Genomic DNA, 56,295 nt, shown 5'->3' with positions numbered 1-56,295 from the left:
GCGTCGATGTTGTGCGCGTAGCCGTGGCTGGCGCCGAAGACTCCCCCGGGCTCGGCCTTCGGAGCCTGATGCTCGTAGGTGATCTCCACCCGATCCGCCGAGAGCTCGCTCGGCCCGCCGAGCAACCGCGGGACCGGGTCATTGGCGTCCTGGAAACTGGTGGTCCTGACTCCTGGGAGCGCCGGACCCTCACGGCCGGGAGCGGCCACGGTGGCGACCTGGGAGATCCGGTACTTGCTTGCCAGCGTGCCGCCGGCAGCGATGTTCAGTGCATGCAGCCCACCCAGGGAGTACCCGGTGATGATCAGCTCGTCCCCGGGCCGGGCCCCGGAGTCCTGCAGCGCCTGATCGATGACCCCCTGCAGGTGCGCCGACTCGTTGGTCCCCGCGTCCAGGAGACTGTTGAGCCCGCGCCCCGCACTCAGATCCAGCTCGCCCTGCGCCAGACCGTCCAGGTCCATGTCTTCCAGCCCCGCGGGGAGTTCAAGCCCTGGGATATGGATGACATGCCGGGTGCTCGCACCCGGCTGGGGCCGTGAGGAGATGCTGAAGTCTCCGAGCGTCGCGACCTCGGACTGGCCCTGGAGGTGATCGCTGAGCAGGTCCACCTCGGTCGCGGCGAGCGGACGGGTCTTCCGCTTCAGCGTCTGGGTGCTCTCGCGGGAGATCCGACGGGCCTTCTCCAGCAGCGACTGGGCCACCAGTCCGGACGCCTCCTTGGAAGACCGCAGCACCGGGTGCTTCCTGGCCAGCAGGTTCAGCACCAGCTGGGACCCCTGGCCAAGGCTCACCACGGCGGTGCGACCCCAGGCGTCGGCGAGCGCCTTGTCCCCCTGTGGGTCCATCAGGTGTGGGTGGATCTGCGGATACTGTGCAAGATGCCTCGCGGTGCCCATCGAGCGCGCCAGCAGCGCCTCGGTGTCCCGATAGCGATCGTGCGCGCTGCGCACGGCGCGCGCGGTCTCCCCCATGGCCCAGGCCCCCACCGAGGTCTCGGCCAGGCTGATTCCCAGCTGCGCCCCCAGCATCGGGATCCGCCAATGCAGCGCGAGCCCGGCCACCGAGCCGATGATCTCGGCCGTGATGCCGCCCAGTGCGCGGCGCTGCTCTTCAGCGACGGCGTCGGCGCGGGTCAGCCCCTGGGCCGCCATCTGCAGACTCTCCAGCACCAGATTCAGCTCGGTGGGCCCCCCGTGGGCCTGCACGGAATACCTCCGCGGGGCGGGTTCGCCGTAGTGATCCTCGGCGATGACGAACACCGCAGCTCACCCCTGCGCAGCCGCCAGGCGGGCCAGCGGAAGGCCGCCGTGGGACTCCACGAACCGAAGGAAACCTTCGGCGCTCTCCGAGGCGCCCCGGGCGCCGTGCACCAGCGCCTGGGTCGCGAGCTCGGTGCCGGCCGCCGGGACGGCAGCGAGTGCGGCATCCACGGCCGCGGCCAGCAGCCGCGCCCGCTGGGCCTGCTCGCGCAGATCTGTCGCGATGATCCTGGCGCTCGCGGACATCTCGAAGAGCCGGGACTGCCGTCTCCGGCATTCTCCGACATGGTGGAAGGTCACGGCGGTGAAGGCCTGACCGGCTGGAGAGTGCCAGTGGATCCCGTCTCGCCCGGCGATGATCGCCTGCACACACTCCTCGGAGCGTTCGGCCACGGCGTCCAGCCGCATCGCCGCCTGCTCATAGTGCTCCGCCGCCTCGTCGAACTGCTGGGCGGCCCGGGAGAAGACCATGCCTGCTCACATCCTTGTTCTGCATGGGCTGGCAGAGGAGTGCCGGCGCCGGCCCTGCTGAGACCCTGTTGACACTTCCCAATCTAGGCACCCGCACCCGCGGGCGATCCTCCGTCACGGGACCCGTGGAGCACCCTGCCGCGCGGCGTCGTCGTCGCCGGTGCTGGGGAAAACTCATGAAAGAATCAGGCCATGGCCCACTCCACTGATGTCACCGCTGCGCCCACCGTCTCTCCGACCCGCGTCCGGCTCGCTGATGCGCAGCCGCAGATCGCCCTGGGCGCCCTGGACGGCCGGTATCGCAGCGCGGTGGCGCCGCTGGTGGATCACCTCTCCGAGGCGGCGCTGAACCGGCACCGGATCCATGTGGAGGTCGAATGGTTCATCCACCTCTGCTCCGAACAGGTGCTCTCCGGGCTCCCCACCCTCACGGCGGAGCAGGTCAACGGGCTGCGCAGCATCGTCACCGAGTTCGGACCTGAGCAGCTCTCCGAGCTCGGCGCCATCGAGGCGCAGACCCACCACGATGTGAAGGCTGTGGAGTACTTCATCGCCCGTCGGCTCGAGGGGCTGGGGCTCAGCGAGCTCACCCCGCTGGTGCACTTCGCCTGCACCAGCGAGGACATCAACAACCTCTCCTACGCTCTGGGGATCCGCGACGCCGTGGCCGAGGTCTGGCTCCCTGCCGCCCGCACGACCCTGGACGGGCTGGCTGAGCTGGCTCAGGACGCCGCCGAGGTGCCGATGCTCTCGCGCACCCACGGACAGCCGGCCACCCCGACCACGCTGGGCAAGGAGATCGCGGTCTTCGTCCATCGGCTGCGTCGCCAGCTGCGCCGGATCGAGTCCCAGGAGTTCCTGGGCAAGATCAACGGCGCCACCGGCACCTACGCCGCGCACCTCGCCGCCGCCCCCGAGGCCGACTGGCCCGCTCTGGCGCAGCGGTTCGTGGAGAAGCTGGGCCTCACCTTCAACCCGCTGACCACCCAGATCGAGTCCCACGACTATCAGGCCGAGCTCTACGCGGACATGGCCCGGTTCAACCGGATCCTGCACGGGCTCTGCGTGGATGTGTGGAGCTACATCTCCATCGGGTTCTTCCGGCAGATCCCGGTCGCCGGCGCCACCGGCTCCTCCACCATGCCGCACAAGGTCAACCCGATCCGCTTCGAGAACGCCGAGGCCAACCTGGAGATCTCCAACGCGCTGCTCGACGCGCTGGGCTCCACGCTGGTGGAGTCCCGCTGGCAGCGCGATCTCACCGACTCCTCCGGCCAGCGCAACATCGGCACCGCGATGGGCCATTCGGTGCTGGCACTGAGCAATATGAGCAAGGGACTCAAGCAGCTCGACGTCGCCGCGGAGGTCATCGCGGCAGATCTCGACGCGAACTGGGAGGTCCTCGGCGAGGCCATCCAGACCGTGATGCGCGCCGAGGCCATCGCCGGCGTAGCCGACATGCAGAACCCGTACGAGCGACTCAAGGAGCTCACCCGCGGTCGTCGGGTGGACGCCGAGAAGCTCAAGGAGTTCGTCACCGGACTCGGCCTGAGCAAGGACGCCGAAGCCCGGCTCGCCCAGCTGACCCCCGGCGCCTACACCGGCCTGGCCGCCCAGCTGGCGGTGGAGTTCGCGCCCCGCGGCTGAACACGCTGCGGCTGAGCACGCTGCGCCGAGCCACCGCGGGGTCTCGGCGCGGGGGCTCGGCGCGGGGGGCCTGCAGGTCTTCCCCTGTGCTCGCTGTCAGGTGAGAATGACGACGTTCACCTGACTCTGATCACGGAAGGTTCGCCATGACCATCGGCCTGACCCCCTACCTGCAGTTCTCCGGGACTGCCCGCCACGCGCTGGAGTTCTACCACTCGGTCTTCGGCGGAGACCTGGAGATGATGACCTACGCCCAGGGCATGGGCGCCGAGGATGAGTCCAAGGACCTGATCATGCACGGGTCGCTGTTCATCGAGCGCGGGGTCCACCTGATGGCCGCCGATGCGCCTCCGGGCATGCCCAGCGTGCTGGGCACGGTGTCGCTGAGCAACAGCGCCCCTGACGACGCCGAGCACACGACGCTCGAGAAGTGGTGGGAGAAGCTCTCCGAGGGCGCGGAGATCAACGAACCGATGGCGAAGTCCCCCTGGGGCGACACCTTCGGGATGCTCACCGACAGGTTCGGGGTCCCCTGGATGGTCAATGCGTCGCGCTGAGCAGCCGCACCACGCGCAGCCTCACCACGAGCAGCCTCACCAGAACCAGATCAGCATCATCGTCGCCAGGAATCCGCAGCCGTAGTTCAGCCAGATGAACTTCCGCCAGGCGGAGTTCACCGCGGCGGAGGTCTCATCGGGGACGTTGAACCAGGGCAGCGAGATCGCCATGTAGGGGATCACGAGCAGCGCGGCCAGCGGGGTGGGCCATTGCCCGAGGAGAAGCAGCACCCCGGCGCCGGCCCAGAGCAGCACCGCCATCCGCACGGTGGACCGCGCGCCGATCGCGGTGGCCACCGAGGAGATGCCGGCTTCGCGGTCGGGCACCACGTCCTGGACGGCGCCGAACGCGTGGGCTGCCATGCCCCAGAGGAAGAACGCGCCCAGGATGATCAGCTCAGTGGGCCCCGGGGTGAAGCCGACCCGGTCATGGGCGAGCGCGAATCCGACCACGGCGGGGCTGGCGAAGTGGGTGCTGGAGGTCAGCGAGTCCAGGAACGGCCGCTCCTTGAACCGCAGCCCCTTGACCGAGTAGGCGGCGACGGCGAAGAGGCTCACCAGCATCGCCGCCCAGGTCAGGGGCCCGCCGCCGAGCATCAGCAGCAGCGCCGGCGGCACGGTGCTCAACGCAGAGATCCACAGCACGGTCGGGTGCAGCTCCGGGTCCAGCAGCGCGCCCTCGATGCCGCCCTTGCGCGGATTGCGCAGATCCGATTCATAGTCGAAGACGTCGTTGATCCCGTACATCGCCACGTTGTAGGGGATCAGGAAGAACAGCGCGCCGAGCACCAGCACCCAGTCGATCTCCCGCGCCGCGAAGAGATAGGCGGCGGCGAAGGGGAACGCGGTGTTGATCCAGCTGAAGGGGCGCGAGGACAGCAGCAGCTGACGGATCAGGCTCATCCGCGCGACTCGTTCGTGCCGCGTCCCGGGTCGGCTTCAACGCTGCCCCCGGCGCGCGTCGGCTTCCGCCGGCGCAGCAGGTGCCAGGCGGCAGGGAGCAGCAGCACCGCGGCCAGCGAATAGCTGAAGTCCTCCAGCGGCGCCAGTCCCAGGTAGAGGCCCATCAGATGTTCGTGGCCGTAGCGCACGATGTCCAGTCCGATGATCACATTGTCGAAGACCGCGGTCAGGCCCAGCAGCAGCGCGGTGGTCAGCGCCGCTGCACCCCAATGGATGCTGCGGCGCAGCAGCACCGCGGCGAGCACCGCCGGGACCATGAAGGCCAGGCTCAGCCAGAGATACGCCATCTAGGAACCCCCTCCGCTGCGCGCACGGAGTCGGCTCTGCTCGGCCCGGTGGCCGAGGAACCTGGCCGCACCGGTGTAGATGATCATGGTGCACAGACTCAGGAACATCAGGAACACCGGCTCCTCCAGCGGCATCTCAGGCCCGAGCACGACCCCGGTGAGATAGCGGCTCTGACCCATCAGGAAGATCTCCAGCCCGATGCCGGCGAAGTCCCAGAGCAGGAAGAAGACGACGCCGAGAAGGGTCACCACCGCGGCCACGCGCGGGTCCGCGAAGAAGAAGAGCCGGAAGCGCCGATCGATGAGCAGCATGCAGAAGGTGGCCAGCAGCAGCCCGGCCAGGTACAGGAAGGACACGCGTGATCAGCCTGCCGCACCTGCACGCGCAGGACGCAGCGATTCGGGACTCAGCGGTCCGGCGCTGTAGTCGCGGCGCAGGTGCTTGAGCACCAGCTCCGCGCTGATCAGACACATCGGCACGCCGATTCCCGGCGCCACGGTGCCCCCGGCGTAGTAGAGCCCGCTCACCTTGGGCGAGACGTTCTGCGGGCGGAACATCGCGGACTGCCGCAGCGTGTGCGCCTGGCCCAGCACCGAGCCGCGCCAGGAGTTGTAGTCCGCCGCGAAGTCCGCGGGGCCGACGGTCTCACGCAGCACGATCCGGTCCTCGAAGTCCTCGATCCCGGCCCAGCCGCCGATCTGCTCGATGGCCGCCTGCGCGATCTGCTCCACGGCTGGGTCCCCGGCGCCGTCGCGGCCGCCTGCGCCCAGGGAGACGTCAGCCGGGACCGGGATCAGCACGAAGAGGTTCTCGTGATCCTCCGGCGCCAGTCCCGGTTCGCTCGCGCTGGCCCGGCAGACGTAGGAGGAGGCTGGCGTCGGGATGGAGGGGCTCGCTCCGAAGATGGACTCGAAGTTCGCGGTCCAGTCCCGGGTGAAGAACAGCGAGTGGTGGGCGAGCTCTGGGAGCTTCCCGCGCACCCCGAGCATCACCAGCACCGCACCGGGGCCGGAAGTGACCTTGTCCCACCAGGCCTCGGGGTAGCTGCGGTCCTGGGCAGAGAGCAGGGCGGTCTCGGTGTGGTGCAGATCCGCCGCGGAGACCACGTGATCGGCGCGCTCGGTGTGCACCGTGCCCTGCTCGTCGCGCCAGCGGACGCCGGTGGCGGTGCGGCGCGGGCCGGTCCGGAACCTGGAACCAGGTGCGGATTCGGTGAGGATCTCGAGGACCTCTGCGCCGGTGGTGATCTCGGCCCCAGCTCCTTCTGCGAGGCGCCGGAAGCTCGCGATGACCTCCCAGAATCCGCCGAGCGGGTACCGCACGCCGTCGTCGAGGTCCAGGGCGCTCATCAGGTGGTACATGGCGGGCGCGTCCTGCGGCCGGGTGCCCAGGAATACCGCCGGGTAGCCGAGGATCTGGCGCAGCACCGGATGCTTGAACCGACGCTGCACGAAGCGCTCCAGCGAGGTCAGCAACAGCCGCGCGAGCTCCGGGGCGGACTTGAGCACCTCGGGGACTGCCAGGTTGTCCAGCCGCTTGAAAGGGTTGTAGAGGAAGCGCCGCTCGGCGATCTCGGTGGTGCGCTTGGCCGACGCGATGTACTTGTCCAGCGCCGGCCCGCTGCCTGGTTCGAGCTCCTCGAAGAGCGCCCGGACCCGCTCCGCACCCTTGGGCAGGTCCACCGGAGCCGACGGCGGCTGGCCGGGTTCGGGCTCGGAGTAGACCCGGTAGGCGGGGTCCAGGTCCACCAGCGTGAGCTGCTCCGCCGACGTCGTGCCCATCAGGTTGTAGAAGTGCTCGAAGACCGAGGGCATCAGGTACCAGGAGGGGCCGGTGTCGAACTGGAAGCCGTCCTCGGCCAGCATCCCGGCCCGACCGCCGGTGCGGGTGCCCTTCTCCAGGACCAGGACGTCATGGCCTTCACGGGCCAGCAGCGCGGCGCTGGCGAGTCCGGCGACTCCGGCGCCGATCACAATGGTGCGAGGCATCAGTGGGTCTCCAGTCGTGTGGTCAGGGCGGACCGGGCGGCCAGCCCTGCTTTGCAGGCATTCGAGACCCGGACCCTTGAATGGTAGAGCTCCTCCACCGGTGTCACCGCGATCTTCTCGAGCAGCGCCTCGAAGAGTGCACAGGCGCTGCGCACCGCGGTGCGCGCATCGCGCGGGAGCAGCGGCATCGCGGCCCGGGCCTCGGCGAGCTGGCCTCGGATCGTGTCCACCCACGCCTGGCGCTGGGCCTCGGTGAGACCCGCGCCGCCGTCCAGGTAGTCGCGCCCGAGCTCCGCAGTGTCTTCGGCGAGGTCGCGCAGAAAGTTGATGTTCTGGAACGCCGCCCCCAGCGCACGCGCCCCGTTGATGAGGATCTCGCGTTCGGCGGGCGTGCGCTGGACTTCGCGCAGGAACACCTGCAGACACATCAGCCCGATCACCTCGGCGGAGCCGTAGACATAGCTCGCGTGCTCGGCGGCGCCATAGGAGGCCGGTTCCAGATCCGCGCGCATCGAGTCGAAGAAGGGATCGATCAGGTCCAGCCCGATCTGCGCCTCGATGGCGGTGCGGGCGAAGGCGTGCACCACCAGATCGGTGCTGTACCCGCGGGCCAGAGCGCGTCGGGTCTCCTCGGCATAGTGCTCCAACGCCTCGGCCTTCTGCGCCGGATCCAGTCCGGCCGCGCTGGCGGCACCGTCGACCACCTCATCGGCGACCCGGACCAGGGCGTAGATGCTGCGCACGTGGCTGCGGTGACGCGGACCCAGAAGCCGGGTGGCCAGCCCGAATGAGGTGGAGTAGGAGGAGATCACCCGGTCCGCGGCGGCACGCGCGGTGGAGGTGAAGTGTTCTGCCGGATCAGCGGGGGCGCTCACGCGGTGGCACCTCGGCCGGGCTGCTTGAACGAGGCAAGATGTTCCAGGGCGGCGAGCTGCTCGACCATCCAGGGGCTGAACGCGAAGGGCGCATCGGCCACGGCGCGCTTCACGGCGTCCAGCTCGCAGAACTGCCACTCACTGACCTCGTCATCCACCGGCGCCAGCTCCGAGGTCAGCACCGCGGTGAAGACCGGGCAGATCTCGTTCTCGACGACGCCGCTGGCGTCCACCGCGCGATACCTGAACTCCGGCAGCGCGGCGCGGATCTCGGTCAGCTCCGCACCGAGCTCCTCGTGGGCCCGCCGGCGCACGGCGTCGGTGAGCTCCTCCTCCAGGCCGGGGTGTCCGCAGAAGCTGTTGGTCCACACTCCCGGCCAGGTGGTCTTGGACAGCGCCCGACGGGTGAGCAGCAGCTGGCCCGCGGCGTCGAAGAGATAGCAGGAGAACCCGAGATGCAGCGGGGTGTCAGCGGTGTGCACCGTGGCCTTGGGGGCGGAGCCCACGGGCGCTCCGGCCTCCGAAAGGAGAACTACGTGTTCCTCTGTCGAGGACGAGCCTGAAGTCATGGATCGAGCATAACTACAGAAGCCGCCCGCGTGCGGGACACGTCACAGTCGCCGCGCGGATAAGACGTGACCATGACCAGAAGCTGACTCGGTATGACTTACTCAGAGTCCGCGCAGATGACGGTGTTAGATTGACCGCAACGTGCCGCGGCACGGCCTTGCACGCTGTTGAAGCCGCGGAGATCTTCGAGCGAGGACGTGGGCCAGATGGCAACAGCAGCGGTGACCGGAGCGACTGGATATATCGGAGGGCGGCTGGTGCCCCAGCTGCTCCGCGCAGGACACAAGGTGCGGGTGCTCACGCGCCGGGCAGAGGCGCTGCGCGATGTCCCCTGGCGTGACGAGGTCACCGTCGTAGAAGGGGACCTCACCGACCCCGAGGCCGCCCGAGACCTCTGCGAGGGTGCTGACACCGCCTACTACCTGGTCCATTCGATGACCTCTGACCGCAGCTTCGAAGAGCTCGACGAGCGGTGCGCCGAGGTCCTGGGGACCGCGGCGAAGGAAGCGGACGTCGACCATATCGTCTACCTCGCCGGCCTCCACCCCGACACCAGCGCAGGTGAGCTCAGCGCGCACCTGCGCTCCCGAGTCCACGTGGGCGAGGTGCTGGAGTCCAGCGGCGTCCCCACGCTGACCCTGCAGGCCGGACTGGTGATCGGCTCCGGCTCCGCCAGCTTCGAGATGATCCGCCACCTCACCGACGTGCTGCCGGTCATGCCCGCCCCGAAATGGGTGCTGAACCAGATCCAGCCCATCGCGGTGCGCGATGCGCTGCACTACCTGACCCGCGCCATGGACATCGAGCTGAGCTCCAGCGTCCGCGCCGACATCGGCGGGCCCGATGTGCACACCTACGCGCAGCTGATGAAGATCTACGCCCGCACCGCCGGGCTCAACGAGCCCCACGTGATCGCGCTGCCGGTGCTCACCCCCTGGCTCGCCGCCCAGTGGGTCAATCTGGTCACCCCGATTCCGCGCACCCTGGCGATCCCGCTGGTGGAATCGCTCCAGCATGACTGCGTGGTCAAGGACCAGATCATCAATGACATCATCGAACCCCCCGAAGGGGGACTCACCGACTACGAGACCTCGGTGCGGCTCGCCCTGGACAAGATCTCCGCCGACCGGGTGGAGACCACCTGGGCCGCCGCCCATCCGCTGGACGTGCCCTCGGAGTCACTGCCCTCGGACCCGGAATGGACCGGACGCTCGGTGCTGGTCGATGAGCGCGAGCGGCTCTCGACCGCCTCCCCCGAAGCGGTCTTCGCCGTCATCGAAGGCATCGGCGGGGAGACCGGCTACTTCTCGCTCTCCCGCGCCTGGGCGCTGCGCGGACTGGCCGACAAGCTGGTCGGCGGCGTCGGGATGGGACGGGGGCGGCGCAGCCGCGGCGAGCTCGCGCTGGGCGACACCCTGGACTGGTGGCGGGTCGAGGAGCTTCAGCGCGGTCGGCTGCTGCGCCTTCGTGCCGAGATGAAGGTGCCCGGCCAGGCGTGGCTGGAATTCACGGTGGAGCCGGAGGGAACCGGCTCCCGCTACCGGCAGCGCGCGATCTTCTTCCCCCGCGGCCTCGCCGGACGCGCCTACTGGCTCGGGGTCACCCCGTTCCACGCCATCATCTTCAAGAAGATGGCGGCCCGGATCCTCGCCGATGCCGAGCAGGCGAGCGCCAACGACTGACCCGGTCCGGGTGGGGCTGGAAAGGTTTTTCAGATTTTCACCATCCGATCCTGCTCTGGTTCCGAACTCTGCGTACATGGCCTGGTCGACACCACGATCAGTGGCTGTGAATCAGACCAACGTGCGACCAACAGGAGATTCAGTCATGAAGACCGAGATGCGCAAAACCACTTCCCTGCTCGGAATCGGCATGGTGGCCCTGCTGGGCCTCAGCGCCTGCGGCGACAACGCCGAGGAGCCGGCGGCAGAGACCGACCAGGAGATGACCGAGGAGACCGAGGGCACCGAGACCGAGGCCACCGACGAAGAGACCGAGTCCATGGACGAGGAAGAGTCGATGGATGACGAAGAGTCCATGGACGAATCAGATCCCGCGGCGAACCTGGTCGGCGCCTCCTGTGAGGCCTACGCCGAGGAAGTCCCCGAGGGTGACGGCTCCGTCGGCGGCATGGCACAGGATCCAGTGGCCACCGCAGCCTCGAACAACCCGATGCTGACCACGCTGACCGCGGCAGTCTCCGGCGAGCTGAACCCCGATGTCGACCTGGTCGACACGCTCAACGGTGACGAGTTCACCGTGATCGCCCCCACCGATGACGCCTTCGGCGAGATCCCCGAGGAAGACCTCAACGCAGTGGTCGAGGACGCTGACATGCTGACCGAGGTGCTGACCTACCACGTCATCCCCGGCCAGATGTCTCCCGATGAGATCGCCGGTGAGCACGAGACCGTCAACGGCGCGACCGTGACCATCGAGGGCGAGGGCGACGACCTCACCTTCGACGACGCCGGCCTCGTCTGTGGCGGCGTGATGACCTCCAACGCCACCGTCTACATGGTCGACGCCGTCCTGATGCCGGCAGCAGCCGAGGAGGAGTGATCCTCGGCGGGAACGGTCACCGCTGACCCTTCCGCAGCAGTTGAAGAACGACCAAGGCGGCGCTCGGCACCCACCCATCTGTTGGGGTGCGGGGCGCCGCCTTCGTCGGTTCCCGTCGCATATCGGCAGGAGTCGGTCGGTGCAGGAATCACCCCTCGGGGTGTGGCATCCTGTTGGAATGCACGAGACGGGAAGTACCGGGTCAGCCGCGGGGCGCGCGCAGCTTCCCGTGCGTGCTCCCGCAGACCCGTGCGGCACCCTGCTGCTGAAGATCCAGCAGGGTGATGAGCTGGCCTTCGAGCAGCTCTACCGCGAACAGAGCTCGATCCTGCTGGCCACCGCGCTGCGGGTGCTGCGGAACAGATCACTGGCGGAGGAGGTTCTCCAAGAGATCTTCACCGAGGTCTGGGTCAACTGCCACAGCTACCGCGTCCAGGCTGGAAGCGGACGCGCCTGGCTGACCACCATGTGTCGGCGCCGAGCGATCGACCGGGTCAGAGCGGTGCAGGCCCAGCAGAACAGAGACTTCACCCAGGGGGTGAAGGAGGCTCATGCACATGAGCCCGACGTCCAGGACTCAGTCCTCACTCAGGTGGAGGCGGCCCGCGCGCAGACAGCGCTGCAGACGCTTCCCGAAGAGCAGGCCACCGCCATCGCGATGGCCTACTACCAGGAACTTTCCCATTCCGAGATCGCACAGCGACTCGATGTCCCCCTCGGGACAGTGAAATCTAGAATACGAGACGGCATGCGAAGACTCAGGGCTCAGCTAGGAGGTGCCGGATGAACGCCGATCGCGAATACCTGGCAGCCGGCCTTGCCCTCGGGACCCTGGCCGACGCCGAGATGATCGAGGCCCTCGACCTCGAAGCCGCTGATCCCGACTTCGCCGAAGAGGTCCAGTCCTTCTGCGAGACGCTGGGGCTGCTGGCCGGGTCCGACGATGCCGTCGCCCCCAGCGCCGAGACGGAGGCGGCGATCCTCAGCATCCCCCGGCTACACCAGCAGGCTGCGCCGGAGCGGATTGCACCTGAGCACGCTGCGGAACCTGTTGCACCCACCGCGGCTGGGGCCTCGGCCCCCGTCACCAGCGCAGGCCCAGGCCCAGGCCCAGGCCCAGAAAAGACTCGACGTCCGACCACCATGCTCTTCGCCCTAGCGGCCTCCACGCTGCTGCTGCTCTCCGCGGTGCTTGCCGGCGCGCTGATCAACCAGCAGCACGACACCACCCAGATCCAGGAGTCGCTGACCGTCGCCGAGGCTGAGCGCGAGCGCACCCAGCGGCTGCTCAGCGCCTCGGACCTGGCATTCACCGAGGCCGAGGCGACCGGCGGCGGGCGCGTCACGCTGGCCTACTCGGTCTCCGAGCAGATGCTGCATCTGACCCCGCACGACATGCCCGAGCTCCCCGCGGATCAGACCATGCAGCTATGGCTGATCGACGAGGAGGGCCCGCACAGCGCCGGCCTGATGACCGGCACCAGCACCGAGCTGCTGACCGACCTCGCGATGGATGAGGACATGATCTTCGGAGTCACCGTGGAGCCCGCGGGCGGCTCTGAAGAGCCGACCAGCGATCCGGTGGTGCTCGCGGATCTCTGACCCAGGTCCTGCAGAGATCACCGTCCACCCATCCAACCGCGGCTCGGCTCCGAACTGAAGATATGACTGAGACAGTGCACGAGACCCCCGGAACCGCCGGCCGCGGATCCTCCCGGCCGGCGAGACGACGGCGCCGTCTGATCCCCCATCTGATCGCCGGAGTCCTCGCAGCCGCGATCTTCCTCGGCGTGGCAGATCTGGTCTCCCAGCTCTTCGGACCCGCCTCCTCGCCGCTGGTCTCGCTGGGCTCCACGATCATCACGCTCTCCCCCAGCTGGCTGCAGGACTTTGCGATCTCCTACTTCGGCAGCAACAACAAGTTGGTGCTCTACCTGAGCATGGGCGTCGTCGGGATGATCCTGGCGGCCTTGATCGGGGCCCTGGCCCGACGCAGTCTGCGCCTGGCCGTGGGCCTGTTCTCCGCCGTCGCGGTGCTCCTGCTGATCGTGGTGCTGCTGCGCCCGGAGAGCTCCCCGCTCGATGCGCTGCCCACGCTGGTCGGCGCCGGGCTCGGGATCCTCAGCCTGCTGCTGCTCAGCGGCGCCGCCACCGGGCTCACCCGGGCCGCCGAGGCTGCTCAGGCGGATCGGGCCGGATCGGCTCCGCTCGACCGGCCGGCAGATACCCGGGGCGCCGCTGCCACCCGCCCCAGCACCGAGGACGAGCGCGCCCATTCACGGCGTCGTTTCCTGGGCCTGGCCGCCGCCGGCACCGCCATCGCCGCGGGCTCGATCACCTTCGGACGCTCCGTCAACGCGCTCGGTCGCGAGGCCGGGTCGGCGGCGGCGCGGCTGGTCCTCCCCTCCCCCGCGGTGCGCGCTGCCGCTATCCCCGCCGGCGCCAGCGTCGGCGTGGACGGGGTTCCTGCGTTCATCACCCCGAACAACGACTTCTACCGGATCGACACCGCGCTTGTGGTGCCGGAGCTCGCCCCGCAGGACTGGACGCTGCGGATCCATGGCCTGGTCGAGGAGGAGGTCACCATCGACATGGACGAGCTGCTCGACCTGCCGCTGCAGGAGCACCACATCACGCTGGCCTGCGTCTCGAACCCGGTCGGCGGAGATCTGCTCGGCAACGCCACCTGGCTGGGCTACCCGATCCGCGAGCTGCTCGCCCGGGCCCGCCCGCTGAGCGAGGCTGACATGGTGCTCTCCCGCTCGATCGACGGCTGGACGGCGTCGACCCCGCTGGAGGTGCTCACCGACGAGGACCGCGCCTGCCTGCTCGCGGTGGGCATGAACGGCGAGCCGCTGCCGGCACAGCACGGCTACCCGGCTCGAATGGTCGTCCCGGGCCTCTACGGCTATGTCTCGGCGACCAAGTGGGTCACCGAGCTGGAGGTCACCCGCTTCGACGCCGAGACCGCCTACTGGACCGACCGCGGCTGGGACGCCGAGGGACCGATACTGGTCGCCTCACGCATCGATGTGCCTCGGCCGCTGGCCCGGGTGGCCAGCGGGGAGGAGCTCGTCGTCGCCGGCAGCGCCTGGGCCCAGCATGAGGGCATCGAAGCCGTCGAGGTCCGCCTGGACGACGGCGACTGGGAGGCCGTGGAGCTGGGCGACGAGGTCAGCATCGACACCTGGCGGCAGTGGCGACATGCCTTCGCCGACGTCGACTCCGGCCGGCACTCGGTGACCGTGCGCGCGATCAACGCCGCCGGGGAGACCCAGACCGATGAGCGGCGCGACCCGATCCCGAACGCCGCGACCGGGCAGCACCGGATCGAGTTCAGCGTGGAGTGATCGTGGTCAGACTGATCCGGTCTGCTCCGTCTGCTCCTCCTGGAACGCCAGTATCCGGCGCAGCCCCTCTGCCACAGCCTGCTCCCCGGGGGCCAGGCTGAGCCGGACCCAGTGATGCCCTGCCACCGGATCGAAGTCGGTGCCCGGCACGACGGCGACGCCGGCGCCTTCCAGCAGCTCCGCGCAGTAGGTCGGGGAGTCCCCGAACCGCTCGAGCTGCTCGCCCAGATGGGCGTAGACGTAGAAGGCGCCGTCTGCCGGCGCGACCTCACCCCAGCCGAGCTGCGGAATGAGTCCCAGCACCCGCTCGCGTGCCGCTGCGTAGCCGCTGACCTGGGATGCGGCGAAGTCCAGCGATTCGGGGGTGAAGGCCTGCACGGCTGCGAGCTGGGTGGCGTGCGGCGGACACAGCGCCACGTTTCCGGCGAGTCTGGAGACCGGGTCCACCAGATGTTCGGGCAGCACCATCCAACCGAGCCTCCAGCCGGGCATCCCCCAGTACTTGGAGAACGAGGAGATCACCACGGCCTCCTCCCCCATCTCGGTGGCGCTCACGGTCTCGGCGCCGTAGCTGATGCCGTGGTAGATCTCGTCGCTGATGAGCTGGACCCCATGGTCGGCGCACCAGTCGGAGAGCTCGCTCAGCTGCTCACGTTCGATCATGGTGCCCGTCGGGTTCGCCGGGGACGCGAGGATCAGGCCGGCCAGGCTGTTGCCGGCGTCGAGCTGTTCCTTGAGCTGGGCGACGGTCGGCTGGAAGCGCTCCTGCGGCCCGCAGTCCAGATCCACCACTTCGATGCCGAGCGCGCTGAGGATGTTGCGGTAGGCGGGATACCCCGGCCGGGCCAGCGCGACCCGGTCACCCGGGTCGAAGGCCGCCAGGAAGCTCAGCATGAAGGCCCCCGAGGAGCCGGTGGTGATCGCGATCCGCGCCGGCGGCACGGTGACCCCGTACCAGCGGGCATAGTGATCCGCGATCGCCGCGCGCAGCGGGGCGATCCCCATCGCTGCGGTGTAGTTCAGCACGGTGTTGCCGGCGTGGATCTCCGCGGCCGCCTGGTTGACCGTCGGCGGGGCGCCGGAGCCGGGCTCCCCCGCGGTCAGCGAGACGACATCCCGACCGGCGGCGCGCATCGCATCGATCCGGGCCAGGATGCTCATCACCTCGAATCCGGGCACCTGTGATCTCTGCGAGGGCATCATCGCTCCAGCCTATCGACTCGCTCCGTGTGAACAGTTCGGATCGTGTGGCAATGCTCGATCGGCACCTCGACGCTCACCCGCGCACCCGGCCGCATCGCGCTGCGTGAGCCAGATCCCAGCGCATAGGCGGTGATCACCGGGTCGGTCTGCAGACGGATCTGGTGCAGGGATCCGCGCTCCCTGATCTCGGCCACCTGCGCGGTGAAGCGGTTCGGGGCCTTCGCCGATGCGGGTGCCTCTGCGGTGAGGGAGATGTTCTCCGCGCGAACGCATACCGCCGCAGACTGCCCCACCTCGAGCCCCTCCGGGTTGCGGGTGACCAGCACCAGCTCTCCCGCCCGGACTTCGATGTTCTCGCCGCTGCGTCGGGTGATCTCCCCGCGGATGATGTTCTCCACACCCACTGCCCGAGCGGCTGAGGTCGTGCTCGGACGGTTGAAGACCTCCTCGACGGAGCCGATCTGCTGGACCCCGCCGTCGGCGAGGCTGAGCACTCGATCCGCCAGCGCCCAGGCCTCGGAGCGGTCATGGGTGACCAGCAGCGCAGGGGTGCCGGTGGCGAGGAGGATCTCGCGCAGCTCTCCGCGCAGCTGGTCGCGGGTGGGGGCGTCCAGCGCGCTGAAAGGCTCATCGAGGAGCAGCAGCTTCGGAGCGGACGCCAGCGCGCGGGCCAGAGCCACGCGCTGCGCCTCCCCGCCGGAGAGGCTCGTGGTGTCCCGGTCGAGGAGATGACCGGCTCGCGCGTTCTGCAGAGCCGTTCGGACCCGCTCCTCGCGCAGCGACCGTGGCATCTTCGGGATCCCATAGGCCACGTTCGCGGCGACGGAGAGGTGCGGGAACAGCGCATGGTCCTGGAACAGGTAGCCGATCCCGCGTCGTCGGACGGGAACTGCGCGTCGTTCCCCCTGCCAGACCTCTCCCCCCAGGGCGACCCGTGAGCCGGCTCCGGGGTGGGCGAGTCCGGCGATGCAGCGCAGGAGCGTCGTCTTGCCGGCCCCGGAAGGTCCGAACACCCCGGTGATCGGTGCGCACGCGTCCAGCGGGAGGGTCAGGTCCACATCTAGGACCTGGTGACGTATCCGCACGTTCAGATCCTCGGCCATATGGTCCTCCCCCTGCTGTTGAGCCCATAGGTCAGCCCGAGGACGACGACGGAGAACAGCAGCAGCCACAGGCTCGTGGTGGCCGCGGTGTCGTAGTCGAAGGCCTGGACGCTGTCATAGATGGAGATCGCGATGGTCCGGGTCTCACCGGGGATGTTGCCGCCGACCATGAGCACCACGCCGAACTCGCCGATGGTGTGTGCGAACGTGAGCACCGCGGCGGTCGTGATCCCGGTGCGTGAGAGCGGCAGGACCACGCGCAGGATCGTCGAGGACCAGGAGCGCCCCAGGACGGTGGAGGCCTCGAGCAGCCGTCGATCCACGCCCACGAAGGCGGCCACCATCGGCTGCACGGCGAAGGGCAGGCTGTAGATCACCGAGGCGATGAGCAGCCCGTTGAAGGAGAACGCCAGCGGAGATCCGGTCAGCTCCACCCACCACCGCCCGATCGGCGACCGGTTCCCCAGCGCGACCAGCACGTAGAAGCCCAGGACCGTGGGGGGCAGCACCAGCGGCAGCGCCACCACCGCTTCGATGACCGCGGTCCAACGCTGCCTCGAATACGCCAGCCACGCCGCCAGCGGCACCGCCAGGACGAGCAGGATCAGCGTCGTCAGCGTGGCGAGACGGATGCTCAGCTCAACAGCTGCCCAGTCCATCCTGCTCAGTCCTCGCCCGAGGGCGGGTAGAACCCATAGTCGGCAAGGATCGCCTGACCCTCCTCGGAACCGATGAAGGCCACGAAGTCTTCATCCTGCACAGTCGCATCATCGAGCAGCATCCCGCCCTGGCGCAGCGTGGGGAACGAGTCCAGCGGAACCTCGACATGGCTGCCCGCGCCGGTCATCGGTGGTGAGAGCGCCAGTGACAGGGCGACGATGCCGGCATCGGCGTTGCCGCTCAGCACGAATTCCGCCGCCTGAGCGATGTTCTCCCCGAGCACGAGCTTGCTCTGCAGCTCCTCGGTGGCACCTGCTGTCTGAATCGCGGCCTGGGCGGCCTCGCCGTAGGGGGCGTGCTCCGGATTCGCGATGGCCACGGTGCGCACCTCCTCCGCGACGAGCCCGTCGATTCCAGCCTCGACATCCGCGGGGGAATCCTGCGGCGCCCAGACGACCAGGCGGCCCACGGCGTAGTCGAAGACTGAGTCCGGGTCGCCGAATCCGTCCTCGGCGAGATCCTGCGCCAGCTCGATGTCTGCGGAGAGGTAGACGTCGAACGGAGCTCCGTTGCGGATCTGCGCCGCAAAGTTCCCGGAGGAGCCATAGGTCACTGCCACCTCGACCTCTGGATGATCGACAGCGAACTCATCGATCACCTCGTCGAGGGCGTACTTGAGATCGGCTGCGGCCGCGACCTGCACCCGCACGTCGGCAGCGCCCTGATCGGTCTCCGGCCCTGAGCTGCCTGACCCGGGCGTCGCGCAGCCCGTGACCGCGAGCATCACGCCCACCCCTGCGCCGACGCGCAGGCGACGCGGCCTTCTGCCGCTCGGGCCTCTACCGCTCATCGATGATCTCCCCCAGCTCGACCACCGCGTTGGTGGCCTTGACCACGACGGTGGCGGGAACGCCTGGGGCCAGGCGCATCTCCTCGGCGGCATCGCGGGTCATCAGGGAGGTCAGCCTGAATGCGCCTGCGGCGACCTCGACCTGTGCCATCACCCCGTCGGTCTTCACCTCGGTGACGATGCCCTCGAGCCGGTTCCTCGCGGACACGCGCGACCCGTCAGAGCCGGGCTCGGAACGAGACCGCGCGTAGGCCGCCACGGACTCGCCGCTGACGGCGGTCCGTCCGGCTGCGTCAGGTGCTCCACTCAGGGTCCCTGCGCTGATCAGCCGGCGCACGGTGTCGGAGCTGACTCCCAGAAGGCGGGCGACCTGTGAAACTCGCAGCTGCGTCATGGTGACGAGTATATGGGTGTATCAGCGGCCAGATCGGACAATCCTCACAGCAGCTGCAAATTCCTCACCTGACTCGGGCTCACCCGGTCACGTAACGCCCCAGGTGTTCAGCGGTGAGCGTCTCAGCCTCATGGATCAGCTGCGCCGGGGTGCCGGTGAAGACCACCCGCCCGCCGTCGGTGCCGGCGCCGGGACCCAGATCGATGATCCAGTCGGCATGGGCCATCACCGCCTGGTGGTGTTCGATCACCACCACAGAGGTGCCGGAGTCCACGAGCCGATCGAGCAGGCCCAGCAGGTTCTCCACATCGGCCAGGTGCAGCCCGGTGGTGGGCTCGTCCAGGACGTAGACCCCACCGGGGTCGGACATCTTCGTGGCCAGCTTGATCCGCTGCCGCTCGCCTCCGGAGAGGGTGTTCAGCGGCTGCCCCAGCCGCAGGTAGCCGAGTCCGACGTCGGAGAGTCGGGTGAGGATCTTGGTGGCGGCGGGCAGCCGGGCTGCTCCGGCGGAGAAGAACTCTTGCGCCTGATCCACCGAGAGGTTGAGCACCTGGCTGATGTTCAGGTCGCCCAGCGTGTAGGCAAGCACCTCGCGGCGGAAGCGGCGGCCCTCGCAGTCCTCACACGGACTCGCCACGGTCTCCATCACGCCCAGCTCGGTATAGATGACCCCGGCGCCGCCGCAGGTGGGGCAGGCTCCTTCGGAGTTCGCACTGAACAGTGCGGGCTTGACCCCGTTGGCCTTGGCGAAGGCCTTGCGGATGGGCTCCAGGAGCCCCGTGTAGGTGGCGGGGTTCGAGCGGCTGGAGCCCTTGATCCCGGCCTGGTCGATGAAGGCCACCCCCTCGCGTCCGGCGAGGCTGCCTTCGATCAGCGTGGACTTCCCCGATCCGGCCACCCCGGTGATCACGGTGAGCACTCCGGTGGGGATGTCCACATCGACGTCGCGCAGGTTGTTGGTCCGCGCACCCCGGATCTCCAGCGCTCCGCTGGAATCACGGACCTGGTCCTTGACCTGCGCCCGGTAGCCCAGGTGCCGGCCGGTCAGCGTCGCGCTGCCGCGCAGCGCCGCAACGGTGCCCTCGAAGCAGAGCTCACCGCCGGCCTCCCCTGCCCGAGGGCCCAGGTCCACCACATGATCGGCGATCTCGATGGTCTCGGGCTTGTGCTCGACCACCAACACGGTGTTGCCCTTGTCGCGCAGCCGCAGCAGCATCGTGTTCATCCGGGCGATGTCGTGCGGGTGCAGCCCGATGGTGGGCTCGTCGAAGACATAGGTGATGTCGGTCAGCGCCGAGCCGAGGTGGCGGATCATCTTCACCCGCTGCGCCTCCCCGCCGGAGAGCGTGCCGGCGGGGCGATCCAGGCTCAGGTAGCCCAGCCCGATGTCGATGAAGTGTTCCACGGTCTCCAGCAGCGAGGCGCGCAGCGGCGCGACGGCGGGCGCCTCCAGTGCGCGCAGCCACTCGGCGAGGTCGCTGAGCTGCATCGCGCAGACCTCGGCGATGTTGCGGCCCCTGACCGTCACCGAGCGGGTGAGCGCGCTCAACCTGGTCCCGTCACATTCGGGGCAGGTGACGAAGGTGACCGCGCGGTCCACGAAGGCCCGGATATGGGGCTGCATCGCGTCGCGGTCCTTGGCGAGCATGGACTTGCGCACCTGCGGCACCAGGCCCTGGTAGGTCATGTTGATCCCGCCGATGCTGACCTTCTCGGGCTCGCGGTGCAGCAGGTCGTGACGTTCCTGCTCGGTGTAGTCCCGCACCGGCTTGTCCGAATCGAAGAAGCCGGACTCGGAGTAGTACCGCACCGACCATCCGCCGGCCTTGTACCCGGGCACGGTGATGGCGCCCTCGTTCAGCGACCTGGTGTCATCGATGAGCTGGGCGACGTCGATGTCGTTGATCTGGCCGCGGCCGTCACAGCGCGGGCACATGCCGCCGGTGACGCTGAATTCGCGGCGCTCCTTGGTGGTCTCTCCGCCGCGTTCGAAGCTGACCGCGCCGGCCCCGCTGATGCTTGCCACGTTGAAGGAGAAGGCCTGCGGGGAGCCGATGTGCGGCTCCCCGATTCGGCTGAAGAGGATCCGCAGCAGTGTGCTGACATCGGTCACGGTGCCCACCGTGGAGCGGATGTTCGCGCCGAGGCGCTCCTGGTTGACCACGATCGCCGCGGTCAGGCCCTGCAGGTCCTCGACATCTGGCCGGTTCAGGCTGGGCATGAACCCCTGCAGGAAGGCGCTGTAGGTCTCGTTGATCATCCGTTGAGACTCCGCGGCGATGGTCCCGAAGACCAGTGAGGACTTCCCCGAGCCGGAGACCCCGGTGAAGACCGTGAGCGCCCGCTTCGGGATCTGCAGACTGAAGCCCTTGAGGTTGTTCTCCCGCGCACCGATCACTTCGATGACGTCGTGGCGGCGTGCGGACTCGTTCATGGGCAGACAGTCCTTAGGTGTCAGTCCTCAGCGGCGGCGAGCTGGCCGCAGGCGCCGTCGATCTCCTTGCCGCGGGTGTCGCGCAGCGTGGTGGGCACCCCGAGTGACTCGAGCCGGTTCACGAAGGCTCGCATCACGTCGGGCTCCGAGGAGGTCCAGATCGATCCCGGGGTGGGGTTCAGCGGGATCGGGTTCACGTGCACCCAGCCGCGGCCGCGGGCGTTGAGCTTCTCGGCCAGCAGCTCGGCGCGCCACTGGTGATCGTTCATGTCCTTGATCAGCGCGTACTCGATGGACACCCGCCGGCCGGTGGTCTTGTAGTAGTGGTACGCCGCGTCGATGGCCTCATCGGCCTTCCAGCGCGAGTTCACCGGGATGAGCTCGTCGCGCAGCTCGTCGTCGGGGGCGTGCAGGCTCAGCGCGAAGGTGATCGGCAGGTTCTCATCGGCGAGCTTGCGGATCGCCGGGACCAGTCCCACGGTGGAGATGGTGATCCCGCGGGCGCTCATCCCGAGGCCCTCCGGCGCGGGATCCACCATCCGGCGCACGGCGTTCATCACCCGCTTGTAGTTCGCCAGCGGCTCGCCCATCCCCATGAAGACGATGTTGGAGACCCGCTGCGGGCCCACGCCTGGGGACGACGACGCGCCCTTGCCCGCGGCTGCCGATTCCTCGGACTCCGCGAAGTCGGTTTCCTCGCCCAGGGCCGCATGGTCGGCTTCGTCGGCGATCTCGGCGGCGTTCGGCGCGTCGAGCTCTCCGGCGGCGATGGCCCGGTTGGCCTGGACGATCTGGTCCACGATCTCAGCCGAAGACATGTTGCGGGTCAGTCCGTTCTGGCCGGTGGCGCAGAAGGGGCAGTTCATCCCGCAGCCACACTGCGAGGAGATGCACAGCGTGATCCGGCTGCGGTAGCGCATCAGCACCGACTCGACCATGGCGCCGTCGAAGAGCCGCCAGAGGAACTTGATCGTGGCGCCGTCGTCGGTCTTGAGCCGGCGGACCTCGGTGAGCAGCGGGGGCAGGAACTCCTCGACCAGCTGTTCGCGGGTCTCGGCGGGCAGATCGGTCATCTGCTCCGGGTCCGAGGTGTAATGCCGGAAGTAGTGCACCGAGAGCTGCTTGGCGCGGAAGCCGGAGATGCCCAGCTCCTTGGCCCGGGCGATCCGCTCGTCCAGGGTCATGTCCGCCAGGTGCTTGGGCGGCTGTTTGACCTTGGGCTGCGCGAACTGAAGCTTCGGTCGACCCTCGGCGTCCATGGGCTGCTTCCAGCCCTCTGCCTTGGGCCGGATCTGCGGACGCGCGGCATCTGCGGGCGGAGCCGACGTGGAGCTTCTCGGCGGACCGCCGGCTGCGGTTTTCGGCGCCCCGGAGGCATTGCGGGCCGGCCCCTGCTTGGGCGCGGAGCTGGACGGTTCGGGGCGCGAGTTCTTCGAAGATGACATCGCACTGATTGTCCCATGGGCGGCGTGGAACCGGTATGCCCGGTGCTGACACTGCCCTCAGGCGGGCGGAGCTCAGCTGGCGCGACCAGGTTTCCAGCAGCCCCTGAAGGAGCCCTGCTTGCGCCTGAGTCCGATCTCCCGGTCGGGATGATCACCATCGTGCTCTACGGCGGCAACTGCCTGGCGGCGCTGCTGGCGCACCAGGCCCGGAGAGACTGACGCGCTTCGCTCACTCCGAGCCGCTCAGCTGATCCCGTCGTAGGTCAGCCGACCGCCGAGCAGCGTCGCGGAGACGCCCATCTCACGCAGACCGACGGCTTGAGGATCAGCGAGAGGATCGGTCTCCACGAGCACCAGATCCGCCGCGTCTCCCTCGCTGACCTGGTGACTTCCCTTTGCGGTGCCCCCGCGGGTGGCTGCCGCGAGCGCGGTGGCCGGGTCCAGGCGCTGCTCCGGATGCCACGCGTCCCGGCCGTCGCGGCTTCGACTCACCGCCGCGGCGATGGCCACCCACGGGTCCAGCGGGGCGACCGGCGCATCCGAGCCCAGCCGCAGCGGCACCCCGGCGCGGGTGAGCGCGTCCAGCGGGAAGGCCCGATCGGTGCGCCCGGCCCAATATGCATCGGCCACGTCACGGTCATCCATCGCATGTTCGGGCTGCACGCTGGCGGTGAGTCCGAGCCGGGCGAAGCGCGGGATGTCCTCCCAGCGCAGCAGCTGGGCATGTTCGATCACTCCCGGCATGGCCAGCGCCTCGAACGCGTCGAGCACGGCGCTGTTCGCCCGGTCCCCGATCGCGTGGATCGCCGCGGCGATCCCCCCGTCGCGGGCCTGACGCATCACATCCTGCAGCTCATCCATCGGCACCGTCTGCATCCCGCAGCTGTGCGGATGCATCAGGTCCACCTCCGGATAGGGGTCCCAGCACCAGGCGGTGCGCGTGTTCAGCGAACCGTCGGAGATCACCTTCAGCGGCCCCATGGTCACCAGTCCACGCTCATCGAGCGCATCGCCGGTGGAGATCCCCGCCAGCAGCGCCGACTGCAGCCGGTCGGGCCAGACGGACACCTCCACGCGCAACGAGTCCACTCCGGCCGCGGTGCGCAGCGGCCACTGGGAGATGTTGTCGGCATTCTCGAACTCGACGATCCCCACCACCCCACGCTTCGCCGCCGCCTGAGCGGTCTGCCGGTAGATCTCGGGGGTCAGCGCGGCGGGGTCCTGGAGCTGGTCCATCACGGCGAAGGAGTCCGCCTCGCGCAGCAGCCCGCTGGCGTCCGTGGAGACTCCCAGTCGAGTCTGCAGCGCGGTGTTGAGCCACATGCAGTGCAAATCGCCGCTGATCAGGCCCACCGGCACCGAACCGGTCGCCTCGTCCAGGCTGCTCAGCGAGGGAAGGTCGGGCCAGAGCCCATCCCGGAACCCGTACCCGACGACGCCGGAGCCCGCCTGTTCCGAACCTTCCACCGCGAGCGCCGGGTCGGAGCTGAGCGCCCCGCGCACCAGCTGCAGCACCTCTGCCGCGCTGGTGGTCGCGGCGAGGTCGAGGCGCCGCCGCGCGATCACCCACTGGGTGAAGTGCACGTGGTGGTCCCACAGCCCGGGGATCAGGAAGCGGCCGTCGGCGTCCAGGGAGTCGGCGCCTGCAGCTCCTCCCCGCCGGGCCCCCGGCCCGGCGGGGGCCAGGGATGCCACCCGCCCATCCACCAGGTGCACATCGTGCAGGACCGGGCCCGAGGTCAGCGCGCCATCCCCACCGGGGAGCCGGACGTTGCGCAGGATCAGCGAGTCAGAACGCCGTGACGTTGGATTCATCGGGCATCTCCCTTCACAGCGGTCTCCCGCAGTGGCGCCTCATTCAGTGCCGCCTCATTCAGTGCCGCCTCATTCACCCGGGACATCCGATCTGCCAGCGCCGGGTCCGCATAGGGGCCGGTGCCGCGCAGCTCATCGATGATGTTGCGCACTGATTCCATGGACTTGTCCTGACTCATCTTCTCCTTGGCCTCGATGCGGGTGACGCGCAGCCGGAACCCGACGGTCCCGCGCACGATCCGCTGGGCGTATTCGCTGTTCTCCTCCGTGGCGTCAAGCAGGTGCGGGTCCGGGAGCGGGCGCTCGAAGTGCTCCACGAGGCGGTGCAGCACGGCGAGGTTCTCGGTCTCGGAGAGGACCTCGGGCACGCCATAGAGGTGCGCCGCGGCGAAGTTCCAGGTGGGCACATTCGGGCGGCTGCCGTACCAGCTCGGTGAGATGTAGCCGTGCGGCCCTTGGATGATCGCGAGCAGCTCGCTCGGCTCGGTCCCGCCAGCACCACCCAGCCCGAGCTTGGCCTCATCGGGCCGACCGACATGGCTGAGCAGGACGAGCCCGCCGTCGTCGTCGGCCTGCTCCTCGAGGATCACCGGGTAGTGCGAGGCGACGAGGCCCGCCGGGGTGTGTGCCACGAAGGTGCACCAGGGGTGCGCAGTGATCAGGTCCTTGATGGCCTCGAGGTCCTCGAGGGCGTAATCCGGGTTGTGACGCATCCCCCCAGGATAGGGAGCTGCCTCGGCCGCACCAAGTGGAAGGACTCCCTTCACGCACACCAGCGCGCTCACCGCCCTGGAGCCGCTGACCAGCGCGGAGAGCCTTGACAGGACGGCAGGGCCGCCCGCGGTGCAGGGCTGGACGTGTTCACTGAGCCCGAGCCGCCGATGCTGCGCGTCAGCGGGGCGTTCCTGCCGTTGCTCGGTCAGGCCGCGCAGTCTCAGCGCGCGCAGTCTCAACGCACGCAGTCTCAACGCACGCAGTCTCAGGCCGTGCAGACCGAGGATCCGGACTGCCGCCGAAGAACTGTCGGCGGCGTACACCTTGCGAATCCGCCTGGGCGAGTGACCTGGTCAAGCCTCAGACCACCGGCCGCTTGAGCTCCTGCGCCAATCGGTGGAAGTCCCGCGCGGGGTTTCCGAAGCGGTGCAGGGTCATCGAGACCGCCTGCTCCTTGAGCCAATAGCGCAGCTCCACCCGGCCGGAGGCGGTGACCTCATCGGCGATCAGCGCCACCTCAGGGCGCTCCGCGAGCCGCGTGCGCAGCTCGGAGTCCACGGCGCCGAGCACACGCACCCGCACCCCGACTCCGCGGTCATGCACACCGGCGGCAAGCGCCGTGGAGAACTGACCCGTGGTCTCCTGGGTCACCGTCAGCTTCAGCGTCCTGCGCCCCAGCTCCAGCGCCTTCGCAGTCGCGGGCGGCAGCTTGGGGTACGCCGAGATGCTCACGTCTGCCCCGGCGCGCTGGGCTGCGACCAGCGCGCGCAGCAGCTGAACCGCGGTGGCGTCCACGCCCACGCGCAGCAGCACGTCCTCACCGAGGTACCGGAAGATGTTCGCCTCGCTCTCCAGCCCGGTGCGGTCAGCGGGCTGACCGAACTCGGCCTCCCACCAGCGCTGATCATCGGCGGCGGCCGCTGCGAGCCAGGAGCGATCAGCCCCGGAGACGATCCCGGAGCTGACGGCTGAGTCCATGAGCCTCCCCACACTCTCCTCGACCACAGCCCTGGCGGAGCCTCCGGCAGGAGCCGCGGCACCCACCATGTCATCTTCCCAGCGACCGAAGAGCATGACATAGTTGGGGCCGCCGGCCTTGGAGCCCAGCCCCACCGAGGACTGCTTCCAGCCGCCGAACGACTGGCGCTGGACGATCGCTCCGGTGATGCCCCGGTTGACATAGGCGTTGCCGACTTGAACCCTGTCCAGCCAGGTGCTCACCTCCGCGGGCTCCAGCGAGTGGATGCCACCGGTGAGTCCGAAGTCGACCTGGTTCTGCGCGGCGATGGCCTCGTCCAGGTCAGTGGCCTCCATCAGCCCCAGCACCGGTCCGAACACCTCGGTGAGGTGGAAGAAGGATCCGGGCTTCACGCCGTCCTTGATTCCCGGGGACCACAGCAGGCCGGTGTCATCGAGCTGCCTGGGCTCCAGGAGCCAGGACTCACCGGGCTCAAGGGTCGTGAGCGCGCGGCGCAGCTTCTCGCTGGGCTCCTCGGTCAGCGGGCCGACGGTGGCGGCAAGGCTGCTCGGCCAGTCCACGACCATCGATGAGGCGGCGTCCACCAGCTGGCGGCGGAACCGCTCCGAGTCATAGACGCTGCCCACCAGGATGCCCAGCGAGGCGGCGGAGCACTTCTGCCCGGCGTGGCCGAAGGCCGAGGTGACCAGGTCCGCCACTGCCAGATCGCGGTCCGCCGAGGGGGTGACGATCAAGGCGTTCTTGCCGGAGGTCTCGGCATTGATCGCCAGCGCGGGCTTCCAGGAGCGGAACATCGCGGCGGTCTCGGAGGCGCCGGTGAGGATCACCCGGTCGATCCCGTCGTGGGAGACCAGGCGCTTGCCGTCCGCGCCCTCGAAGGGATAGACCCCGTGCAGCACCTCGCGCGGAACGCCCGCATCCCAGAGCGCATCCAGGATCGCCATCGAACAATGCGGAGTGTGGTTCGAGGGCTTGTGGATCACCGCGGCACCGGCGGCCAGCGCGGCGAAGGTGCCGCCTGCCGGGATGGCGAGCGGAAAGTTCCACGGCGGGGTGATCAGCACCAGGCGGTCCGGGATGAACCGGGCATGCTCGACCTGCTCGATCTCCAGGGCACTGTGCGCGTAGTAGCGGGCGAAGTCGATCGCCTCGGAGATCTCCGGATCCGTCTGGGCCACGGATTTGCCCACTTCAGCCGCGGCGATCGAGACCAGATGTCCACGACGCGCGGCCAGGATGTCTGCGGCCCGGTAGAGGATGCGGGCCCGTTCGACGGCGGGGCGCGCCGCCCACGGCTCGGCCGCCGCGCGCGCCTGGGCCACCAGCTCATCGATGCGCTCGCCGCTGATCTTCTCCGGCAGCGACTGACCCTCCAGCCAGCCTGGCTGTGACGCGCGGGCAACGGCGTCCGCGGCCCAGCGCTGGTTCGCCGGCAGCGCGGGATCGGTATCGGGCTCGTTCACGAAGGGCGGGAGGGCGGCGTCGTCGTTCTTCAGCTCGCCCGCGCTCGACAGCGCTTCAGCACCCTGCCGCTCTTCGAGACTGCGATCCTGGGTGTGCTGCGGGCCGGGCGCGGTGTGGCCGTGCTTGCTGAGGATCTCTTCCAGCAGCGCCAACGAGTCACGGAAGCGCTGGGCCTCGCGCTCGAAGACCTCGCTGCCGCGACCGGAGCTGTCCACCTCCAGCTCGAAGATGCCTGACATGAAGTTCTCGCTGGCGGCGTTCTCCTCGAGCCGGCGGACCAGGTAGGAGATGGCCACGTCGAACTCAGCGGGGCGCACTGCCGGGACGTAGAGCAGCAGCTGGCCGACGTCGGCGCTGACCGCCTCGGCCTGCTCGGTGGCCATGCCCTGGAGCATCTCGAATTCCATCTGCCCGGTGACACCGCGCTCGGCGCCGAGCAGGTGGGCGAAAGCGATGTCGAAGAGGTTGTGTCCGGCCACTCCGATCCGCACTCCTGCCATGTTCTCCTCGGTCAGCAGCCAGTGCAGGACGAGCTTGTAGTTCGCGTCCGTGGCCTCCTTGGACTCACAGGTGACCTGGGGCCAGCCGGCGATCTCGCCGTGGACCTTCTCCACAGCCAGGTTCGCGCCCTTGACCAGGCGGATCTTGATCCCTGCTCCGCCTGCCGCGACCCGGGCGTTGGCAAACTGAGCAAGCTCCTGGGTCGCGCCGAGCGCATCCGGGAGGTAGGCCTGCAGCACGATGCCACCCTCGTAGTGCTTCAGCTCGGGACGCGAGAGCAGGGTCTTGAACACCGCGATGGTCAGGTTGAGGTCGCGGTACTCCTCCATGTCCAGGTTGATGAACTTGGATCCCGCGGGGGCCTTGGCCGCTTCCTGGTACATCGGGATGAGCCGGGCGACCACATAGTCCACGGTCTGCTCGAAGCCCCACATGGAGATCTGCGAGGCGATGGAGGAGACCTTGATGGAGACGTAGTCGACGTCATCGCGGCGCAGCAGGTCGACGGTGTCCTGCAGGTGCTTGTCCGCCTCAGCCTCTCCGAGCACCGCCTCGCCGAGGAGGTTGATGTTCAGCCGATGCCCGTCCTGCTTGATCGAAGCCACGGCCTTGCCGAAGGGCTTGTCTCGGGCATCGACGACCATGTGACCGACCATGGACCGCATCCGCGCGCGGGCCGCGGGGACGACGACGTCGGGCAGCGTCTTGGCCAGCGCGCTGCCGGCGCGGATCTGCGCCCGGTCCAGCGAGGAGAGCGTGTCTGGGGCGAGTCCGCCCAGCTCAGCGAGCGCGGAGGCGGCGGCCCTGGTGTCCTCGGTGCGGATGACCCGGTCGACGAATCCCACCGTGAAGTCCAGGCCGTTGGGGTGGGAGAGCACAGCGGAGAGTCGCTGGGCGGACTTGTCCGCGGCGGCGTGGTTCTTGCTCTGCTTGCTGGGCTTGCTGGGCTTGCTGGAACCCGTCTCACCGGGGCCGCGCTGCAGCCAGCGGGTGACCTTGGAGACTGCGGCCTCGGAAAGGTCGGTGAGCTCGGCGGTGTTCTGAGTGGACATCGGGGCCTCATTTCACGCAAGGATGCGGGTTCAGCTGTCGGAGTGCTCGGTCTACTGACTTCCAGTGTGTGTCGTCACACACTCGGGAAGCACCCCATTACGGGTTTTCTCCGTATCTTTTGAGTCATAAATGGTGGAGACTGGCAAGCATGCAGACCACCGGTCGGGGCCGCCCGCGGATCCAGGACACGGCTGATGACATCGTGGCCAGCGTGCTCGCGACGGCCGGGGCGAGGGTGAGCACACCGGAGTTCTCCACCCGGCGCATCGCCGAGCTCACCGGACTGAGCCAGACGCTGGTCAGCCGCGCCTGCCGGAGGATCCGGCGGGCCCGCGCAGGCGGGGCCGGTGGGGGCACCGATGGCGACTGCGGGGACGAACTGCTCGGCGGGGCTCCGGATCCGGCGGTCGGCGACCTGGTCGTGACGGAGCTGCAGGTGAGGTTCCCGCGAATCATCTTGCGCTTCGCCCCTCAGGCGAGAACCGCCATCCGGCAGCAGACCGTCGCGGAACGTCGGTCCACTGCCCTGATGGCCTCATTGCACGCTTCAGAGGCCGCGCGCTGGCGGGTCCGGGATGCCGGCGCGGCTCACCCCGCAGAGGTCGCCGTTCACGACCCAGACCAGCTGAGCGCCTGCTGGGACGCCAATGCCCCCGATTGGGATCAGTTCCTCGACCGCACAGCTGCACTGCTCAGCCTCTGTGCGCCGACCGCCGACGCGATTCCCGGTGACCTGCTGGATCTCCTGGCCCGACGTGCCGGACGAGGACTGCACGGCACAGAGTGGCAGCGAGGGGCCCAGCAAAACGAATTTTCTTCTGACTCAGATTCCGAATTGGGCGCCGAAGATGCCGCGCTGCCCACCGACCCGGAGCGGTCGCCGCGGAACCGCTGGTTCTCCCAGGTGGAGCTCTCGGTGACTGAACAGATCGCCATCGCACTGCGCCGGGAGATCACCAATTCCGGCTTCCTCGCGGGCGACCGCCTCTCTCCTGACGTGCTCGGCAGTCAACTCGGACTCGGCCGCAGCGCCGTCCGCTCGGCGATGAGCCGACTGGTCGATGATGGGCTGTTGGACTTCCATCAGGGAAGCTTCAGGGTTCCCGCAGTGACCGGGGCGGACGTCGTCGACCTGTATGCAGCCCGACTGCACCTCGGGATGGTCCTGCTCAGGGCCTGCGCGGTGCAGCCCCGGCACCGGATGCTGCCGGTCCGACTGGCGCTGGGGGCGGTGGAGGCGGCGGCGATTCAGGGCACCCGGTTCGATGTCGGTCTGGCGGATCTGCAGTTTCAGCAGGAGCTGGCGGAGGCGTCCGGGTTGAGCCAGTCCGCGCGGGGGTTCCACGCGCTGACCCTGCGGGTGCGGATGTTCATCGCCGTGCTGCGCCTGGACTACAGCCCCGCGGTGGAGCGCATCGTCAGCGATGACCGGCGCATCCTTACCGCGGTGCTGGCCGGAGACGCCGAAGCTGCAGTGCGGGCCTGGCGGTTGAAGCTCGACAATGCCGTACGGCACATGTCTGCGCTGGCTCCGGAGTCCTTCGACGCTGAGCTGTGGTCGCGGCTGAGCCGGTAGCCGCTCAGCCGGCGAGTCGGTGCACCGGCGCCTTGGGGATCATCAGCGGCGCCGGCCCCTGGGTCCTCGATCACGCGCAAGTCGACACCGAAGACGCTGCGGATCGCCTCCTCGTTGCCGACCTGCGCCGCGGTGCCTTCGGCGGCGATGCGGCCGTCCTACATCGCGACGATATGCGAGGCGCAGCGCCGCACCTGGTTGATGTTTTCCAGCCCCTGCCGCTCCTCGCACCCGGAGGTCAGGCCGGAGGCGGAATGTCGGTATTCGTCGGTCATGGGATCCTTCGTGGCGACGGAGCCCCACACCGGGGCATCGGACAGCGCCGCAGACCGGAAACCTGGGCAGGATCTTCGCGCTGGCAACACTCCCCCAGGGGTGCTGTCATCAGGGCTGGCCTAAGGGCTCGCCGGGGGTGGACGGTCGGCGGGAACGTCCAGGAAACCTGCGGTCTTGAGCCGATGATGTTTGCGACACAACGCCCATAGGTTGGCCGCCGTGGTCTGGCCGTGGGGCCATGGGATCTGATGATCGATGTCGCAGTGCTCAGCTGCAACCATGCATCCCGGCGCTTGGCAGGTGCCATCGCGCAACTCGATGGCCCGACGAAGGAGCTTGGGCACGAATCGGCTCTCATAGACCCGGATCAGGGGCTCGAACGCCGCCACGTGTGGAGCGGACGCGACATCCGGTGGAGCGGGCGCGGCGTCGGATGGAGCGGACCGGACGGCTGGGACCGGCGCCGGCACCGGGGTCCAGGTGATCTGATGCTCTTCGCTGAGGATGATCCGCCGGATCATCTCTGCCGGATAGGCGTGCCGCCGATTTCGACTCAGCGCGGGCTGCCCAGCACCCCGAGGCGTGCCCGCGGCCCAGCCCGAACCCGACAGCAAGGTCTCGGGCTCGATCAGAATTCCGACGTGGGCGTTGATGGGTGTGCCGGACTCACTCTGACCGGCGAGCAGCCAGTGCGAGACGAGATCTGCCTCCCGCTGGGCCTGGGTCCTGGGATCCCCCGCTTCTCGGTTCGTCGGAGCTGCGGCGCGCTCTGAGGAATCGTCACCGGCCACCCCGACAGGGTCCTCGGCGGGTCCCAGCTTCGGTGCCTCCCACCCGGCGTCCGACCCAGCATCAGGTCCGCCACCCGGGAGGCCGAGCCAGTCGAATCCACCCGGAGCGCCAGCATCGCTGGTCATACCCCCGGCGCCGACCCTCCCCACCACCGGCCGTTCGACACAGGGATCGTAGGGGACGTCCTGCCTCGGGTTCCGGGCAACATCCACCAACCGGTTCTTGATGGCCTCAGCGGTGAGAGTGGGCAGCATCGCGTGAAGGATGCTGACTCCATCCTCCAGATGCTCCAGCCATACCCGGCGTTCGGCATGGCTGCGGCGACACCGCTGCACATGCTGGTCAGGCTCCATTCGAGCCACAAAACGGTTCAACCAGGCGTTCGGCCGCGCCGGCCGATGGGTCAGTGCATAGGTCGCGGCCTCGGCGTCGAGGCGTTCCCGGTGCAACGGAGCGACGAGGCGTTCAGCCGCTGAGATCACCCGGACCAGAGAACGGACGGGAACATCTCCGGCACGCACCGCGCCCCACACTCGCGGCAGGTGGTGCCGGGCGAAACAGGCCTGTTGGTACTGGGTGTACACGTGCCCCTCGCTGGCCCCCAGGGCCTCTGCCGCATTCATGATGGCCGCCGATTCGGCGGTCGCATGACCGCGAGCGCTGCGCATGAGCTCGGGCTCGATCACCGCGGTGTCACGCAGGAAGGACTCCACGTAGTCCACAAGCAGGCGCAGCTGCTCCGCCTGACCTCGATTCAGCTGCCGCTGGGACTCCCGCAGCGGCTCTGCATTCGGATCAGCGAGTGCAACCTGCATGATTCGAATATATCTTCTAATAGGGTGAGATTCAATAGTTCAGTTCATGCCAGTTTGGTTGTATTTGAAGGAAGGTCGAGGGGTCAGCGAGACCCGTCTCAGGGACGCACCATCCGGATGTCCGTGATGGCGGAAGCGCCAGGATCCCGCTTCTCAGTTCCGTCGCAGCGGAACCCATTGCGGCGGTAGAACGCCATGGCACGCGGGTTCTGCTTGGCCACCCAGAGACTGACCGGCCCTGCCATCGCGAAGCCGATGATCTCGCCGTCGGACTCTGCGACCCGGATGCTCCACTCGGCCCGCTGCTCGGAGAGGATTCGTGCCCACATCTCGCGGCGCTGACGAGAATGCCCTTCGGTGAAGAACTCGGCGGGGAGCAGGTCCGTGTAAGTCTCTTGCCAGGTGGCCACGTGCGCCGCCGCGATGTGATTCGCATCCTCGCGCCGCGGCCGCCGGATCAGCGCGGCCGCCGGATCAGCGCGGTCAAGGACCCTGGCGCCGTCGACTCAGTCATCAGCCCAGCCCTCCGGAGCTCGGTAGCGCCGGCTCCTGAACATCATCAGGGTGACCCCCACGAGCACCGCGGCGTAGACCAGGATCGCCACGGTCAGCGTGGGATCACCCGAACCGTCGGCCGCGCGCACCAGCCCGGCGGTGATCCAGGCGAGCAGCAGGTAGGTGGCGCCGAAGATCAGCTCGAGATCCGAACTCATCCGCCGGTTCAGCTCCGGCCGGCGCTCCGGCGTGGTCCAGTACGCTTCGGCGCTGGTCGAGGGCAGCGAAAGCAGCTCGGGGCTGACGCGGCTGATCAGCACACGACAGCCGAGGACCACCGCGAACACCACCGCCCCTGTGACTGCCGCGGCGCTGAGAACCCAGGTCTTGGACGCCCAGCGTATAGGTGTCCCATCGAAGCCGAGATGCGCGGGCAGCGGATCTGGTCCGGCGAGCGCGATCCAGGCGAGCACCCCCGTATAGACCAGCAGGCCGACGATCAGCGCGAGCCTGCCCGGAATGAGCGTCGCGCCGCGAGCCTGGATCACACCGATGGGCCGAGCTCCCCCACCTCGATGGTTCCGCTGACCGCGACATCGGTCCGGCCGCCGACCCAGAGCGACTCGCCCTCGCCCTCGATGTGCACCCGGCCGCGACGCTGCAGCACCGTGCCCTGGCTGGCCACGTAGGGCGGAGACATCTTGCCCGAGTACTCCAGCCACTGCGCCACCGAGGCGTTCAGACTTCCGGTGACCGGATCCTCGCGCAGCGCGCCGGTGTCGTCTGGGAAGAAGGCGCGCAGCTCGAGAGCGGTGTCCGCACCCTCGGGCTGCCGGGCGACCACACCGAGGAAGCGGTACTCCGGATCGGTGATCCTGCTCAGATCCGGGGTCACGCCCAGCACGGTCTCGGCGTTGTCCAGCAGCAGCGCGACCCACCCGGGACCGTTGTCCACCCAGGCCGCGTCCAGCACCTGATCAGGGGTGATGCCGAGCGCGTCGGTGAGCATCTCGCGGGCCGCCTTCGCGATCGGCCCCGACCGCACCAGGCCGGGTGCGCCGAAGGAGAGCGTCTGATCGCCGATCTGCACCGGAACCAGACCCACACCGCATTCCTGGACGACGACGCCGGCTGATCGCGGCTCGTGCCCGAGGTCCAGCCAGGCGCGCGCCGAGCCCAGGGTGGGGTGCCCGGCAAAGGGCAGCTCCTTGTCCAGGGCGAAGATCCGCACCCGGTAGTCCGCCTCCGGCGTGGTCGGCGGCAGCAGGAAGGTGCACTCGGAGAGATTGGTCCAGCGCGAGATGGTGCGCATCTGCTCGTCGCTGAGGCCCTCGGCCTCGGCGATCACCGCGACGGGATTGCCCATGAATGGTCCGTCGCCGAAGACGTCGACCTGGCGAAATGGCTTCAACATGGGCTCATCTTAGACAGGGTTCCGCGGCGCGGCACCCTGACGCCACGGAGATTCTGCTCAGACGCCCTTGAACCCGCGCAGCCGCAGGCTGTTGCCCACCACCGAGAGCGAGGAGAACACCATCGCGGCGCCGGCGAGCATCGGGTTGAGCAGGCCCAGCGCGGCCAGCGGAATGGCGGCGACGTTGTAGCCGAAGGCCCAGAACAGGTTGGACTTGATCACTCGAAGTGTCCGGCGCGAGAGCGCCAGAGCATCGACGACCGAGCGCAGGTCTCCGCGCATGACAGTGATCCCCGCGGCGTTGATCGCCACATCGGTGCCCGTGCCCATGGCGATGCCCAGATCCGCCTGGGCCAGCGCGGCCGCGTCGTTGACGCCGTCGCCGACCATGGCCACTGTCCGTCCCTGCTCCTGGAGCCGGATGATCGCGGCCACCTTGTCCTGCGGCAGCGCCTCGGCGATGACCTCATCGATGCCGACCTCGGCGGCCACCCGGTCTGCGGCGCCGGCGTTGTCACCGGTGAGCAGCACCGTAGAGAGTCCCATGGCAGAGAAGCGGGCCACGGCCTCGGCGGAGGTGTCCTTGACCGCATCCGAGACGATCAGAACCCCGGCGAAGCTGCCGTCGACTGCGACCAGGACCGGGGTCGATCCCTGCGACTCGGCCTGGGCGAGCAGCCCGGCGACCTCGGCCGGAAGCTCGATCCCCTGCTGGCGCAGCAGCTCGCGGCGGCCCACCGTCACCGTGCGCCTGGAGACCGTCCCGGAGACGCCATACCCCTGGTGGTTCGTGAAATCGCTCGCCTCAGACAGCTTCCCGGAGGTCGAGCCGAGGGTCTCGCGCGCCGCATTGGTCACGGCGCGGGCGATCGGGTGCTCGGAGGCTGACTCCAGCGCGCCGGCGAGACGGAGCAGCTCGGCGTCGTCGTCAGCGGAATCCGGAGCGCTCCAGGCGCGTGCCGAGTGCATCGCGGCGAGCTTCATCGCCCCCGTAGTCACCGTGCCGGTCTTGTCCAGCACCACTGTGTCGATGCCGCGCGAGGCCTCGAGGACCTCTGGGCCGCGGATCAGGATCCCCAGCTGCGCGCCGCGGCCGGTGCCCACCAGCAGTGCGGTGGGTGTGGCCAGCCCGAGCGCGCAGGGGCAGGCGATGATCAGCACGGCCACGGCGGCGGTGAACGCGAACTCCGCAGAGGGGCCGAGGAGCAGCCAGATCAGCAGGGTGACCAGCGCGATGACCAGCACGATGGGCACGAAGATCCCGGAGATCCGGTCTGCCAGCCGCTGGACCTGGGCCTTGCCCGACTGCGCCTCCTCAACCAGATGGGCCATCTGGGCCAGCTGGGTGTCGGAACCGACCCTCGAGGCACGGACGATCAGTCGTCCGGAGGAGTTCATCGTGGCCCCGGTGACGCTGTCACCCTGGGTGACCTCCACCGGCACCGATTCTCCGGTGAGCATCGACATGTCCACCGCGGACGCGCCGGTGACCACGGTGCCGTCGGTGGCGATCTTCTCCCCCGGGCGCACGATGAACTCGTCCCCGACGGCGAGTTCGCGCACCGGGATGAGCACCTCGGAGCCGTCGCGCAGCACCGAGACCTCCTTGGCTCCCATGTTGAGCAGCGAGCGCAGCGCCTGCCCGGCGCTGGACTTGGAGCGCTTCTCGAAGTACCTGCCCAGCAGCAGGAAGACGGTCACCGCAGCGGCCACCTCGTAGTAGATGCTGGCAGCACCCATGTGGTGGGCGGCATCGGAGAGCCAGGGCGGCTCGGCGAAGAACACGAACTCGTGCCGCAGCCGCGGGTCGCCGGCAGCGCCGAAGATCATGGCGTAGAGCGACCAGAGCAGCGCCGCGAGCGTGCCCAGTGAGATGAGCGTGTCCATGGTGGCGGCGCCGGCGCGCGCATTCAGCGCCGCGGCGCGGTGGAAGGGCCACCCGGCCCAGAGCACCACCGGCAGGGTCAGTGCCAGCGAGACCCAGTTCCACCAGGGGAACTGCAGCGCCGGGATCATGGCGAGCAGCACCACGGGCACGGTGAGCACGGCGGAGATCAGCAGACGACGACGCAGCCCGACCAGCTCCCGCGCGGCCGGGCTCGCAGCGGAGGGCTCCTCGGTGAGCGGCGCCGGCTCCTGGGCGCTGTATCCGGTCTTCTCCACCGCCGCGATGAGCTCCGCGACGGTGGAGTCGCGGTCGACGGAGTTGCGGTCGGCGGCGTCGCGGTCTGCGGAATCCGCAATCTGGACAGCAGCCTTCTCGGTGGCGTAGTTGACGGTGGCCGTGACACCGTCGAGCTTGTTGAGCTTTCGTTCGACGCGCTGCGCGCAGGCGGCGCAGGTCATCCCGCCGATCTCGAGCTCGATGCGCCCGGTGCTCACTGAGCTCACAGCTGGCGCACGGCGTCGTAGCCGGCCTCGTCCACGGCGGCGAGGACGGTCTCGTCGGTGAGGGCTGCGTCGTCGGTGACAGCTATCTCCAGGCGCCCCGTGTCCGCGCTGACCTCCAGGCCGGAGACGCCGGGGAGCTGCTCGACCTCTGCCCGGATGGCGCTCTCGCAATGTCCACAGGACATTCCAGTGACGCTGTAGCGGCGGGTGTCGGTCATGATGAGCTCCTCGGCAGACGAATGGTGGTGCAAGAACATTCTCAAATATACCCCCTCAGGGTATATTTGTGGAACACAGCTCATATAGTGGTGGCCTCGGCCACCTGAGGAGGATCCATGGACAGCGCAGCGCTCGACGACCCTGGCAACATCCCTGCCAATGCCCCTGCCGACACTGCGACCCAGGAGCAGCATCATGGCTATATGACGCAGAAGGACCGCTACCTGGGCCGACTGCGCCGGATCGAGGGGCAGGCCCGCGGGATCCACCGGATGGTGGAGCAGGACACCTACTGCATCGACATCCTCACCCAGATCAGCGCCACCACGGCGGCGCTGGAGAACGTGGCGATGGCGCTGCTGGAAGACCACCTCCGGCACTGCGTGGCCGATGCGGTCGCCGTCGGCGGGGATGAGGCCGAGGAGAAGATCCAGGAAGCCACGGCAGCCATCCGCCGCCTCGTGAAGTCCTGACCACTCATATGATGACTCCCGCACGCGGCGTAGCCCTGATGGTGGTGGGCACCCTCGCCATGGCCGCCTCTGCGGCGATGATCTCCGCGATCGAAGGCGAGCCGCTGAGCGTCGCAGCCTGGCGCTGCCTGCTCGCGGTGCCGATGCTGCTGCCGCTGGCGGCCTGGGAGCTGCTGCGCCGCAGGGGAAGGGCCAAGCTCTCGCGCCGCACACTGGTCGGAGCGCTGATCGCCGGGGTCGCGCTGGGTGTGGACTACAGCTTCTACAACACCTCGATCAACATGATCGGGCCCGGCATCGCAACCGTGCTGATCAATGTGCAGGTCGTGATCCTGCCGCTGATCGCGTGGGCCATGGAGGGCGTGCGGCCGATGCGCCAGCTGGCGCTGATCATCCCGCTGATGCTCGCCGGGGTGGCGCTGACCGCCGGCGCACTGGATCTGGGGAACGTTCAGCTCGCGGGGGTGCTGGCCGGACTCGCGGCAGGCACCGGGTATGCGCTGTATCTGGCGATCATCCGGCGCACCGCGCCCAAGGAGTCTCGGCGCCACAAGTCCGCACCCTTCACGATCCTCAGCCTGGTCTGCCTCTCGGCAGGGGTCACCACCGCGCTGGCCGCCACCGGACTTGGTCGCCTGGAGGTGCCGGAGGGGCTGGGCGGATGGGGGGCGATGCTTGCGCTGGCCTTCGTGGGCCAGGTGCTCACCTACCTGTGCTTCAACGTCGCCATGACCGCGATCTCCGAGACCGCGTCCAGCACGCTGATGCTGCTCTCCGCGGTCTTCGCGGTGGCACTGGCCGCGGTGCTCTTCGCCGACATCCCCAGCGCCTGGCAGCTGATGGGCTGTGCGATGATCATCGGCGGAGCCTGGTGGACCGCGGCGGCGGCACGAAGAAGGGCCGGAGGCGTGGTGCCCCCGACCCTTCCTGTGGACTCAGCCGTGGAGAGCGGACTGAGCTCGCGACACTGAGGGATCAGTGATCATGATCGTCGTGCTCGTCATCGGCGGGCTGGTCTTCAGCGTGATCATGATCGTCGTGCTCGTCGTCGGCATCCTCGCCTTCGGCGGGCTCACCATCGGCGTGCTCGTCGTCGGTGTGGCCATGCCCCTCGTGGGCCTCGTCCTCCCCGTGTTCACCCTCATGTTCCGCCGCCCCCTCGGCCGGCCGACCGTCGACCGCGGCGATCTCGTTCGGGGTGAAGTCCAGCTCGGCTGAGTTGATGATCTCCATCGAGCCGAGATCCACCATGTGCAGCGCCTGCGCGTCGGGCTCGGTGATGTAGGCGATGTCGCCCACCACGCGGATGGCCGGGCTCGGCTCCTGCCACTCCTCCGGCTCGGTCCACTCCTCCATGATCTCCAGATGGTCGGTGTGCTCCCCGGTCTCTGCATTGATCACGTGCAGCTGGCCGTCCTCGGCGAGGACGAGGGCTTCGCCCTCAGGTCCGCGGGCGAGGGATCGGAAGTTATAGGCGGCGTCGAGGTCGACCAGGGAGATCTCCTCATCTGCGGCGTCCACGAGTGCGACCTGGGTCATCGGCTCTTCGCCGTCCTCATCCGTGTTGTAGTCCCCTAGGAAGATCGAGGAGTCCTCGGCCGGGAAGAGGTTGCCGATGCGCGCATACTCCTCAGCGGCGGCGATCTTGGAGAACTCGGCGCCGTCGAAGACCATCACGCCGTCCTCGCAGCCCACCGCGATCATGCCCTCGGGGCCTGCCGCCTCGCCGTGCGGCCCGGGGCACTCCTCGCTGCGCGCGACCTCCTCGCCGTCGGCGTCCAGCACGCGCGCACCGTTGCTGCCATCTTCATCGCCCAGGGTCTCGAAGCGACCTCCGTCGGCGAAGACCGCGGCCACGCCGTGGTGCGCCTCCTGCGTCTCGGCCACCTCGGTCTCCAGCTCCGAGTCAGCCCCGAGGTCGAGGTCGGAGAGCTCAGCGAGCTCATAGCTGTGGATCTCGCCGCTGCCGTCGAAGAACAGCGTGCCGACACCGTCGTGGGAGACCACGTGCCCAGGAGCGGGACCATCCACGGTCACATCGCTGAGGTGCGGATCGGTGGTGAAGTAATCATTGTGATCCCCATGCGGCTCGCCCCAGGTGCCGCCGTCGATCAGCCGGAAGGTCTCACCCTCGCTGAGGAAGAAGTGCCGACCATCGCCGGCAGGGTTGACTCGGAGAAAGCCTTCGGCCTGGTGCTCGCTGAGCACCTCCAGACTCGCGCCGTCGAGCACCGAGACCCCGCCGTCGTGGGTGATCGCCAGGCGTGGGCTGGGGCCGCCGGCGGCAAGGGTCTCCCGGTCGGAGGGCTCGACGACGGTAGCTTCAGGAGCTGCCTCGTCCTCGCCGTCGGAGGTGTCGTCGGCGTCGTCGGCGACATCGGAGGCCGCGGTCGGCTCAGCGGATGCGGCGGTCTCCCCCTCAGCGGCTTCGCCATCCCCGGACGCACCGTCGGCGCAGGAGACAAGTGCCAGGGCGGAGATCATGAAGACGGAGGGCAGAGTGAGGCGTCTGGTGTTCATGCGAATGATTCTTGTTTAGAGCGAGTTTAATTGCAACTCGTTCGCATTACTGTCCGCCGGGGTCACGCCGCCTCCCGGCTACACCACACTCCGCGGCCAACACGATCCGGTGTCGGATTGTGTCGACCCCCGCGCGGCGCGCCAGCACCCCGATTTAGACTCGGACCATGCCCAGTACCCAGTGGAACCCGGGTGCGTATCTGACCTACGCCTCCGAACGAACCCAGCCCTTCATCGACCTGCTCCAGCGTGTGCGAGCCCCCCAGGCAGACCGAATCGTGGACCTCGGATGCGGGCCCGGCAACGGGATGCCGGTGCTGCGCGGGATGTGGCCCAAGGCATGGATCACCGGAATCGACTCCTCGGAGGAGATGCTTCAGCGAGCCGGCGAGGCCACCGATGACGATCGGATCTCCTATACCCGCGCGGACATCAGGGACCTGGACCTTGAACGACAAGCGGATCTGATCGTCTCCAATGCCGCGCTGCAGTGGATCCCCGAGCACCGCGAGCTGCTGCCCTCCATCATGGACAATGTGGCCGCCGGCGGCGCGCTGGCGGTCCAGGTTCCGGGCAACTTCAACGCCCCGAGCCACCAGCTGCTCGCCCAGTTCGCCGCGAAGAGCCCCTATGCCGCGCACATCGACCCGGAGTCGCTGCTCAAGCCCACCTCGGAGCTGAGTGAGTACATGCTCGACGTCTCCCTGCCCGGATGGGAGGTCGAGGCCTGGGAGACCCGGTACCACCACGTGCTGCAGGGTGAGGACCCGGTGTTCGACTGGATCTCTGCGGCGGCGGCGCGTCCGGTGCTCGAGGCTCTCCCCGCCGATGTGCGCGAGGAGTTCATCACGGAGTACAAGGCCGCGCTGCGCGAGGCCTACCCGGCGACCAGGATCGGCACGATCCTGCCCTTCCGGCGGCTGTTCTTCATCGCCCGGCGCAGCACCGGGCGCGGCTGAGCATTCCAGGCTGAGCCGGTAGGGTTCTCGCGTGACTGTTCCTGCCTCCGCCCTGACCAAGACGCCGCGCACTCCCCTCGTCATCCTGAGCACCTTCGTGCTGGTGGCGCTGACGCTCGGCTGGCTGATCGCCCTGCCCATGGTGCTGATGAGCCCGGAGGAGCGCAACAGCGCACCGCTCGGTGTGTACTACAACCTCTTCATGCTCACCCCGGCGCTGGCCGCGGTGACCGCCTATGTGCTGGAGCGCCGTCAGCCGCTCGGCGTGCTCTACGGCCATCATGGGGATGTGGCCCCCGGGGAGAATGCGGTCTCTGTGGAGACTGCGCAGCCCGCCCGGGTGTTAAGACCACAGAGCGTGACCGACGCGCTGGGAATCACCCCGCTGCGCCCGGTGCGCGGGCTCCTGAGCTGGTCCGTGCTGGGACTGCTGCTCTTCTTCGCCTTCAGCTTCGCGGCGCTGCCGCTGGGCGGCGCGCTCGGGGTCTACCCCTTCGACCCCTCGATGCCGATCTTCGTGCAGGACCTGAGCTCGCGGCTCGGCCAGGACGCCACCGAGTTCATCGCCACCGGCATGCTGGTGGAGGTCGGGGTGATCTTCTCCGCCGCGGTGCTGGGCGTGTTCCTCCACGCCGGGATCGAGATGGGCTGGCGCGGCTACCTCTTCCCCCGGCTGCAGCTGCGCTGGGGCCCTCGCGCCGCCGTCGTGCTCACCGGGGTGGTCTCCGGGCTCTGGTACGCCCCGCTGCTGGCGGCTGGGTTCTTCTATGACCAGACCCCGGTGTTCCAGGCGCTGGCGCTGATGCTCGGCTACGCGATCATCATCGGCGGGGTGCTCGCCTGGCTGCGGATGCAGTCCGGTTCGATCTGGCCCGCCGCGTTCGCGCAGTCGATGATCTCGGCCGCGGCGATCCTGCACTTCTGGTTCGCCAGCGCAGGCGAGATGGTGGACCTGCGTCAGGCCACGCTGCAGGGGCTCTCCGGCTGGATCCTGCCGGGGCTGCTGCTGCTGGGGCTGCTGATCTTCGCCCGCCGCGCCTTTCCGCAGAATTCACAGGAGCGTCGCTGAGGAGTCCCGGACACATCAGCGTCACACCGCCGACAACGCGGAGAAACGCCCTCCCTCTAGCCTGGGGTCCAGGCAGCCCAGCAGCTGCCTGGACGCAGGCCTCACGGGGAGGAGCGGCGATGATGGTTCCGGCCGAGCAGCCGGTGGCGGGAGACTCTGCGCTGCGTCTGCACACCCGATCCGGGGAGATGAAGGTCAGCGGCGACACTCTGCACCTGCCGCATCGTGACGCGGCTCCGGTCCAGCTGGCACCGGGTCCGCTGGCACTGCTCCGCGCGCTGATGAAGGCCCAAGGTGCCGTGCTCTCCAGGGAACACCTGCTGGCGGTGCTGCCGCACTGCGGCTCAGAGCACGCCCTTGAGATGTGGGTCTCGCGGCTGCGCCAATCACTGCCTGACCCGTCGATGGTCAAGACCGTGGTCAAGCGCGGCTACCGGCTGGTGGTCTGACCCACGAGAGCGTCTCCGCCGGTCTCCGGATCACAGCCGCCGCCCCACCCACCGGTGGCGAAGTCGCAGCGCTGCACGCCGTCGAGCACCACGTTGCTCACCGTGCTGCTCACCGCGGGGGCGGCATGTTTCTCCCGCAGCGCGTGCGTGACTCCTCCTGGGTCCAGGCAGGGTGGCAGGCAGAACGCCGTGGTGTGACTGGGCGCGAGTGTCTTCGGTGTTCCGGGCTGGCGCTATGGCTCCCGGATGAAGGTCAGGTCAAAGATCCGGCGGCCGACGGCGAGCGCCTTGGTCTCGAAGTCGGTCTGGACGCGCCCATCGAACCGGGGTGCCCAGCCGCCGTCGTCGTCCCGGGCCTGGTGAAGCTCCAGCGGCGCCGGCTCCTTGCCCATCGAGATGGCGTCCAGATCATGGAGGCGGACCTCGGTCAGCGGCGAGTCATCCCCCGCCCGCTCCCCCGCATGGAGGTTCCTGAACTGGGAGGAGGCGCCGATCAGCGAGCGCATCTGCACGGCGTAGCCGGACCAGTCGGTGGCCAGGCGCCAGACTCCGCCGGCAGGCAGGACTCTGGCGACCCTCTCGATGAACCCCGCATCGACGAGCCGACGCTTGTTGTGCTTCTTCTTGTGCCAGGGGTCGGGGAAGAAGATCCAGACCTCGGCGACCTGACCGGGGGCGAAGAGCTGGTCCAGGACCTCGGGCGCATTGGCCACGGCGACCCGGACGTTGCTCAGCCCCTCGCGGCGGATCCTGCTGACCAGCTGGGCGGCGCCGGGCTTGTAGACCTCGATGGCCAGGAAGTCCTTCTCCGGACTGGCGGCGGCGGCATGGGCCACCGCCTCCCCGGAGCCCGAACCGATCTCTACGATGATCGGGGCGGTGCGGCCGAACTCGGCCGCCCAGTCGACGCGGAAGCCATCGGCCACGGAGGTGTCGCGCTCTCCGTGCGGGATGTCCAGCAGCTCCTCCCCCAGCGCCGCGTCCCAGGTCCGCTGGTAGCTGGGCTTGAGCCGGTTGCTGCGCCGGACGAAGGAGAGCGGTCGGCGCATGGGCAGCGGGGGTCGGGAGTCCCCGGGATCGGTGTGCTCGGGATCGGTGTTCCCGGGGTCAGAATTCTTGGGGTCAGAGGTGTCAGGCTGGGAGATGTCGGGCTGGGAAGTCACCGCTACAGGATAGCGGAGGCCCCCTCCAGGAACTCCTGCAGCAGCGGTCCGTTGGTGGATCCGCCGAACTCCCCCTCCTCGAGGAAGATCGCCACGGCGAGGTCTCCCTGCATCGCGATGACCCAGGTGTGGGAGTAGGAGTCATCGCCGTCCCCTGCCTCCGCGGTGCCGGTCTTGGCGTAGATCCGCTCGCCCGGGACGTCCACGAGCGACTCCAGCGAGCCGAAGTTCACGGTGTCGGTCATCAGCGTGCGCAGGTCCTCGGCCTCGGCTTCTGTGATCCCGCTCTCCGGGGTCTCCGACTCCTCCGGCACGACCAGGTGGGGATGGACGGTCCTGCCGGTGGCGATCGAGGCGGTGACGGTGGCCATGCCCAAGGTGGAGGACTCCACCACGCCCTGGCCGAAGAGATTGGAGGCATGGAGGTTGAGCTCGGAGTCCTGCGGCACCGATCCCATCCGTGCGGGCACGCCCAGGTGCGTCTCCTCGACGATGCCGAGGTCGAGCGCGGCCTGGTGGACCTCCGCAGAGGTCACATCGTCGTAGGCGTCGGCGAAGACGGTGTTGCAGGAGACTGCCACCGCGTCGCGGAAGGGGATGTCTCCGAGGTACTCCGAGGGGAACCCGGTGTAGTTGCCGAAGGACTGCCCGTGCACGGTGGTCTGGTTCGAGCAGCTCACATCGGTGTCGGGGGTGAGTCCGTCGCGCAGCATGGCGAGCGAGGAGACCACCTTGAAGGTGGAGCCGGGCGCGTAGGTGGATTGGGTGGCGATCTCCACCTGGCCGCCGTCCGGGTCGTGGCTGGCGGCGGCCAGGACGCCGCCGTCGGAGGGTCGGATGGCGACGATCGCCCCAGAGGCGTCCTGATCTTCGACGATCTCCTGGGCGAGGTTCTGCAGCCGCGGCACCATGGTGGTCTCCACGTCTCCGCCGTCGGCGGGGGCCACCGAGTACAGGGGCTCGCCGTCCTTCTGGATCGCCATCCCCGGAGCTCCGCGCAGGGTCTGCTCGTAGGAGGCCTGGATGCCGGAGGTGCCGATGGTGTCGCCGACGCTCAGGCTCGGGTCTGCCTCCAGGGACTCGGCGGTCACCGGTCCCACCCGGCCCAGCAGCAGCGGGGCGAAGTCCCGGGAGTCCGCCAAGGACATCTGGTCATAGATGCCTGAGGCGCCGGGGATCGCTTCGACGTCGGTGGCGGTCACGTCGTCTTCGGATCGGCGCAGCGTGATGGCCTCCACGAAGGCCAGGTCTCCGCCGCCGAGCACGCTCTCGACGTAGGGGTCCACCGGGATCTCGACCAGCTCGGCGAGCGCCTCGGCGGAGGAGCGCAGCGTATCTTGATCGGCGGGCTCGCCGTCCTGGGCGAGCTGGGCCTTGTCGATGCCCAGCCGGACGACGTCGCGGTTGTAGACCATGGCCCGTCCGTCGTCGTCCATGATCCGGCCGCGGTCGGCGGGGGTGGTGGCCAGGCTGATCGACTCGGTGCCGGCATAGTCGGGCATGATGATCTCTGGCGTGGCTTCCACTGCCCAGACCTCGGTCTCCTGGTCGTAGACCAGTTCGGCGGTGGTCTCATAGGTCCAGGCCTCGCCCTCGATGCCGAGCTCCTCCAGTTCCCAGCTGTGCTGAAGCGGGACTGTGGCGGTGACCGGGCGGGGTGAATCCTCCGGCGGCTCATCGAGCACGACCTCGCCGGTGCTCACCTCAGGGGTGAGCTCCTCGAAGGGCGCGTGGAGATTCTCCACGGCCGCCGTCATGGTCTCGGGGTCTCCGGATTCAAAGCTCAGCGCGGAGAAGTCACCGCTGGAGATCGCGGAGGCCAGCGCATCGGCGGCCTCTTCCACGGTCTCGGACGGGTCGGCGCTGCAGCTGGTGAGCACCATCACGGCCGCGACCCCCACCGCGCTCGGAATGATCAGCCGGGAGCGAGAGGAGACAGACATGACCTGATTATTGCGGCACCGTGGGCGCGTCTCGGGCAGGACTCGCGGGGTGCGCACAAAGGGTCTCCAGGTCAGCGACGACGAGGGCCGGGCTCCCAGAGGACCAGCGCCTGGGTGTTGGCCCTGGCGCGGCGTCCACGGGCGACGGTGACGACGTCGCCGTGCGGACCCACGGCGAAGAATCGCGGCTTGGTGGAGTGCCGCTGCGATTCGCGCAGCTCGTGGCGCAGCGCGTCCACCGTCTCTTCGAGCACCTCCACCCGGTTCTGCAGATCGAGGATCCTGCGGATGCCCTCCAGCGAGACCCCATCCTGGGAGAACTGCTGGATCTGGCGGAGCTGCTCGATGTTGTAGGGAGAGTATCTGCGATGTCGCCCGCCCTGGCGCCGCGGGGTGACCAGACCGATCCGGTCATACTGGCGCAGCGTCTGCGGGTGCATGTCCGCGAGCTCGGCGGCCACGGAGATGACGAACATCGGCGCGTGCCGGTGTTCGGGCTCGAGCATCCGCGAGTCCAGAATCCGGGGGTCACGCATCCGGGGGTCCACCATCACAGCACCGCCTTCGCCTCGAGGCCTTTCCGGGGATCGAGCCCCTTGGTGGCTTCCGCATAGGCCTTCACGGCCTCGACCGCCTCGGCGGAGAGGTCCTTGGGAACCTCCACCTGAACCGTGACCAGCATGTCGCCGGCGACCTCGCGGCCCTTCTCCTTCCGGCGCACGCCGTGGCCCTTGAGCCGGAGCACGCGCCCGGAGGTCACTCCGGCAGGAATCTTGATGTTGACCTTCTCGCCGTGGACCGTCGGAACCTGCACCGCGGTGCCCAGCGCCGCCTCGTCGAAGGCCACGGGCAGGTGGATGCGGATGTCGTCGTCCTCGCGCTCGAAGAACCTGTGGCCGGAGACGGCGACCTCGACCAGGAGGTCACCGGCGCCGCCGGAGCCGCGCTGACCCTTGCCCTTCACGCGTACCTTCTGGCCGGTCCGGATCCCCGCGGGGATCCGGACGTCGATGACGCCGCCATCGGGCTCGCGCAGACCCACGGTGGTGCCACGGATGGCCCCACCGAAGGAGATGGTGGTCCGCGCGGTGCGGTCGGCGCCCTTCGCAGGGGCTCCGCCTCCGCCGAAGCGGCCGGAGCCGCCGAACCCGCCGGGGCCCCCGAAGAGGTCCGAGAGGTCGGGGCCGCTGGCGCCGCCGCGGCCGGAGCCGCCGCGCGCACCGCCGGCGCCTCCGTTGAAGAGGTTGCCGAAGAGATCTTCGAAGCCGCCTCCCCCACCGGGGCCCGGGCCGCCCGAGAACCGGGCGCCCGAGCCCATGGCGCGGACGGCGTCGTACTGTTCGCGCTGCTCTTTGTCAGCCAGCACGGAGTGAGCCTCAGCGACGTCCTTGAACTTCTGCTCGGCAGCATCATCACCGGGGTTCTTGTCGGGATGATGCTTCCGGGCGAGCTTTCGGTACGCCTTCTTGACGTCCTCCTCGGAGGCATCGCGGGAGACGCCGAGGATTGCGTAGAAATCTTTATCGATCCAGTCCTGTGAGGCCATGGCGCCTCCCTCCTTTCTGCTGCTTAGAGATTCAGCTCTGCTCGGGCCCGGAAGAGACCATCACCTGGGCCGCCCGGAGCAGGCGGTTCCCGTGGCGATAGCCGGCGCGCAGCACGATGGCCACGTGGTCGGCGGGGATCTCTTCATGGGGCTGAGCCATGATGGCCTCGTGCTGGTTGGGATCGAATGCTTCGCCGATCTCTCCCAACACCTCCAGACCCTGGCTCTGCAGCACCGACTCCAGCCGGGTGGCGATGTGCGCGAAGGGGCCGTCCTGGAGATCTCCGGCCTGGCGGGCCGAGGAGATGTCGTCCAGGACCGGCATCAGCTCGGTGATGAGCTGACCCTTGGTCCGGTCGCGCTCGGTCGCCCGGTCGCGCTCCACCCGTCGGCGGTAGTTGATGTACTCGGCCTGAAGCCGCTGCAGGTCAGCCTGCAGCTCGGCCTCGCGCACGCCGTCCTCGGCAGGAGCATCCTCGCGGATGCTGTCCTCGGCCAGGAGCGCCTCCGGGTCCATCGCCATGGCGGGGTCAGCGATCGTCTCCTCCTCCGTGCCACGGAGGAACTCATCAGCCGCATGGATCCGCTCTTCGGGCTCGGTCTCGACACCCCCGGTGATGCCGTCCTCAGCGGAGGTCTGAGTGAGCTCGGGCTCCTCGGCCACACGGGGGTCGGCATCCTCCACGGGGAGGTCCTGCAGAATCTTCTCGGCCTGGGCCAGCGGGTCCTGCACGGGATCCTGCTCGTCGGGCTCTTCGCCGCTGGGAACCTCAGGGTTCTTGTGATCTGCCATGTGTCAGACCCCCCTTACTTCTTCTCGGCTTCGTCCTCTTCGTCGACGACCTCTGCGTCGACGATGTCCTCATCCTCGTCCTGCGCGGGCTCGCCGGTGCCATTGGCAGCGGCGTCCGGGGCCTGCGCGTAGAGCGCCTCGCCGATCTTGACCTGGGAGGCCTGGAGCTTCTCGTACGCGGCGTTGACCTCGTCGGCGTTGTCCTCGCCCTCGAGCGCCTTCTTGAGCTCGTCGACGTCGGCCTGGACCTCGGTCTTGACCTCCTCGGGCAGCTTGTCCCCGTTGTCCTTTAGCAGCTTGTCCACGGAGTAGGCGGTGGACTCGGCGGCGTTGCGCTTCTCAGCGGCCTCGCGACGGACCTTGTCCTCCTCAGCGTGAGCCTCGGCGTCGGCGACCATGCGATCGATGTCTTCCTTCTCCAGCGAGGTGCCGCCGGTGATGGTCATCGACTGCTCGGTGCCGGTGCCCTTGTCCTTTGCGGAGACGTGGACGATGCCGTTGGCGTCGATGTCGAAGGTGACCTCGACCTGGGGCACGCCGCGGGGCGCCGGCGCGATGCCGGTCAGCTCGAAGGTGCCCAGTGCCTTGTTGTCCCGGGTGAACTCGCGCTCTCCCTGGAAGACCTGGACCGCCACGGAGGGCTGGTTGTCCTCGGCGGTGGAGAAGACCTCGGAGCGCTTCGACGGGATGGCCGTGTTGCGCTCGATCAGCTTGGTCATCACTCCGCCCTTGGTCTCGATGCCCAGGGACAGCGGGGTGACGTCGATGAGCAGCACGTCCTTGCGCTCACCGGCGAGCACGCCTGCCTGCAGGGCTGCGCCGACGGCGACGACCTCGTCCGGGTTGACGCCCTTGTTGGCGTCCTTGCCGGCGAGCTGCTTGACCAGGTCGGCGACTGCGGGCATGCGGGTGGAGCCGCCGACGAGGATCACGTGGTCGATCTCTGCGATCTTGACCCCGGCCTCCTTGATGACGTCGTTGAACGGCTTCTTGGTGCGGTCCAGCAGGTCCGAGGTCATGTCGACGAACTTCGCCCGAGACAGGGTCTCGTTGACGTGCACCGGGACGCCGTCGTTCTGGGTGGCGTAGGGGATGTTGATGTTGGCGCTGGAGGTGGAGGAGAGCTCCTTCTTGGCGCGCTCGGCCTCTTCCTTCAGACGCGGCACGGCGATCTTGTCCTTGGAGAGGTCGACTCCCTCCTTGGCCTTGACCTGCGCGACGAGCCAGTCCATGATCCGCTGGTCCCAGTCGTCGCCGCCGAGGCGGTTGTCACCGGAGGTGGAGCGGACCTGGATGGTGGAGAAGTCATCCTCATCCTTGCCGACCTCGAGCAGGGAGACGTCGAAGGTGCCGCCGCCCAGGTCGAAGACCAGGATGAGCTCGTCTTCCTTGCCCTTGTCCAGGCCGTAGGCGAGTGCCGCGGCGGTGGGCTCGTTGACGATGCGGGAGACCTTCAGGCCGGCGATCTCTCCGGCCTCCTTGGTGGCCTGGCGCTCGGCGTCGTTGAAGTACGCCGGCACGGTGATGACGGCTTCGGCGACGTCCTCGCCCAGGTAGGACTCGGCGTCGTGCTTGAGCTTCATCAGGGTGCGGGCGGAGATCTCCTGCGCGGTGTACTTCTTGCCGTCGATCTCGGTGGACCAGTCGGTGCCCATGTGGCGCTTGACCGATGCGATGGTGCGGTCGGGGTTGGACACGGCCTGGCGGCGTGCCACCTCGCCGACGAGGACCTCGCCGGACTTGGAGAATCCGACGACCGAGGGGGTGGTGCGCGCACCCTCGGCGTTGGCGATGACGGTGGGCTCGCCACCTTCGAGAACTGTGACGACCGAGTTGGTGGTTCCGAGGTCGATACCTACTGAGCGGGACATGCGATCTCCTTTCGAGAGCGGTGTTGAGTGAACTGCACTCAAGTCTTGTCCTCGCTCGACGTGGTGTCAAACTGACTTGAGTGCAGGTGACTCAACTTTCTACTCCCGGTCCAACCACAGCCTCACAGATTCCATTCCCGCGTGAGTTCTGCGCCGCCGCAGAGGCAGCCACAAGGTGCTCACATGGCGATGCCGATGTACTTGGTCTCGAGGAACTCCTCGATGCCGGTGTCGCCGCCCTCACGACCGAGTCCCGACTCCTTGATCCCGCCGAACGGGGCCGCGGGGTTCGAGACCGCACCCTGGTTCAGCCCCACCATGCCGGACTCCACGGCCTCGGCGACGCGGATGCCGCGGCGCAGGCTCTCCGTGTAGACGTAGTTGACCAGTCCGTATTCGGTGGAGTTGATCCACTCGACCACCTCGTCCTCGGTATCGAAGGGGGTCAGCGGAGCGACGGGTCCGAAGATCTCCTCCTGACGCATCCGCGCTCCGGCGGGCACGTCGGTGAGCACCGTGGGCGGGTAGAAGTAGCCCTCGCGATCCACCGGGGTGCCCCCAATCAGGACCTTGGCGCCGCCGTCGACCGCGTCGGTGACCAGCTCATCGACCTTGTCCAGCTGCTTGGCGTCGACCAGCGGCCCGACGCGCACACCGTCCTCCACGCCCCGGCCCAGGGGCAGCTTCTCCATCTCTGCGGAGAGCTTCTGCGCGAACTCATCGATGACGGAGCGGTGGACGAAGATCCGGTTCGCGGCGGTGCAGGCCTCGCCGGTGTTGCGCATCTTGGCCAGCAGCGCACCGGCCACGGCCGCGTCGAGGTCAGCGTCCTCGAAGACCACGAAACCTGCGTTTCCGCCGAGCTCCATGGAAGTGCGCAGCACCCGCTCGGAGGCCTGCTCCAGCAGCTTGCGCCCGACTCCGGTGGAGCCGGTGAAGGAGAGCTTGCGCGCGATGCCGGAGCGGATCAGCGGCTCCATCACCTTGCCCGAGGTGGAGGTCACCAGGACATTGACGGCACCTGCGGGAAGGCCTGCCTCGTGCAGGATGTCGGCGAGCGCGAGCATCGACAGCGGGGTGAGCTCGGCAGGCTTGATCACCGAGGTGCAGCCGGCGGCGATGGCCGGACCGAGCTTGCGGGTCCCCATGGCGAGCGGGAAGTTCCAGGGGGTGATCAGGATCGCGGGGCCCACCGGCTGCTTGGTCACCAGGAAGCGGGCGCCGCCGGCGGGGGCGGTCTGGTAGCTGCCGCTGATCCGGGTGGCCTCCTCGGCGAAGTGCCGGAAGAACTCGGCGGCGTAGGCGACCTCGCCGTAGGAGTCGCTCAGCGGCTTGCCCATCTCCAGGGTCATCAGCAGGGCGAGATCATCCTTGCGCTCGTGCATCAGCTCGAACGCGCGCATCAGGATGTTCGCGCGCTCCCGGGGCGGCATCGCGGCGAGTCCGGGCTGCGCGGCCTCGGCGGCCTTCAGCGCGTTCCAGCCGTCCTGCGCGGAGGCGTCGGCCACGGTGCAGAGCAGCCTGCCGGTGGAGGGATCGTTGACATCCAGGGTGACCCCGCCTTCGGCGTCCACCCATTCGCCGCCGATGTAGAGGCGCTTGGGGGCAGCCTCGATCAGGCTGGATTCGCGTTCTGCGGTGATGGTCTGCTCTGCCATGTGTCCTCCTTGAGAGGGTGCGATGGGCGTGACGTGGGCCTTCGCAGGCCAGCCTACGCCGCCCGCGCCGCGCGGTCATGCGTTCTGGCTGTGCACCGCTGCCATGTGTCGCACCGGGCGGACCACCGGCCCCGCGCCACGGCGCGCCACGGCCTGCGACGTCATATCTGGCAATGCGCCTCGATGACCGTTAGCCTGAGCTGCAAGAAGATTGTCAACAATCCGAAAGGTGTTCTCGATGGCGACGCTGTCTCCCCAGTTGAAGCAGGCGACTCCCGTGGTGGCGACCCGGGGTGAGGGCGTGTGGCTCTACGACGAGGCGGGCCAGCCGCATCTGGACTTCACCGCCGGCATCGGGGTCACCAGCACCGGGCACTGCCATCCGCATGTGGTCGCCGCCGCGCAGGCGCAGGTGGGGAGCCTGATCCACGGCCAATACACCACGATCATGCACCAGCCGCTGTTGACTCTCACCGAGCGGCTCTCCGAGGTGCTCCCGGAAGGTCTGGACTCGGTCTTCTTCTCCAACTCGGGATCCGAGGCGGCTGAGGCGGCGCTGCGTCTGGCGCGCCAGGCCACCGGACGACCGAACATCGTGGTGTTCCAGGGCGGCTTCCACGGACGCACCGTGGCGGCGGCCTCGATGACCACCTCCGGCACGAAGTTCCGGGCAGGGTTCAGCCCGTTGATGTCCGGCGTCGTCGTCGCGCCGTTCCCCAATCCCAGCCACTACCGCAAGTACGGCTGGGACCAGGAGCAGGCCACTGACTTCGCGCTCGATGAGCTGGACCTGCTGCTTCAGACACAGTCCAACCCGGCAGACACCGCGGCGTTCCTGGTCGAGCCGGTGCTGGGTGAGGGCGGCTATGTGCCGGGCAATGAGCGGTTCTTCGCGGGACTTCGTGAACGTGCCGATCGGCACGGAATCCTGGTGATCATCGACGAGGTGCAGACCGGCTTCGGGCGCACCGGAAGGTTCTGGGGGCACGACCACTTCGTGGCGGAGGGCTCGCCGCGACTGCCGGACATCATGATGTTCGCCAAGGGCATCGCCTCGGGGTTCCCGATCTCCGGGATCGCAGCCTCGGCGGAGCTGATGAGCAAGGCATGGCCGGGCTCCCAGGGCGGGACCTATGGCGCGAACGCAGTGGCCTGCGCGGCGGCAGTGGCCACGCTGGAGGTCATCGCACAGGAGGGCCTGGTGGAGAACAGCGCGGCGCGCGGCGAGCAGCTGCGCGCCGGCCTGCGCGAGATCGCCGCCGAGGCGAACGCCCGGGCCGCAGCGGAGCGCATCGCCGAGGTGCGTGGACTGGGCCTGATGGTGGGCAATGAGTTCCGCGATGCGCACGGCGCCCCGGACCCTGCCACCGCGACGGCGGTGCAGCAGGAAGCCGCCCGTCGTGGGCTGCTGCTGCTGATCTGCGGATCCTGGGGCGAGGTGGTCCGCTTCATCCCGGCGCTGGTGGTCTCGGAATCCGAGGTGGACCAGGCGCTGACGCTGTGGTCGGAGGCCGTGGCCGCCGTCGTCACCTGAGACTCAGGCGCGACGGAGGCGGCCCTCCGGCTACCAGACCCGGGAGGTCAGCTGCGGGTACTTCGGTGACATGTCGTCTCCCGAGGATGTGCGCGTGACGCGTCGCCTGAGCCAGGGGTAGAGATAGTCCTTGGTCCAGGTCAGCTCGCTGATGACGCGTTGAGGCAGTGAACCGAGAGGCGAGTCGTCGACCTCGGGATCCTCGATCTCGTCCTTCTCGCCGAGGACCTTGAGCACCTCCTTGGCCATCATCATGTGCCCGGCGATGCCCAGGTGCATCCGGTCCTCGTCCCAGTAGCGCCAGTCCTGGAACTGCCGCATGTGCCAGAAGTCGACCAGGTCCAGATCGAGGTCTGCGGCGATCTTGCGCACGTGCTCGTTGTAGATGGCGGTCCGGCCGCGGGTGGCCTTGAACAGCGGTGCCTGGCCGGAGTCGAACCCGGTGAACAGCACCACGCGGGCGCCGCTGGAGATGAGCTTCTCCACACCCCAGCGGTAGCGCTCCATGAGTGCGTCGATGTTGACCGTGGGGCGCAGGATGTCATTGCCGCCGGCGTAGACGGTCACCAGGGTGGGGCCCAGACCGATCGCGGGGTCCAGCTGCTCGTCGAGGACCTGCTGGAGCTTCTTGCCGCGCACCGCGAGGTTCGCGTAGCCCCAGGAGGAGTCGTTGGAGATCAGCTGGCCGGCGACCCGGTCGGCCCAGCCGCGCACCCCGTTGGGGCTGGACGGATCGATGTCCGCCACGCCCTCGCTGAACGAGTCCCCCAGGGCGACGAAGCGTTTCTGAAATGGACCGTCGAGTTGATCTGATGCGGACATTGAGCCCTCCCGTTCGCATGCGGCTGGCGTACTCTCTGCAGCAACCCTACCGGTGGGCTGGCCAGGACTGAACCTGGCGGGGTCGACGCCACCAGGTGGGACGACGACCTCCAGATGGGCGTCAACCGATCAGCGGTAGAGCGGGTTGGCCCCGCCCGGCTGCTCCGAGGCGGCCACCGGACCCGGAGCCGTACCGGTGCCGAAGGGTGAACCGCCGAGGGCCTCGCGACCGTGCTCGCCCAGCCAGTTCCCCAGGTCCGGTCCGACCGGGACGATCTGGGTCGGGTTGAGGTCCTCGTGGACCTCGTAGTAGTGCCGCTTGATCTGGTCGAAGTCCACCGTGTCCCCGAAGCCCGGAGTCTGGAACAGGTCTCGGGCGTAGGCCCAGAGGTTCGGCATCTCGGTGAGCTTGTTCCGGTTGCACTTGAAGTGCCCGTGATACACCGGGTCGAAGCGGACCAGTGTGGTGAACAGTCGCACATCGGCCTCGGTGATGTGCTCGCCCATCAGATAGCGGCGTTCGGACAGGTGGGACTCGAGCCAGTCCAGTGCGGTGAAGAGCCGATCGTAGGCGTCCTGGTAGGCGCTCTGTGAGCCGGCGAAGCCTGCGCGGTAGACGCCGTTGTTGACCTCGGTGAAGATCCGCTTGATCACCGGCAGCATCTCGTCGAGCTTGTCCTCCGGGAGCAGGTCCGGGGCGCCGGTGCGGTGGTGCTCTCGCCACTGCGTGGAGAGGTCGAAGGTCAGCTGCGGATAGTTGTTGGTGACCACCCCTCCGGTGGGGACATCGACCAGCGCCGGGACGGTGATCCCGCGCGGGTAGTCCGGGAAGCGGGCGAAGTAGTTCTCCTGCAGCCGCTCGGTGCCGAGCACCGGGTCCACCCCGCCCTCGTCGAGGTCGAAGGTCCAGGAGCGCGCGTCATGGGTGGGTCCGGGGGCGCCCAGTGAGATCGCGTCCTCCAGGCCCAGCAGCCGGCGGATGATGATGGAGCGGTGGGCCCAGGGGCAGGCGCGGGCGGCCACGAGCCGGTAGCGGCCCGGTTCGACCGGCCAGGCCTGTCCGCCCTCGGTGAGTCCTGCCAGGCGCGGATCTCCGATGGAGGATGACGCTTCCTGCGGCGCTGACTGGGCGGCCTGCGGATCGGCGACGACACGATCCTCGATGTAGTTGGTGTCGCGGGTGAACTCTCCCCCGGTCACATACGCACCCTTGGTGGAGTGCTCGGTGCCTGCCGTCTTCTGCGGCTCGTGCTGGTGGGATTCGCTGTTCTGGGCCATGGGCTCAGCCTACGCGTCGGCATCGGTAGGCTGAGATCATGTCTCAGGCCAGCCCGGTGCAGCGGATCACCTGCGAGAACCCCTCCCCGATGACGCTGCAGGGGACCAACACCTATGTCCTGGGCGCCGATCTGGCGCAACAGGTGGTGATCATCGATCCCGGGCCGGCCGGTCACCCGGAGCATCTGGCGCAGGTGCGCGCCGTCGTCGGCCCTCGCCGGGTCGCACAGATCCTGGTCACACACCGTCATGCTGACCACACCGGGGCTGCCGCGAGCTTCAGCGAAGCCTTCGCGGCGCCGGTGCGCGGCCACAGCCGGGAACAGTGCATCGGGCTTCCCGACCAGCCAGCCGCGGCGCTGACCGACGGCGAGATCATCGAGCTGGGCGGCCTGCGGCTGAGCGTGCTGCACACCCCGGGGCACACCTCGGATTCGGTCTGCTTCTGGCTGCATGGAGACGCCGATCGCCATGAACAGGCGATGTTCACCGGAGACACCATTCTGGGTGAGGGCACGACGATGCTCGATCACCCCGACGGGACGCTCACTGACTATCTGCAGAGTCTGAGAAGGCTCAGCGAGCACGCCCGGGCCAGGCTGCTTCCGGCTCATGGTCCGGCTCAGCCCAGTGTGGCCGAGGCGGCTCGGCGCTATCTGGCCCACCGGATCGAGCGCCTGGAGCAGGTCCGTGAGCTGCTGCGCACCGCCGAGAATGACGGAACCTCGCTGGATGCGGCGACCCTGGGAAAGCTGATCTACGGTGAACGCGCCGGGCTTCCGGCCGGGATCACGACCAAGATCGCGGCGGCTCAGCTGCAGCATCTGCAACACCTGGGCGAACGCTGAACGCTAGAACGGCCGCGTCATGTGGTCCGCCTCGGTCCAGCGGATCGACTCCACCGTGATGCCCTCGGCATTGAGATGATCCAGCAGCGCCGAAGCCGCGGAGTTCAACCGGTCGAAGGCGTCGTTCCCGGTGCCGGTCGCCGCCCCTGCGGCGTAGAAGCTCAGCTTCAGCCCGCGGCGGCCCCGCTGGTCGTGGAACTCTCTCTTGGCGACAGAGAGCTGGCCGTCGGTGACTCCCACCAGGGG

The 56,295-nt window shown here is 68.6% G+C and carries 52 protein-coding genes (2 of these 52 running past the window's edge); 16 read left to right on the top strand and 36 right to left on the bottom strand.

All coding sequences use genetic code 11. The features are described 5' to 3' along the window. On the bottom strand, positions 1–1,259 hold the 5' portion of the coding sequence (locus LSI54_RS00760) for a hypothetical protein (RefSeq protein WP_241477534.1). Its footprint begins 241 nt before the window's first position; the window shows 1,259 of its 1,500 coding nt (coding positions 1–1,259); it begins with the start codon at positions 1,257–1,259; its stop codon lies beyond the left edge, outside the window. A 6-nt stretch (positions 1,260–1,265) separates the two neighbouring features. Beyond that, positions 1,266–1,730 (bottom strand): hypothetical protein, encoded by a 465-nt coding sequence (locus tag LSI54_RS00755; protein WP_241463707.1) that lies wholly within the window; start codon positions 1,728–1,730, stop codon positions 1,266–1,268. Between the two features lie 192 nt (positions 1,731–1,922). Between LSI54_RS00755 and purB the strand changes: the two genes are divergently transcribed. Both purB and LSI54_RS00745 read left to right on the top strand, forming a co-directional pair. Then, entirely contained in the window at positions 1,923–3,377 is a 1,455-nt protein-coding gene (gene purB, locus LSI54_RS00750) for an adenylosuccinate lyase (protein WP_241470245.1), read from the top strand. Positions 3,378–3,523: 146 nt separating this feature from the next. Beyond that, on the top strand, positions 3,524–3,934 hold the full coding sequence (locus LSI54_RS00745) for a VOC family protein (RefSeq protein ID WP_241470246.1): 411 nt from the start codon (positions 3,524–3,526) through the stop codon (positions 3,932–3,934). Between the two features lie 36 nt (positions 3,935–3,970). Here LSI54_RS00745 and LSI54_RS00740 read toward each other — a convergent pair whose 3' ends face one another. Genes LSI54_RS00740 through idi form a run of 6 tightly spaced genes read right to left on the bottom strand, consistent with a single transcriptional unit; the run spans position 3,971 to position 8,617 of the window. Continuing rightward, positions 3,971–4,837 carry a prenyltransferase gene (locus LSI54_RS00740; protein WP_241463704.1) on the bottom strand — a complete coding sequence of 289 codons (867 nt, stop codon included), beginning with the start codon at positions 4,835–4,837 and terminating at the stop codon, positions 3,971–3,973. Beyond that, positions 4,834–5,184 carry a lycopene cyclase domain-containing protein gene (locus LSI54_RS00735; protein WP_241475763.1) on the bottom strand — a complete coding sequence of 117 codons (351 nt, stop codon included), beginning with the start codon at positions 5,182–5,184 and terminating at the stop codon, positions 4,834–4,836. Before LSI54_RS00735 ends, LSI54_RS00740 begins: the two co-directional genes overlap by 4 nt. After that, a complete protein-coding gene (locus tag LSI54_RS00730) occupies positions 5,185–5,541 on the bottom strand; it encodes a lycopene cyclase domain-containing protein (RefSeq protein ID WP_241477533.1) in 357 nt (118 codons plus the stop codon). It abuts the gene before it with no gap. Positions 5,542–5,547: 6 nt separating this feature from the next. Next, positions 5,548–7,173: a phytoene desaturase family protein gene (gene crtI / locus LSI54_RS00725; RefSeq protein ID WP_241477532.1), complete on the bottom strand. Its 1,626-nt coding sequence runs from the start codon at positions 7,171–7,173 to the stop codon at positions 5,548–5,550. Beyond that, on the bottom strand, positions 7,173–8,048 hold the full coding sequence (locus LSI54_RS00720) for a phytoene/squalene synthase family protein (protein ID WP_241475766.1): 876 nt from the start codon (positions 8,046–8,048) through the stop codon (positions 7,173–7,175). Before LSI54_RS00720 ends, crtI begins: the two co-directional genes overlap by 1 nt. After that, on the bottom strand, positions 8,045–8,617 hold the full coding sequence (gene idi, locus LSI54_RS00715) for an isopentenyl-diphosphate Delta-isomerase (protein WP_241463699.1): 573 nt from the start codon (positions 8,615–8,617) through the stop codon (positions 8,045–8,047). The genes LSI54_RS00720 and idi overlap by 4 nt, the downstream gene beginning before the upstream one ends. Positions 8,618–8,824: 207 nt before the next feature. Here idi and LSI54_RS00710 point away from each other — a divergent pair, with 207 nt between their 5' ends. The 5 genes from LSI54_RS00710 (at position 8,825) to LSI54_RS00690 (ending at position 14,530) form a co-directional block, all read left to right on the top strand. Next, positions 8,825–10,300, top strand: coding sequence for an SDR family oxidoreductase (locus LSI54_RS00710; protein ID WP_241477531.1), 1,476 nt, complete (start codon positions 8,825–8,827; stop codon positions 10,298–10,300). 145 nt (positions 10,301–10,445) lie between these two features. Beyond that, positions 10,446–11,180: a fasciclin domain-containing protein gene (locus LSI54_RS00705; RefSeq protein ID WP_370642674.1), complete on the top strand. Its 735-nt coding sequence runs from the start codon at positions 10,446–10,448 to the stop codon at positions 11,178–11,180. A gap of 229 nt (positions 11,181–11,409) precedes the next feature. Next, entirely contained in the window at positions 11,410–11,967 is a 558-nt protein-coding gene (locus tag LSI54_RS00700; RefSeq protein ID WP_241463696.1) for a sigma-70 family RNA polymerase sigma factor, read from the top strand. Further along, positions 11,964–12,782 carry an anti-sigma factor gene (locus tag LSI54_RS00695; protein WP_241477530.1) on the top strand — a complete coding sequence of 273 codons (819 nt, stop codon included), beginning with the start codon at positions 11,964–11,966 and terminating at the stop codon, positions 12,780–12,782. The genes LSI54_RS00700 and LSI54_RS00695 overlap by 4 nt, the downstream gene beginning before the upstream one ends. 62 nt (positions 12,783–12,844) lie before the next feature. Next, on the top strand, positions 12,845–14,530 hold the full coding sequence (locus LSI54_RS00690; RefSeq protein WP_241477529.1) for a molybdopterin-dependent oxidoreductase: 1,686 nt from the start codon (positions 12,845–12,847) through the stop codon (positions 14,528–14,530). A 6-nt stretch (positions 14,531–14,536) separates the two neighbouring features. Here the strand turns inward: LSI54_RS00690 and LSI54_RS00685 are convergent, their stop codons facing one another. From LSI54_RS00685 to rlmN, 7 genes are all read right to left on the bottom strand, one after another. Next, complete coding sequence (locus tag LSI54_RS00685) at positions 14,537–15,733, bottom strand: pyridoxal phosphate-dependent aminotransferase (protein ID WP_241477528.1); 1,197 nt, start codon at positions 15,731–15,733, stop codon at positions 14,537–14,539. After that, positions 15,730–16,836 (bottom strand): ABC transporter ATP-binding protein, encoded by a 1,107-nt coding sequence (locus tag LSI54_RS00680; RefSeq protein ID WP_241463692.1) that lies wholly within the window; start codon positions 16,834–16,836, stop codon positions 15,730–15,732. The genes LSI54_RS00685 and LSI54_RS00680 overlap by 4 nt, the downstream gene beginning before the upstream one ends. Continuing rightward, complete coding sequence (gene modB / locus LSI54_RS00675; protein WP_241463691.1) at positions 16,821–17,495, bottom strand: molybdate ABC transporter permease subunit; 675 nt, start codon at positions 17,493–17,495, stop codon at positions 16,821–16,823. The genes LSI54_RS00680 and modB overlap by 16 nt, the downstream gene beginning before the upstream one ends. A 5-nt stretch (positions 17,496–17,500) precedes the next feature. After that, positions 17,501–18,346: a molybdate ABC transporter substrate-binding protein gene (gene modA / locus LSI54_RS00670; RefSeq protein WP_241477527.1), complete on the bottom strand. Its 846-nt coding sequence runs from the start codon at positions 18,344–18,346 to the stop codon at positions 17,501–17,503. Then, positions 18,336–18,740: a TOBE domain-containing protein gene (locus LSI54_RS00665; protein ID WP_241463689.1), complete on the bottom strand. Its 405-nt coding sequence runs from the start codon at positions 18,738–18,740 to the stop codon at positions 18,336–18,338. Before LSI54_RS00665 ends, modA begins: the two co-directional genes overlap by 11 nt. Before the next feature lie 79 nt (positions 18,741–18,819). Next, complete coding sequence (locus LSI54_RS00660; protein ID WP_241477526.1) at positions 18,820–21,174, bottom strand: ATP-binding cassette domain-containing protein; 2,355 nt, start codon at positions 21,172–21,174, stop codon at positions 18,820–18,822. Positions 21,175–21,194: 20 nt separating this feature from the next. Then, on the bottom strand, positions 21,195–22,619 hold the full coding sequence (gene rlmN / locus LSI54_RS00655) for a 23S rRNA (adenine(2503)-C(2))-methyltransferase RlmN (protein ID WP_446740403.1): 1,425 nt from the start codon (positions 22,617–22,619) through the stop codon (positions 21,195–21,197). A 24-nt stretch (positions 22,620–22,643) separates the two neighbouring features. On the opposite strand from rlmN, the gene LSI54_RS00650 reads away from it, so the two are divergent. Further along, positions 22,644–22,838 carry a hypothetical protein gene (locus LSI54_RS00650; RefSeq protein ID WP_241477525.1) on the top strand — a complete coding sequence of 65 codons (195 nt, stop codon included), beginning with the start codon at positions 22,644–22,646 and terminating at the stop codon, positions 22,836–22,838. Positions 22,839–22,862: 24 nt separating this feature from the next. Here the strand turns inward: LSI54_RS00650 and LSI54_RS00645 are convergent, their stop codons facing one another. The 3 genes from LSI54_RS00645 to LSI54_RS00635 form a co-directional block, all read right to left on the bottom strand. Next, complete coding sequence (locus LSI54_RS00645; RefSeq protein WP_241463686.1) at positions 22,863–24,434, bottom strand: amidohydrolase; 1,572 nt, start codon at positions 24,432–24,434, stop codon at positions 22,863–22,865. Then, complete coding sequence (locus tag LSI54_RS00640) at positions 24,431–25,147, bottom strand: FMN-binding negative transcriptional regulator (RefSeq protein ID WP_241477524.1); 717 nt, start codon at positions 25,145–25,147, stop codon at positions 24,431–24,433. The genes LSI54_RS00645 and LSI54_RS00640 overlap by 4 nt, the downstream gene beginning before the upstream one ends. 361 nt (positions 25,148–25,508) lie before the next feature. Then, positions 25,509–29,144 carry a bifunctional proline dehydrogenase/L-glutamate gamma-semialdehyde dehydrogenase gene (locus LSI54_RS00635; protein ID WP_241477523.1) on the bottom strand — a complete coding sequence of 1,212 codons (3,636 nt, stop codon included), beginning with the start codon at positions 29,142–29,144 and terminating at the stop codon, positions 25,509–25,511. A gap of 149 nt (positions 29,145–29,293) precedes the next feature. On the opposite strand from LSI54_RS00635, the gene LSI54_RS00630 reads away from it, so the two are divergent. Further along, on the top strand, positions 29,294–30,721 hold the full coding sequence (locus LSI54_RS00630) for a GntR family transcriptional regulator (protein WP_241477522.1): 1,428 nt from the start codon (positions 29,294–29,296) through the stop codon (positions 30,719–30,721). Between the two features lie 395 nt (positions 30,722–31,116). On the opposite strand, the gene LSI54_RS00625 is transcribed toward LSI54_RS00630, so the two are convergent. From LSI54_RS00625 to LSI54_RS00600, 6 genes are all read right to left on the bottom strand, one after another. Beyond that, positions 31,117–32,604 (bottom strand): HNH endonuclease signature motif containing protein, encoded by a 1,488-nt coding sequence (locus LSI54_RS00625; RefSeq protein WP_241477521.1) that lies wholly within the window; start codon positions 32,602–32,604, stop codon positions 31,117–31,119. Between the two features lie 98 nt (positions 32,605–32,702). Further along, on the bottom strand, positions 32,703–33,014 hold the full coding sequence (locus tag LSI54_RS00620; RefSeq protein WP_241477520.1) for a hypothetical protein: 312 nt from the start codon (positions 33,012–33,014) through the stop codon (positions 32,703–32,705). Between the two features lie 96 nt (positions 33,015–33,110). Beyond that, complete coding sequence (locus tag LSI54_RS00615) at positions 33,111–33,647, bottom strand: DUF1648 domain-containing protein (RefSeq protein WP_241477519.1); 537 nt, start codon at positions 33,645–33,647, stop codon at positions 33,111–33,113. Further along, entirely contained in the window at positions 33,644–34,513 is an 870-nt protein-coding gene (locus tag LSI54_RS00610) for a PhzF family phenazine biosynthesis protein (RefSeq protein WP_241477518.1), read from the bottom strand. The genes LSI54_RS00615 and LSI54_RS00610 overlap by 4 nt, the downstream gene beginning before the upstream one ends. A 57-nt stretch (positions 34,514–34,570) precedes the next feature. Next, complete coding sequence (locus tag LSI54_RS00605; RefSeq protein ID WP_446740402.1) at positions 34,571–36,904, bottom strand: heavy metal translocating P-type ATPase; 2,334 nt, start codon at positions 36,902–36,904, stop codon at positions 34,571–34,573. After that, positions 36,901–37,122 (bottom strand): heavy-metal-associated domain-containing protein, encoded by a 222-nt coding sequence (locus LSI54_RS00600; RefSeq protein WP_241475784.1) that lies wholly within the window; start codon positions 37,120–37,122, stop codon positions 36,901–36,903. The genes LSI54_RS00605 and LSI54_RS00600 overlap by 4 nt, the downstream gene beginning before the upstream one ends. A 117-nt stretch (positions 37,123–37,239) precedes the next feature. On the opposite strand from LSI54_RS00600, the gene LSI54_RS00595 reads away from it, so the two are divergent. Together LSI54_RS00595 and LSI54_RS00590 are read left to right on the top strand one after the other, a co-directional pair. Next, positions 37,240–37,596: a metal-sensitive transcriptional regulator gene (locus LSI54_RS00595; RefSeq protein WP_370642679.1), complete on the top strand. Its 357-nt coding sequence runs from the start codon at positions 37,240–37,242 to the stop codon at positions 37,594–37,596. An 11-nt stretch (positions 37,597–37,607) separates the two neighbouring features. Continuing rightward, positions 37,608–38,567 carry a DMT family transporter gene (locus LSI54_RS00590; protein WP_241477517.1) on the top strand — a complete coding sequence of 320 codons (960 nt, stop codon included), beginning with the start codon at positions 37,608–37,610 and terminating at the stop codon, positions 38,565–38,567. 4 nt (positions 38,568–38,571) lie between these two features. Here LSI54_RS00590 and LSI54_RS00585 read toward each other — a convergent pair whose 3' ends face one another. Next, positions 38,572–40,116 (bottom strand): hypothetical protein, encoded by a 1,545-nt coding sequence (locus LSI54_RS00585; RefSeq protein WP_241477516.1) that lies wholly within the window; start codon positions 40,114–40,116, stop codon positions 38,572–38,574. A gap of 167 nt (positions 40,117–40,283) precedes the next feature. Between LSI54_RS00585 and LSI54_RS00580 the strand changes: the two genes are divergently transcribed. From LSI54_RS00580 to LSI54_RS00570, 3 genes are all read left to right on the top strand, one after another. Next, entirely contained in the window at positions 40,284–41,075 is a 792-nt protein-coding gene (locus LSI54_RS00580; protein ID WP_241463675.1) for a methyltransferase domain-containing protein, read from the top strand. Between the two features lie 31 nt (positions 41,076–41,106). Next, the gene (locus LSI54_RS13085) at positions 41,107–42,144 is read left to right on the top strand and encodes a CPBP family intramembrane glutamic endopeptidase (protein ID WP_241477515.1); all 1,038 of its coding nucleotides are present in this window, start codon (positions 41,107–41,109) and stop codon (positions 42,142–42,144) included. Positions 42,145–42,263: 119 nt separating this feature from the next. After that, positions 42,264–42,593, top strand: a complete 330-nt coding sequence (locus LSI54_RS00570; protein WP_241475785.1) for a winged helix-turn-helix domain-containing protein — start codon at positions 42,264–42,266, stop codon at positions 42,591–42,593. On the opposite strand, the gene LSI54_RS12895 is transcribed toward LSI54_RS00570, so the two are convergent. The 8 genes from LSI54_RS12895 to LSI54_RS00535 all read right to left on the bottom strand — a co-directional run bounded on the left by LSI54_RS12895 (position 42,575) and on the right by LSI54_RS00535 (position 51,567). Beyond that, a complete protein-coding gene (locus LSI54_RS12895; protein ID WP_274617461.1) occupies positions 42,575–42,706 on the bottom strand; it encodes a hypothetical protein in 132 nt (43 codons plus the stop codon). The genes LSI54_RS00570 and LSI54_RS12895 overlap by 19 nt on opposite strands. A 120-nt stretch (positions 42,707–42,826) precedes the next feature. Further along, on the bottom strand, positions 42,827–43,756 hold the full coding sequence (gene trmB, locus LSI54_RS00565) for a tRNA (guanosine(46)-N7)-methyltransferase TrmB (protein ID WP_241477514.1): 930 nt from the start codon (positions 43,754–43,756) through the stop codon (positions 42,827–42,829). Between the two features lie 2 nt (positions 43,757–43,758). Further along, a complete protein-coding gene (locus LSI54_RS00560; protein ID WP_241477513.1) occupies positions 43,759–45,699 on the bottom strand; it encodes a penicillin-binding transpeptidase domain-containing protein in 1,941 nt (646 codons plus the stop codon). A 71-nt stretch (positions 45,700–45,770) separates the two neighbouring features. Continuing rightward, positions 45,771–46,205 (bottom strand): heat shock protein transcriptional repressor HspR, encoded by a 435-nt coding sequence (locus LSI54_RS00555; protein WP_241464414.1) that lies wholly within the window; start codon positions 46,203–46,205, stop codon positions 45,771–45,773. Between the two features lie 44 nt (positions 46,206–46,249). Beyond that, positions 46,250–47,245 (bottom strand): DnaJ C-terminal domain-containing protein, encoded by a 996-nt coding sequence (locus LSI54_RS00550; RefSeq protein WP_241477512.1) that lies wholly within the window; start codon positions 47,243–47,245, stop codon positions 46,250–46,252. A 31-nt stretch (positions 47,246–47,276) separates the two neighbouring features. After that, a complete protein-coding gene (locus tag LSI54_RS00545; RefSeq protein ID WP_241477511.1) occupies positions 47,277–48,038 on the bottom strand; it encodes a nucleotide exchange factor GrpE in 762 nt (253 codons plus the stop codon). Positions 48,039–48,052: 14 nt separating this feature from the next. Then, positions 48,053–49,909, bottom strand: a complete 1,857-nt coding sequence (gene dnaK, locus LSI54_RS00540) for a molecular chaperone DnaK (protein WP_241470272.1) — start codon at positions 49,907–49,909, stop codon at positions 48,053–48,055. Positions 49,910–50,088: 179 nt separating this feature from the next. Beyond that, complete coding sequence (locus tag LSI54_RS00535; RefSeq protein WP_241477510.1) at positions 50,089–51,567, bottom strand: NAD-dependent succinate-semialdehyde dehydrogenase; 1,479 nt, start codon at positions 51,565–51,567, stop codon at positions 50,089–50,091. Between the two features lie 238 nt (positions 51,568–51,805). Between LSI54_RS00535 and LSI54_RS00530 the strand changes: the two genes are divergently transcribed. Next, complete coding sequence (locus LSI54_RS00530; protein ID WP_241475788.1) at positions 51,806–53,101, top strand: aspartate aminotransferase family protein; 1,296 nt, start codon at positions 51,806–51,808, stop codon at positions 53,099–53,101. Positions 53,102–53,131: 30 nt separating this feature from the next. On the opposite strand, the gene LSI54_RS00525 is transcribed toward LSI54_RS00530, so the two are convergent. Together LSI54_RS00525 and LSI54_RS00520 are read right to left on the bottom strand one after the other, a co-directional pair. Continuing rightward, positions 53,132–53,923 (bottom strand): SGNH/GDSL hydrolase family protein, encoded by a 792-nt coding sequence (locus LSI54_RS00525; RefSeq protein WP_241463665.1) that lies wholly within the window; start codon positions 53,921–53,923, stop codon positions 53,132–53,134. 129 nt (positions 53,924–54,052) lie between these two features. After that, positions 54,053–55,201, bottom strand: coding sequence for a glutathione S-transferase family protein (locus tag LSI54_RS00520; RefSeq protein ID WP_241470276.1), 1,149 nt, complete (start codon positions 55,199–55,201; stop codon positions 54,053–54,055). Between the two features lie 38 nt (positions 55,202–55,239). On the opposite strand from LSI54_RS00520, the gene LSI54_RS00515 reads away from it, so the two are divergent. Next, positions 55,240–56,049, top strand: coding sequence for an MBL fold metallo-hydrolase (locus LSI54_RS00515; protein ID WP_241463663.1), 810 nt, complete (start codon positions 55,240–55,242; stop codon positions 56,047–56,049). A gap of 3 nt (positions 56,050–56,052) precedes the next feature. Here LSI54_RS00515 and LSI54_RS00510 read toward each other — a convergent pair whose 3' ends face one another. Beyond that, positions 56,053–56,295: the 3' portion of a hypothetical protein gene (locus LSI54_RS00510; RefSeq protein WP_241463662.1), read on the bottom strand. It continues 165 nt past the right edge of the window; 243 of the gene's 408 nt are visible here — the last part of the coding sequence; the start codon falls outside the window, past its right edge; its stop codon occupies positions 56,053–56,055.

It is taken from the genome of Nesterenkonia sp. AY15, assembly GCF_022565855.1.
Classification (GTDB): Bacteria; Actinomycetota; Actinomycetes; order Actinomycetales; family Micrococcaceae; genus Nesterenkonia.
Note: the sequence above shows the minus strand (reverse complement) of the source record. Positions and strands in the feature narration are given on the sequence as shown.

Excerpts from the sequence above, each read along its gene's own strand:
- LSI54_RS00560 (WP_241477513.1), bottom strand. The coding sequence starts at position 45,699 with ATGTCTGTCTCCTCTCGCTCCCGGCTGATCATTCCGAGCGCGGTGGGG.
- LSI54_RS00710 (WP_241477531.1), top strand. The coding sequence starts at position 8,825 with ATGGCAACAGCAGCGGTGACCGGAGCGACTGGATATATCGGAGGGCGG.
- LSI54_RS00630 (WP_241477522.1), top strand. The coding sequence starts at position 29,294 with ATGCAGACCACCGGTCGGGGCCGCCCGCGGATCCAGGACACGGCTGAT.
- LSI54_RS00645 (WP_241463686.1), bottom strand. The coding sequence starts at position 24,434 with ATGAATCCAACGTCACGGCGTTCTGACTCGCTGATCCTGCGCAACGTC.
- LSI54_RS00755 (WP_241463707.1), bottom strand. The coding sequence starts at position 1,730 with ATGGTCTTCTCCCGGGCCGCCCAGCAGTTCGACGAGGCGGCGGAGCAC.
- LSI54_RS00525 (WP_241463665.1), bottom strand. The coding sequence starts at position 53,923 with ATGTCCGCATCAGATCAACTCGACGGTCCATTTCAGAAACGCTTCGTC.
- modA (WP_241477527.1), bottom strand. The coding sequence starts at position 18,346 with ATGAGCGGTAGAGGCCCGAGCGGCAGAAGGCCGCGTCGCCTGCGCGTC.
- LSI54_RS00600 (WP_241475784.1), bottom strand. The coding sequence starts at position 37,122 with ATGACCGACACCCGCCGCTACAGCGTCACTGGAATGTCCTGTGGACAT.
- crtI (WP_241477532.1), bottom strand. The coding sequence starts at position 7,173 with ATGCCTCGCACCATTGTGATCGGCGCCGGAGTCGCCGGACTCGCCAGC.
- LSI54_RS00690 (WP_241477529.1), top strand. The coding sequence starts at position 12,845 with ATGACTGAGACAGTGCACGAGACCCCCGGAACCGCCGGCCGCGGATCC.
- LSI54_RS00640 (WP_241477524.1), bottom strand. The coding sequence starts at position 25,147 with ATGCGTCACAACCCGGATTACGCCCTCGAGGACCTCGAGGCCATCAAG.
- LSI54_RS00735 (WP_241475763.1), bottom strand. The coding sequence starts at position 5,184 with ATGGCGTATCTCTGGCTGAGCCTGGCCTTCATGGTCCCGGCGGTGCTC.
- purB (WP_241470245.1), top strand. The coding sequence starts at position 1,923 with ATGGCCCACTCCACTGATGTCACCGCTGCGCCCACCGTCTCTCCGACC.
- LSI54_RS00545 (WP_241477511.1), bottom strand. The coding sequence starts at position 48,038 with ATGGCAGATCACAAGAACCCTGAGGTTCCCAGCGGCGAAGAGCCCGAC.
- LSI54_RS00550 (WP_241477512.1), bottom strand. The coding sequence starts at position 47,245 with ATGGCCTCACAGGACTGGATCGATAAAGATTTCTACGCAATCCTCGGC.
- LSI54_RS00610 (WP_241477518.1), bottom strand. The coding sequence starts at position 34,513 with ATGTTGAAGCCATTTCGCCAGGTCGACGTCTTCGGCGACGGACCATTC.
- LSI54_RS00555 (WP_241464414.1), bottom strand. The coding sequence starts at position 46,205 with ATGCTCGAGCCCGAACACCGGCACGCGCCGATGTTCGTCATCTCCGTG.
- LSI54_RS00745 (WP_241470246.1), top strand. The coding sequence starts at position 3,524 with ATGACCATCGGCCTGACCCCCTACCTGCAGTTCTCCGGGACTGCCCGC.
- LSI54_RS00695 (WP_241477530.1), top strand. The coding sequence starts at position 11,964 with ATGAACGCCGATCGCGAATACCTGGCAGCCGGCCTTGCCCTCGGGACC.
- LSI54_RS00535 (WP_241477510.1), bottom strand. The coding sequence starts at position 51,567 with ATGGCAGAGCAGACCATCACCGCAGAACGCGAATCCAGCCTGATCGAG.
- LSI54_RS00680 (WP_241463692.1), bottom strand. The coding sequence starts at position 16,836 with ATGGCCGAGGATCTGAACGTGCGGATACGTCACCAGGTCCTAGATGTG.
- idi (WP_241463699.1), bottom strand. The coding sequence starts at position 8,617 with ATGACTTCAGGCTCGTCCTCGACAGAGGAACACGTAGTTCTCCTTTCG.
- LSI54_RS00520 (WP_241470276.1), bottom strand. The coding sequence starts at position 55,201 with ATGGCCCAGAACAGCGAATCCCACCAGCACGAGCCGCAGAAGACGGCA.
- LSI54_RS00705 (WP_370642674.1), top strand. The coding sequence starts at position 10,446 with ATGAAGACCGAGATGCGCAAAACCACTTCCCTGCTCGGAATCGGCATG.
- LSI54_RS00530 (WP_241475788.1), top strand. The coding sequence starts at position 51,806 with ATGGCGACGCTGTCTCCCCAGTTGAAGCAGGCGACTCCCGTGGTGGCG.
- rlmN (WP_446740403.1), bottom strand. The coding sequence starts at position 22,619 with ATGTCATCTTCGAAGAACTCGCGCCCCGAACCGTCCAGCTCCGCGCCC.
- LSI54_RS00515 (WP_241463663.1), top strand. The coding sequence starts at position 55,240 with ATGTCTCAGGCCAGCCCGGTGCAGCGGATCACCTGCGAGAACCCCTCC.
- LSI54_RS00585 (WP_241477516.1), bottom strand. The coding sequence starts at position 40,116 with ATGAACACCAGACGCCTCACTCTGCCCTCCGTCTTCATGATCTCCGCC.
- LSI54_RS00570 (WP_241475785.1), top strand. The coding sequence starts at position 42,264 with ATGATGGTTCCGGCCGAGCAGCCGGTGGCGGGAGACTCTGCGCTGCGT.
- LSI54_RS00665 (WP_241463689.1), bottom strand. The coding sequence starts at position 18,740 with ATGACGCAGCTGCGAGTTTCACAGGTCGCCCGCCTTCTGGGAGTCAGC.
- modB (WP_241463691.1), bottom strand. The coding sequence starts at position 17,495 with ATGGACTGGGCAGCTGTTGAGCTGAGCATCCGTCTCGCCACGCTGACG.
- LSI54_RS00625 (WP_241477521.1), bottom strand. The coding sequence starts at position 32,604 with ATGCAGGTTGCACTCGCTGATCCGAATGCAGAGCCGCTGCGGGAGTCC.
- LSI54_RS00580 (WP_241463675.1), top strand. The coding sequence starts at position 40,284 with ATGCCCAGTACCCAGTGGAACCCGGGTGCGTATCTGACCTACGCCTCC.
- LSI54_RS00685 (WP_241477528.1), bottom strand. The coding sequence starts at position 15,733 with ATGATGCCCTCGCAGAGATCACAGGTGCCCGGATTCGAGGTGATGAGC.
- LSI54_RS00740 (WP_241463704.1), bottom strand. The coding sequence starts at position 4,837 with ATGAGCCTGATCCGTCAGCTGCTGCTGTCCTCGCGCCCCTTCAGCTGG.
- LSI54_RS00595 (WP_370642679.1), top strand. The coding sequence starts at position 37,240 with ATGGACAGCGCAGCGCTCGACGACCCTGGCAACATCCCTGCCAATGCC.
- LSI54_RS00660 (WP_241477526.1), bottom strand. The coding sequence starts at position 21,174 with ATGAACGAGTCCGCACGCCGCCACGACGTCATCGAAGTGATCGGTGCG.
- dnaK (WP_241470272.1), bottom strand. The coding sequence starts at position 49,909 with ATGTCCCGCTCAGTAGGTATCGACCTCGGAACCACCAACTCGGTCGTC.
- LSI54_RS00590 (WP_241477517.1), top strand. The coding sequence starts at position 37,608 with ATGACTCCCGCACGCGGCGTAGCCCTGATGGTGGTGGGCACCCTCGCC.
- LSI54_RS00635 (WP_241477523.1), bottom strand. The coding sequence starts at position 29,144 with ATGTCCACTCAGAACACCGCCGAGCTCACCGACCTTTCCGAGGCCGCA.